General features: G+C 64.9%; 77 protein-coding genes, 2 tRNA genes and 1 pseudogene (1 of these 80 running past the window's edge). 49 read left to right on the forward strand and 31 right to left on the reverse strand.

The window, feature by feature from the left end; all coding sequences use genetic code 11:
* The 18 genes and pseudogenes from ACTJI6_RS02330 to cysE form a co-directional block, all read left to right on the forward strand.
* A pseudogene (locus ACTJI6_RS02330) lies at positions 1–1,103 on the forward strand (DNA-packaging protein); the annotation flags it as partial.
* 171 nt (positions 1,104–1,274) lie between these two features.
* Positions 1,275–2,459 carry a phage portal protein gene (locus ACTJI6_RS02335; RefSeq protein ID WP_440797471.1) on the forward strand — a complete coding sequence of 395 codons (1,185 nt, stop codon included), beginning with the start codon at positions 1,275–1,277 and terminating at the stop codon, positions 2,457–2,459.
* Between the two features lie 4 nt (positions 2,460–2,463).
* The gene (locus ACTJI6_RS02340) at positions 2,464–2,697 is read left to right on the forward strand and encodes a GTA head formation protein, RCAP_rcc01685 family (protein ID WP_126154635.1); all 234 of its coding nucleotides are present in this window, start codon (positions 2,464–2,466) and stop codon (positions 2,695–2,697) included.
* A gap of 3 nt (positions 2,698–2,700) precedes the next feature.
* Positions 2,701–3,228, forward strand: a complete 528-nt coding sequence (locus ACTJI6_RS02345; protein WP_440797473.1) for an HK97 family phage prohead protease — start codon at positions 2,701–2,703, stop codon at positions 3,226–3,228.
* Positions 3,229–3,332: 104 nt separating this feature from the next.
* Complete coding sequence (locus tag ACTJI6_RS02350; RefSeq protein ID WP_440797475.1) at positions 3,333–4,496, forward strand: phage major capsid protein; 1,164 nt, start codon at positions 3,333–3,335, stop codon at positions 4,494–4,496.
* Between the two features lie 188 nt (positions 4,497–4,684).
* Entirely contained in the window at positions 4,685–5,302 is a 618-nt protein-coding gene (locus ACTJI6_RS02355; protein WP_440798017.1) for a head-tail connector protein, read from the forward strand.
* Positions 5,299–5,637, forward strand: coding sequence for a head-tail adaptor protein (locus ACTJI6_RS02360; protein WP_440797477.1), 339 nt, complete (start codon positions 5,299–5,301; stop codon positions 5,635–5,637). Before ACTJI6_RS02355 ends, ACTJI6_RS02360 begins: the two co-directional genes overlap by 4 nt.
* Positions 5,634–6,053 carry a DUF3168 domain-containing protein gene (locus ACTJI6_RS02365; RefSeq protein ID WP_440797479.1) on the forward strand — a complete coding sequence of 140 codons (420 nt, stop codon included), beginning with the start codon at positions 5,634–5,636 and terminating at the stop codon, positions 6,051–6,053. The genes ACTJI6_RS02360 and ACTJI6_RS02365 overlap by 4 nt, the downstream gene beginning before the upstream one ends.
* A 12-nt stretch (positions 6,054–6,065) precedes the next feature.
* Positions 6,066–6,479 (forward strand): phage major tail protein, TP901-1 family, encoded by a 414-nt coding sequence (locus ACTJI6_RS02370; RefSeq protein WP_440797481.1) that lies wholly within the window; start codon positions 6,066–6,068, stop codon positions 6,477–6,479.
* Positions 6,479–6,793, forward strand: coding sequence for a gene transfer agent family protein (locus ACTJI6_RS02375; RefSeq protein ID WP_126154628.1), 315 nt, complete (start codon positions 6,479–6,481; stop codon positions 6,791–6,793). Before ACTJI6_RS02370 ends, ACTJI6_RS02375 begins: the two co-directional genes overlap by 1 nt.
* Entirely contained in the window at positions 6,790–6,993 is a 204-nt protein-coding gene (locus ACTJI6_RS02380) for a rcc01693 family protein (RefSeq protein WP_440797483.1), read from the forward strand. Before ACTJI6_RS02375 ends, ACTJI6_RS02380 begins: the two co-directional genes overlap by 4 nt.
* 12 nt (positions 6,994–7,005) lie before the next feature.
* Entirely contained in the window at positions 7,006–7,662 is a 657-nt protein-coding gene (locus ACTJI6_RS02385) for a phage tail tape measure protein (RefSeq protein WP_440797485.1), read from the forward strand.
* 13 nt (positions 7,663–7,675) lie between these two features.
* Complete coding sequence (locus ACTJI6_RS02390; protein WP_440797487.1) at positions 7,676–8,308, forward strand: phage distal tail protein, Rcc01695 family; 633 nt, start codon at positions 7,676–7,678, stop codon at positions 8,306–8,308.
* Complete coding sequence (locus ACTJI6_RS02395) at positions 8,305–9,138, forward strand: DUF2163 domain-containing protein (protein WP_440797489.1); 834 nt, start codon at positions 8,305–8,307, stop codon at positions 9,136–9,138. The genes ACTJI6_RS02390 and ACTJI6_RS02395 overlap by 4 nt, the downstream gene beginning before the upstream one ends.
* Positions 9,131–9,559 carry a peptidase gene (locus tag ACTJI6_RS02400; protein ID WP_440797491.1) on the forward strand — a complete coding sequence of 143 codons (429 nt, stop codon included), beginning with the start codon at positions 9,131–9,133 and terminating at the stop codon, positions 9,557–9,559. The genes ACTJI6_RS02395 and ACTJI6_RS02400 overlap by 8 nt, the downstream gene beginning before the upstream one ends.
* 21 nt (positions 9,560–9,580) lie before the next feature.
* Positions 9,581–13,465: a baseplate multidomain protein megatron gene (locus ACTJI6_RS02405; RefSeq protein ID WP_440797493.1), complete on the forward strand. Its 3,885-nt coding sequence runs from the start codon at positions 9,581–9,583 to the stop codon at positions 13,463–13,465.
* Positions 13,455–14,165, forward strand: coding sequence for a DUF2793 domain-containing protein (locus tag ACTJI6_RS02410; protein ID WP_440797494.1), 711 nt, complete (start codon positions 13,455–13,457; stop codon positions 14,163–14,165). The genes ACTJI6_RS02405 and ACTJI6_RS02410 overlap by 11 nt, the downstream gene beginning before the upstream one ends.
* A 66-nt stretch (positions 14,166–14,231) precedes the next feature.
* Entirely contained in the window at positions 14,232–15,062 is an 831-nt protein-coding gene (gene cysE / locus ACTJI6_RS02415; protein ID WP_440797496.1) for a serine O-acetyltransferase, read from the forward strand.
* Here the strand turns inward: cysE and ACTJI6_RS02420 are convergent.
* Together ACTJI6_RS02420 and ACTJI6_RS02425 are read right to left on the reverse strand one after the other, a co-directional pair.
* Positions 15,053–16,117, reverse strand: coding sequence for a quinone-dependent dihydroorotate dehydrogenase (locus tag ACTJI6_RS02420; RefSeq protein ID WP_440797498.1), 1,065 nt, complete (start codon positions 16,115–16,117; stop codon positions 15,053–15,055). The two genes, cysE and ACTJI6_RS02420, sit on opposite strands and share 10 nt — an antisense overlap.
* Positions 16,114–16,449: a DUF952 domain-containing protein gene (locus ACTJI6_RS02425; protein ID WP_126154618.1), complete on the reverse strand. Its 336-nt coding sequence runs from the start codon at positions 16,447–16,449 to the stop codon at positions 16,114–16,116. The genes ACTJI6_RS02420 and ACTJI6_RS02425 overlap by 4 nt, the downstream gene beginning before the upstream one ends.
* A 123-nt stretch (positions 16,450–16,572) precedes the next feature.
* Here ACTJI6_RS02425 and ACTJI6_RS02430 point away from each other — a divergent pair, with 123 nt between their 5' ends.
* The gene (locus ACTJI6_RS02430) at positions 16,573–18,174 is read left to right on the forward strand and encodes a bifunctional metallophosphatase/5'-nucleotidase (protein ID WP_440797500.1); all 1,602 of its coding nucleotides are present in this window, start codon (positions 16,573–16,575) and stop codon (positions 18,172–18,174) included.
* Positions 18,175–18,208: 34 nt separating this feature from the next.
* On the opposite strand, the gene ACTJI6_RS02435 is transcribed toward ACTJI6_RS02430, so the two are convergent.
* The 3 genes from ACTJI6_RS02435 to hisB all read right to left on the reverse strand — a co-directional run bounded on the left by ACTJI6_RS02435 (position 18,209) and on the right by hisB (position 20,673).
* Entirely contained in the window at positions 18,209–19,351 is a 1,143-nt protein-coding gene (locus tag ACTJI6_RS02435) for a Hint domain-containing protein (protein ID WP_440797502.1), read from the reverse strand.
* A 105-nt stretch (positions 19,352–19,456) separates the two neighbouring features.
* Positions 19,457–20,086 (reverse strand): imidazole glycerol phosphate synthase subunit HisH, encoded by a 630-nt coding sequence (gene hisH, locus ACTJI6_RS02440; RefSeq protein ID WP_440797504.1) that lies wholly within the window; start codon positions 20,084–20,086, stop codon positions 19,457–19,459.
* Positions 20,086–20,673 (reverse strand): imidazoleglycerol-phosphate dehydratase HisB, encoded by a 588-nt coding sequence (hisB, locus tag ACTJI6_RS02445; RefSeq protein WP_440797506.1) that lies wholly within the window; start codon positions 20,671–20,673, stop codon positions 20,086–20,088. The genes hisH and hisB overlap by 1 nt, the downstream gene beginning before the upstream one ends.
* 117 nt (positions 20,674–20,790) lie before the next feature.
* Between hisB and ACTJI6_RS02450 the strand changes: the two genes are divergently transcribed.
* The 3 genes from ACTJI6_RS02450 to ACTJI6_RS02460 are packed head-to-tail and all read left to right on the forward strand — an operon-like array spanning position 20,791 to position 21,990.
* The gene (locus ACTJI6_RS02450) at positions 20,791–21,267 is read left to right on the forward strand and encodes a hypothetical protein (protein WP_440797508.1); all 477 of its coding nucleotides are present in this window, start codon (positions 20,791–20,793) and stop codon (positions 21,265–21,267) included.
* A complete protein-coding gene (locus ACTJI6_RS02455; protein WP_126154613.1) occupies positions 21,267–21,629 on the forward strand; it encodes a cell division protein ZapA in 363 nt (120 codons plus the stop codon). Before ACTJI6_RS02450 ends, ACTJI6_RS02455 begins: the two co-directional genes overlap by 1 nt.
* 34 nt (positions 21,630–21,663) lie before the next feature.
* Positions 21,664–21,990, forward strand: a complete 327-nt coding sequence (locus ACTJI6_RS02460) for a hypothetical protein (RefSeq protein WP_440797510.1) — start codon at positions 21,664–21,666, stop codon at positions 21,988–21,990.
* On the opposite strand, the gene ACTJI6_RS02465 is transcribed toward ACTJI6_RS02460, so the two are convergent.
* On the reverse strand, positions 21,968–22,741 hold the full coding sequence (locus ACTJI6_RS02465) for an alpha/beta fold hydrolase (RefSeq protein ID WP_440797512.1): 774 nt from the start codon (positions 22,739–22,741) through the stop codon (positions 21,968–21,970). The genes ACTJI6_RS02460 and ACTJI6_RS02465 overlap by 23 nt on opposite strands.
* Before the next feature lie 56 nt (positions 22,742–22,797).
* Between ACTJI6_RS02465 and ACTJI6_RS02470 the strand changes: the two genes are divergently transcribed.
* Together ACTJI6_RS02470 and ACTJI6_RS02475 are read left to right on the forward strand one after the other, a co-directional pair.
* Positions 22,798–23,196: a hypothetical protein gene (locus tag ACTJI6_RS02470; protein WP_440797514.1), complete on the forward strand. Its 399-nt coding sequence runs from the start codon at positions 22,798–22,800 to the stop codon at positions 23,194–23,196.
* A gap of 96 nt (positions 23,197–23,292) precedes the next feature.
* On the forward strand, positions 23,293–24,477 hold the full coding sequence (locus tag ACTJI6_RS02475) for an MFS transporter (protein WP_440797516.1): 1,185 nt from the start codon (positions 23,293–23,295) through the stop codon (positions 24,475–24,477).
* Here ACTJI6_RS02475 and ACTJI6_RS02480 read toward each other — a convergent pair.
* A complete protein-coding gene (locus ACTJI6_RS02480) occupies positions 24,398–25,159 on the reverse strand; it encodes a DUF599 domain-containing protein (protein ID WP_440797517.1) in 762 nt (253 codons plus the stop codon). The genes ACTJI6_RS02475 and ACTJI6_RS02480 overlap by 80 nt on opposite strands.
* A gap of 91 nt (positions 25,160–25,250) precedes the next feature.
* On the opposite strand from ACTJI6_RS02480, the gene ACTJI6_RS02485 reads away from it, so the two are divergent.
* A complete protein-coding gene (locus tag ACTJI6_RS02485; protein ID WP_126154607.1) occupies positions 25,251–25,496 on the forward strand; it encodes a YdcH family protein in 246 nt (81 codons plus the stop codon).
* A 179-nt stretch (positions 25,497–25,675) separates the two neighbouring features.
* Complete coding sequence (locus ACTJI6_RS02490) at positions 25,676–26,128, forward strand: Hsp20 family protein (protein ID WP_126154606.1); 453 nt, start codon at positions 25,676–25,678, stop codon at positions 26,126–26,128.
* A 209-nt stretch (positions 26,129–26,337) separates the two neighbouring features.
* Here the strand turns inward: ACTJI6_RS02490 and ACTJI6_RS02495 are convergent, their stop codons facing one another.
* From ACTJI6_RS02495 to ACTJI6_RS02595, 21 genes are all read right to left on the reverse strand, one after another.
* Positions 26,338–27,438 carry a tyrosine-type recombinase/integrase gene (locus ACTJI6_RS02495; protein ID WP_440797520.1) on the reverse strand — a complete coding sequence of 367 codons (1,101 nt, stop codon included), beginning with the start codon at positions 27,436–27,438 and terminating at the stop codon, positions 26,338–26,340.
* Positions 27,420–27,575, reverse strand: coding sequence for a hypothetical protein (locus tag ACTJI6_RS02500; RefSeq protein ID WP_440797522.1), 156 nt, complete (start codon positions 27,573–27,575; stop codon positions 27,420–27,422). The genes ACTJI6_RS02495 and ACTJI6_RS02500 overlap by 19 nt, the downstream gene beginning before the upstream one ends.
* A gap of 29 nt (positions 27,576–27,604) precedes the next feature.
* Entirely contained in the window at positions 27,605–28,048 is a 444-nt protein-coding gene (locus tag ACTJI6_RS02505; RefSeq protein WP_440797524.1) for a hypothetical protein, read from the reverse strand.
* Complete coding sequence (locus ACTJI6_RS02510) at positions 28,048–28,317, reverse strand: hypothetical protein (protein ID WP_440797526.1); 270 nt, start codon at positions 28,315–28,317, stop codon at positions 28,048–28,050. The genes ACTJI6_RS02505 and ACTJI6_RS02510 overlap by 1 nt, the downstream gene beginning before the upstream one ends.
* A complete protein-coding gene (locus tag ACTJI6_RS02515; protein WP_440797528.1) occupies positions 28,317–28,505 on the reverse strand; it encodes a hypothetical protein in 189 nt (62 codons plus the stop codon). The genes ACTJI6_RS02510 and ACTJI6_RS02515 overlap by 1 nt, the downstream gene beginning before the upstream one ends.
* The gene (locus tag ACTJI6_RS02520; protein WP_440797529.1) at positions 28,498–28,677 is read right to left on the reverse strand and encodes a hypothetical protein; all 180 of its coding nucleotides are present in this window, start codon (positions 28,675–28,677) and stop codon (positions 28,498–28,500) included. Before ACTJI6_RS02520 ends, ACTJI6_RS02515 begins: the two co-directional genes overlap by 8 nt.
* Positions 28,677–29,162 (reverse strand): hypothetical protein, encoded by a 486-nt coding sequence (locus ACTJI6_RS02525; RefSeq protein ID WP_440797531.1) that lies wholly within the window; start codon positions 29,160–29,162, stop codon positions 28,677–28,679. Before ACTJI6_RS02525 ends, ACTJI6_RS02520 begins: the two co-directional genes overlap by 1 nt.
* Complete coding sequence (locus tag ACTJI6_RS02530) at positions 29,159–29,494, reverse strand: hypothetical protein (RefSeq protein WP_440797533.1); 336 nt, start codon at positions 29,492–29,494, stop codon at positions 29,159–29,161. Before ACTJI6_RS02530 ends, ACTJI6_RS02525 begins: the two co-directional genes overlap by 4 nt.
* Positions 29,491–29,679, reverse strand: coding sequence for a hypothetical protein (locus tag ACTJI6_RS02535; protein WP_440797535.1), 189 nt, complete (start codon positions 29,677–29,679; stop codon positions 29,491–29,493). The genes ACTJI6_RS02530 and ACTJI6_RS02535 overlap by 4 nt, the downstream gene beginning before the upstream one ends.
* A 1-nt stretch (position 29,680) precedes the next feature.
* Positions 29,681–30,496 (reverse strand): hypothetical protein, encoded by an 816-nt coding sequence (locus tag ACTJI6_RS02540; RefSeq protein ID WP_440797537.1) that lies wholly within the window; start codon positions 30,494–30,496, stop codon positions 29,681–29,683.
* 8 nt (positions 30,497–30,504) lie between these two features.
* Entirely contained in the window at positions 30,505–30,855 is a 351-nt protein-coding gene (locus tag ACTJI6_RS02545; RefSeq protein WP_440797539.1) for a hypothetical protein, read from the reverse strand.
* The gene (locus ACTJI6_RS02550; RefSeq protein WP_440797541.1) at positions 30,855–31,295 is read right to left on the reverse strand and encodes a hypothetical protein; all 441 of its coding nucleotides are present in this window, start codon (positions 31,293–31,295) and stop codon (positions 30,855–30,857) included. Before ACTJI6_RS02550 ends, ACTJI6_RS02545 begins: the two co-directional genes overlap by 1 nt.
* On the reverse strand, positions 31,288–31,650 hold the full coding sequence (locus ACTJI6_RS02555) for a DUF4326 domain-containing protein (RefSeq protein ID WP_440797543.1): 363 nt from the start codon (positions 31,648–31,650) through the stop codon (positions 31,288–31,290). The genes ACTJI6_RS02550 and ACTJI6_RS02555 overlap by 8 nt, the downstream gene beginning before the upstream one ends.
* Positions 31,643–31,945: a hypothetical protein gene (locus tag ACTJI6_RS02560; RefSeq protein ID WP_440797545.1), complete on the reverse strand. Its 303-nt coding sequence runs from the start codon at positions 31,943–31,945 to the stop codon at positions 31,643–31,645. The genes ACTJI6_RS02555 and ACTJI6_RS02560 overlap by 8 nt, the downstream gene beginning before the upstream one ends.
* A gap of 343 nt (positions 31,946–32,288) precedes the next feature.
* On the reverse strand, positions 32,289–32,486 hold the full coding sequence (locus ACTJI6_RS02565) for a hypothetical protein (protein ID WP_440797548.1): 198 nt from the start codon (positions 32,484–32,486) through the stop codon (positions 32,289–32,291).
* Positions 32,486–32,725 carry a hypothetical protein gene (locus tag ACTJI6_RS02570; protein WP_440797550.1) on the reverse strand — a complete coding sequence of 80 codons (240 nt, stop codon included), beginning with the start codon at positions 32,723–32,725 and terminating at the stop codon, positions 32,486–32,488. The genes ACTJI6_RS02565 and ACTJI6_RS02570 overlap by 1 nt, the downstream gene beginning before the upstream one ends.
* Positions 32,718–33,137, reverse strand: a complete 420-nt coding sequence (locus ACTJI6_RS02575) for a hypothetical protein (RefSeq protein WP_440797552.1) — start codon at positions 33,135–33,137, stop codon at positions 32,718–32,720. Before ACTJI6_RS02575 ends, ACTJI6_RS02570 begins: the two co-directional genes overlap by 8 nt.
* Positions 33,137–33,340 carry a hypothetical protein gene (locus ACTJI6_RS02580; protein ID WP_440797554.1) on the reverse strand — a complete coding sequence of 68 codons (204 nt, stop codon included), beginning with the start codon at positions 33,338–33,340 and terminating at the stop codon, positions 33,137–33,139. The genes ACTJI6_RS02575 and ACTJI6_RS02580 overlap by 1 nt, the downstream gene beginning before the upstream one ends.
* Positions 33,337–33,552 (reverse strand): hypothetical protein, encoded by a 216-nt coding sequence (locus ACTJI6_RS02585; protein WP_440797556.1) that lies wholly within the window; start codon positions 33,550–33,552, stop codon positions 33,337–33,339. Before ACTJI6_RS02585 ends, ACTJI6_RS02580 begins: the two co-directional genes overlap by 4 nt.
* Complete coding sequence (locus tag ACTJI6_RS02590) at positions 33,549–33,767, reverse strand: hypothetical protein (RefSeq protein WP_440797558.1); 219 nt, start codon at positions 33,765–33,767, stop codon at positions 33,549–33,551. Before ACTJI6_RS02590 ends, ACTJI6_RS02585 begins: the two co-directional genes overlap by 4 nt.
* Position 33,768: 1 nt before the next feature.
* Positions 33,769–34,104 carry a hypothetical protein gene (locus tag ACTJI6_RS02595; protein WP_440797560.1) on the reverse strand — a complete coding sequence of 112 codons (336 nt, stop codon included), beginning with the start codon at positions 34,102–34,104 and terminating at the stop codon, positions 33,769–33,771.
* Between the two features lie 181 nt (positions 34,105–34,285).
* On the opposite strand from ACTJI6_RS02595, the gene ACTJI6_RS02600 reads away from it, so the two are divergent.
* On the forward strand, positions 34,286–34,750 hold the full coding sequence (locus tag ACTJI6_RS02600) for a DUF2513 domain-containing protein (RefSeq protein WP_440797562.1): 465 nt from the start codon (positions 34,286–34,288) through the stop codon (positions 34,748–34,750).
* A gap of 714 nt (positions 34,751–35,464) precedes the next feature.
* Here the strand turns inward: ACTJI6_RS02600 and ACTJI6_RS02605 are convergent.
* The gene (locus ACTJI6_RS02605) at positions 35,465–35,641 is read right to left on the reverse strand and encodes a hypothetical protein (protein ID WP_440797564.1); all 177 of its coding nucleotides are present in this window, start codon (positions 35,639–35,641) and stop codon (positions 35,465–35,467) included.
* Between the two features lie 159 nt (positions 35,642–35,800).
* The gene (locus tag ACTJI6_RS02610) at positions 35,801–36,049 is read right to left on the reverse strand and encodes a hypothetical protein (RefSeq protein WP_440797566.1); all 249 of its coding nucleotides are present in this window, start codon (positions 36,047–36,049) and stop codon (positions 35,801–35,803) included.
* A 616-nt stretch (positions 36,050–36,665) separates the two neighbouring features.
* Between ACTJI6_RS02610 and ACTJI6_RS02615 the strand changes: the two genes are divergently transcribed.
* The 22 genes from ACTJI6_RS02615 to ACTJI6_RS02720 all read left to right on the forward strand — a co-directional run bounded on the left by ACTJI6_RS02615 (position 36,666) and on the right by ACTJI6_RS02720 (position 48,534).
* Positions 36,666–36,881 carry a hypothetical protein gene (locus ACTJI6_RS02615; protein WP_440797568.1) on the forward strand — a complete coding sequence of 72 codons (216 nt, stop codon included), beginning with the start codon at positions 36,666–36,668 and terminating at the stop codon, positions 36,879–36,881.
* On the forward strand, positions 36,878–37,204 hold the full coding sequence (locus tag ACTJI6_RS02620) for a hypothetical protein (protein WP_440797570.1): 327 nt from the start codon (positions 36,878–36,880) through the stop codon (positions 37,202–37,204). The genes ACTJI6_RS02615 and ACTJI6_RS02620 overlap by 4 nt, the downstream gene beginning before the upstream one ends.
* Positions 37,205–37,328: 124 nt before the next feature.
* Positions 37,329–37,787 carry a hypothetical protein gene (locus ACTJI6_RS02625; protein WP_440797572.1) on the forward strand — a complete coding sequence of 153 codons (459 nt, stop codon included), beginning with the start codon at positions 37,329–37,331 and terminating at the stop codon, positions 37,785–37,787.
* Complete coding sequence (locus ACTJI6_RS02630; protein ID WP_440797574.1) at positions 37,771–38,004, forward strand: hypothetical protein; 234 nt, start codon at positions 37,771–37,773, stop codon at positions 38,002–38,004. Before ACTJI6_RS02625 ends, ACTJI6_RS02630 begins: the two co-directional genes overlap by 17 nt.
* The gene (locus ACTJI6_RS02635; protein WP_440797576.1) at positions 38,001–38,240 is read left to right on the forward strand and encodes a hypothetical protein; all 240 of its coding nucleotides are present in this window, start codon (positions 38,001–38,003) and stop codon (positions 38,238–38,240) included. The genes ACTJI6_RS02630 and ACTJI6_RS02635 overlap by 4 nt, the downstream gene beginning before the upstream one ends.
* Positions 38,237–38,887, forward strand: coding sequence for an HNH endonuclease signature motif containing protein (locus tag ACTJI6_RS02640; RefSeq protein WP_440797578.1), 651 nt, complete (start codon positions 38,237–38,239; stop codon positions 38,885–38,887). The genes ACTJI6_RS02635 and ACTJI6_RS02640 overlap by 4 nt, the downstream gene beginning before the upstream one ends.
* Entirely contained in the window at positions 38,884–39,147 is a 264-nt protein-coding gene (locus tag ACTJI6_RS02645; protein ID WP_440797580.1) for a hypothetical protein, read from the forward strand. Before ACTJI6_RS02640 ends, ACTJI6_RS02645 begins: the two co-directional genes overlap by 4 nt.
* The gene (locus ACTJI6_RS02650; RefSeq protein WP_440797582.1) at positions 39,144–39,596 is read left to right on the forward strand and encodes a hypothetical protein; all 453 of its coding nucleotides are present in this window, start codon (positions 39,144–39,146) and stop codon (positions 39,594–39,596) included. The genes ACTJI6_RS02645 and ACTJI6_RS02650 overlap by 4 nt, the downstream gene beginning before the upstream one ends.
* Entirely contained in the window at positions 39,593–40,345 is a 753-nt protein-coding gene (locus ACTJI6_RS02655) for a hypothetical protein (RefSeq protein ID WP_440797584.1), read from the forward strand. Before ACTJI6_RS02650 ends, ACTJI6_RS02655 begins: the two co-directional genes overlap by 4 nt.
* 70 nt (positions 40,346–40,415) lie before the next feature.
* Positions 40,416–41,048 carry a hypothetical protein gene (locus ACTJI6_RS02660; RefSeq protein ID WP_440797586.1) on the forward strand — a complete coding sequence of 211 codons (633 nt, stop codon included), beginning with the start codon at positions 40,416–40,418 and terminating at the stop codon, positions 41,046–41,048.
* Between the two features lie 65 nt (positions 41,049–41,113).
* The gene (locus tag ACTJI6_RS02665; protein ID WP_440797587.1) at positions 41,114–43,252 is read left to right on the forward strand and encodes an AAA family ATPase; all 2,139 of its coding nucleotides are present in this window, start codon (positions 41,114–41,116) and stop codon (positions 43,250–43,252) included.
* A 178-nt stretch (positions 43,253–43,430) separates the two neighbouring features.
* Positions 43,431–44,009, forward strand: a complete 579-nt coding sequence (locus ACTJI6_RS02670) for a hypothetical protein (RefSeq protein WP_440797589.1) — start codon at positions 43,431–43,433, stop codon at positions 44,007–44,009.
* Between the two features lie 9 nt (positions 44,010–44,018).
* Complete coding sequence (locus tag ACTJI6_RS02675) at positions 44,019–44,432, forward strand: hypothetical protein (protein ID WP_440797591.1); 414 nt, start codon at positions 44,019–44,021, stop codon at positions 44,430–44,432.
* The gene (locus ACTJI6_RS02680) at positions 44,429–45,190 is read left to right on the forward strand and encodes a DNA cytosine methyltransferase (protein ID WP_440797593.1); all 762 of its coding nucleotides are present in this window, start codon (positions 44,429–44,431) and stop codon (positions 45,188–45,190) included. The genes ACTJI6_RS02675 and ACTJI6_RS02680 overlap by 4 nt, the downstream gene beginning before the upstream one ends.
* Positions 45,187–45,351: a hypothetical protein gene (locus ACTJI6_RS02685; protein ID WP_440797595.1), complete on the forward strand. Its 165-nt coding sequence runs from the start codon at positions 45,187–45,189 to the stop codon at positions 45,349–45,351. The genes ACTJI6_RS02680 and ACTJI6_RS02685 overlap by 4 nt, the downstream gene beginning before the upstream one ends.
* Positions 45,344–45,691: a DUF6378 domain-containing protein gene (locus ACTJI6_RS02690; RefSeq protein ID WP_440797597.1), complete on the forward strand. Its 348-nt coding sequence runs from the start codon at positions 45,344–45,346 to the stop codon at positions 45,689–45,691. Before ACTJI6_RS02685 ends, ACTJI6_RS02690 begins: the two co-directional genes overlap by 8 nt.
* A gap of 451 nt (positions 45,692–46,142) precedes the next feature.
* Positions 46,143–46,370 (forward strand): hypothetical protein, encoded by a 228-nt coding sequence (locus ACTJI6_RS02695; RefSeq protein ID WP_440797599.1) that lies wholly within the window; start codon positions 46,143–46,145, stop codon positions 46,368–46,370.
* The gene (locus tag ACTJI6_RS02700) at positions 46,367–46,558 is read left to right on the forward strand and encodes a hypothetical protein (protein ID WP_440797602.1); all 192 of its coding nucleotides are present in this window, start codon (positions 46,367–46,369) and stop codon (positions 46,556–46,558) included. Before ACTJI6_RS02695 ends, ACTJI6_RS02700 begins: the two co-directional genes overlap by 4 nt.
* Positions 46,559–46,800: 242 nt before the next feature.
* On the forward strand, positions 46,801–47,151 hold the full coding sequence (locus ACTJI6_RS02705) for a hypothetical protein (protein ID WP_440797604.1): 351 nt from the start codon (positions 46,801–46,803) through the stop codon (positions 47,149–47,151).
* Entirely contained in the window at positions 47,148–47,888 is a 741-nt protein-coding gene (locus ACTJI6_RS02710; RefSeq protein ID WP_440797606.1) for a hypothetical protein, read from the forward strand. The genes ACTJI6_RS02705 and ACTJI6_RS02710 overlap by 4 nt, the downstream gene beginning before the upstream one ends.
* Before the next feature lie 375 nt (positions 47,889–48,263).
* Positions 48,264–48,339, forward strand: a tRNA-Thr gene (locus tag ACTJI6_RS02715).
* Positions 48,340–48,456: 117 nt separating this feature from the next.
* Positions 48,457–48,534 (forward strand) — tRNA-Asn (locus ACTJI6_RS02720).
* A gap of 66 nt (positions 48,535–48,600) precedes the next feature.
* Here ACTJI6_RS02720 and ACTJI6_RS02725 read toward each other — a convergent pair.
* Positions 48,601–48,760: the 3' portion of a hypothetical protein gene (locus ACTJI6_RS02725; RefSeq protein ID WP_440797608.1), read on the reverse strand. It continues 200 nt past the right edge of the window; only the last 160 of its 360 coding nucleotides appear in the window; its start codon lies beyond the right edge, outside the window; it ends in the stop codon at positions 48,601–48,603.

Consider the following 48,760-nt stretch of genomic DNA (forward strand, 5'->3'; position numbering starts at 1 on the left):
CCGCCGCACCCGGCCGGTGCCACCGCGTCGCCCTGGTGGGCGAGACCTTCGACCAGGTGCGCGAGGTGATGGTGTTCGGCGAAAGCGGCATCCTGGCCTGCTCGCCTCCCGACCGGCGCCCCGTCTGGGAAGCCGGGCGCAAGCGGCTGGTCTGGGCCAATGGCGCGACGGCCACCGTCTATTCCGCGCATGAGCCCGAGGCCTTGCGCGGGCCGCAGTTCGACGCGGCCTGGGCCGACGAGTTGGCCAAGTGGAAGAAGTCCGAGGATGTCTGGGACATGCTGCAATTCGCGCTGCGCCTGGGCGAGCATCCGCAGCAGGTCGTTACGACGACTCCGCGCAATGTGGGGGTTCTGAAGCGGATTCTGGGCAATGCGTCCACGGTCACGACCCATGCGCCGACGGATGCGAACCGCGCCTATCTGGCGGAAAGCTTCCTGGCCGAGGTGGCGCAGCGTTATGGCGGCACCCGGCTGGGGCGGCAGGAACTGGACGGCGTGTTGCTGGACGACGTGGAAGGCGCGCTGTGGACCACGGCGATGCTGGAGGGCTGCCGGGTGGAACGCGCGCCGAAGCTGTCGCGCGTTGTCGTGGCGGTGGATCCGGCGGTGACGGCGGGCAAGGCCAGCGACGAGTGCGGCATCGTGGTCGCGGGCGTCGTGGCCGAGGGCGAGCCGGGAAGCTGGACGGCCTATGTGCTGGAGGACGCCACGATCCGGGGCGGGCCGCTGGACTGGGCGCGCGCGGCGATTGCCGCGATGGACCGCCACGGCGCCGAGCGGCTGGTGGCCGAGGTGAACCAGGGCGGCGACCTGGTGGAAAGCGTGATCCGGCAGGTGGACCCCCTGGTCCCGTTCCGCGCCTTGCGGGCGGGGCGCGGCAAGGGGCTGCGGGCCGAACCCGTCGCGGCGCTGTACGAGCAGGGGCGGGTCAAGCATCTGCGCGGCTTGGGCGCGCTGGAGGACCAGATGTGCCAGATGACGGTGCGCGGGTTCGAAGGGCGCGGGTCGCCGGACCGGCTGGACGCTCTGGTCTGGGCGATCCACGAACTGGTGATCGAGCCGGGGGCAAGCTGGCGGCGGCCGCAGATGCGGCGGTTGTGAGAAAGCCGGGGGCGCTTCGCCCCCAGCCTGCCGACGGGGCGGCAGGCGTTCGCCGCTGAAAAAGGTCCACTGGACCTTTTTCCGGGCGCGGCTCACCCCAGAGGATATTTGGACCAAGGCAAAGGGGCTGTCCTGCGGGGCGGCCCCTTTTTCGTGGCAAGGAGGCAAGAGATGGCGTTTCGATTGTTTTCGCGGGAGGAGAAGCAGGCTCCTGCGCTGGAAAGAAAGGCCAGTGCGACCGGCCGGGTGGTGGCGCTTGCCAGCGGCGCGGGGCGCGCGGTCTGGTCGTCGCGGGACACGGCCAGCCTGACGCGCGGCGGGTTCGTGGGCAACCCGGTGGGCTTTCGCTGCGTCAAGCTGATCGCCGAGGCGGCGGCGGCGGTGCCGGTGGTCTGCGAGGACCGCGACCGCCGTTACGAGGTGCATCCGGTGCTGGATCTGCTGCGGCGGCCCAATCCGGGGCAGGGGCGGGCGGAACTGTTCGAGGCGCTGTTCGGGCAGATGCTGCTGTCCGGGAACGGCTATGTCGAGGCGGCGGGCCTGGGCGCCCAAGGCTTGCCCGAGGAGCTGCACGTGCTGCGGTCCGACCGGATGAGCATCGTTCCGGGGGCGGATGGATGGCCCGTCGCCTATGATTATTCGGTGGGCGGGCGCAAGCACCGCTTCGACATGACGGGCAGTCCCGATCCGATCTGCCACGTCAAGTCCTTCCACCCCCAGGACGACCATTACGGGCTGTCGCCGATGCAGGCGGCGGCGGTGGCGCTTGATGTCCACAACAGCGCATCGGCCTGGTCCAAGGCGCTTCTGGACAATGCGGCGCGGCCCAGCGGGGCGATCGTCTACAAGGGGATCGACGGGCAGGGGGTGCTGTCGCCCGAGCAATACGACCGCCTGGTGGGCGAGATCGAGATGAACCACCAGGGCGCGCGCAACGCGGGGCGTCCGATGCTGCTTGAAGGGGGCTTGGACTGGAAGCCGATGGGCTTCAGCCCCAGCGACATGGAGTTTCACGCAACCAAGCTGTCGGCGGCGCGGGAAATCGCGCTGGCCTTCGGGGTGCCGCCGATGCTGCTGGGGATCCCCGGCGACGCGACCTATGCGAACTATGCCGAGGCGCACCGGGCCTTCTATCGCCTGACGGTGCTGCCCTTGGCGACGCGGGTCACGGCCTCGGTCGCCTGGTGGCTGTCCGAGCATCTGGGCGCGGAAATCGCTCTGCGTCCCGATCCCGACCGCATCCCGGCGCTGGCCGAGGAGCGCGACCAGCAATGGGCCAGGATCGGCGCGGCGACCTTCCTGACGGATGCGGAAAAGCGGGCGCTTCTGGGCCTGCCGCCGCTGGCCGGGGCGTGATCCTATGGAGGGTTCGCGTTTCGTGAAGGATGGCTTCGGCTGGCACGATCAGCGCTTCGAGGCGCAGGAGCGGATCATGGCGCTGCAATTCGGCACCATGGAAAAGCGGCTGGAGCGGATCGAGGCGCTGATCGAGGGGCTGGAGCGGCGGCTGTGGATGACCGTCTATGGCGTCGTCGCGGTGATCCTGACGCAGGCGGTGCAGGGCATTTTGGAATACGCGCCGAAAGGAGGCTGACGGATGGTTCCGGGACTTGAGGTGAAATTCGCGGGCGGTGCGCCGGTCATGTCGGACGGGCAGGTGATCGAGGGCTATGCCAGCCTGTTCGGGCTGACCGACCAGGGGGGCGACGCGGTGGCGCCGGGGGCTTTTGCGGCGTCGCTGGCGCGGCTGGCGGCCAAGGGCGACAAGGTGCGGATGCTGTGGCAGCACGATCCGGCCAAGCCCATCGGCGTGTGGGAGGAGATCCGCGAGGACGAGACGGGCCTGTGGGTCAAGGGCCGCCTGCTGCCCGAGGTGGCCCAGGCCCGAGAGGCGGCGGCGCTGATCCAGGCGGGCGCCATCGACGGGCTGTCGATCGGCTATCGCACCATTCGCGCCGAGCGCGACAAGCAGGGGCGCCGCGTGCTGGCCGAGGTCGAGTTGTGGGAGGTGTCTCTGGTCACCTTCCCGATGCTGCCCGAGGCCAAGGTGGGCCGCAAGGAGGCGGACGACCTGCGCGAGGTGGCGGCGCTGTTCACCGCGGCCGCCGAGGCGCTGCGGGTTTGAGGTTTCGGGGTGGGGTTCAGCCCTCGCCCCACGGCTTTGGGCCGCTTCGGCGGTTCGAAAACAGGGGCAGGTCGGCCCCGATCATCGCGATGAGGAGACAGACCATGACCGAGGTGAAAGCCGCGGATGGCGGCGGCGCGGCCGCCGACCTGAAGGGGGCCATGATGGGGTTCGTCAGCGAACTCAAGGGCTTTCGTGACGACATTCAGAAGAAGTTCACTGCACAGGAAGAACGCATGACCATGCTTGATCGCAAGACCGCCCTTCGCGGCCGCACCCCCCTGTCCACCACTGCCGAGGTCGAGGTGCCGCATCAGAAGGCGTTCAACGCCTATCTGCGCAGCGGCGACGATGACGGGCTACGCGGTCTGGTCATCGAGGAAAAGGGCCTGACGGTCGCCAGCGACGGCGGCTTCCTGGCCGCGCCGCAGGTGGCCGAGACGGTGCAGAACGTGCTGCGTTCGGGCGCGTCGCTGCGCAAGCTGGCCAATGTCGTGACCATCGAATCCGCCAGCTATGAAGTGCTGGTCGAGAAGGGCGAGACGGGCGCGGGCTGGGCGGACGAGGAGGCGGCGGCCGAGACCACGCCGGGCGGCATCGACCGGATCTCGATCCCGCTGCACGAGCTGTCGGCCATGCCGAAGGCCAGCCAGCGTCTGCTGGACGACGGCGCCTTCGATGTCGAGGCCTGGCTGGCCGAGCGCATCGCCGACAAGTTCGCCCGGTCCGAGGCTGCGGCCTTCGTATCGGGCGATGGCGTGTCCAAGCCCAAGGGCATCCTGTCCTATCCGACCGCGCCCACTGCCACGGCGGGCGACGGCACCATCGGCATCGTCGAGACCGGCGCCATGGGCGGGTTCGATCCGGCGGCCCCGGCGGACGCGCTGATCGACCTGATCTATGCGCTGGCGGCCGAATATCGGGTCAATGCCAGCTTCGTCATGAACTCGAAAACCGCCGCCGCCATCCGCAAGATGAAGGATGCCGACGGCCGGTTCCTGTGGACCGACGCGTTGGCCGCCGGTCAGGCCCCGCAGCTGCTGGGCTATCCTGTGCTGATCAGCGAGGACATGCCCGATATCGGCGCGGATGCGCTGGCCATCGCCTTCGGCGACTTCCGCGCCGCCTATACCATCGTCGAACGTCCCGACCTGCGCGTGCTGCGCGACCCCTTCAGCGCCAAGCCGCATGTGCTGTTCTATGCGACCAAGCGCGTGGGCGGCGGCGTGACCGATTTCCGCGCCGTCAAGCTGTTGCAGTTCGCCTGATCCCGGATCGAGGGATCGGGTGAGGGAAAGACCGCGCACGGGTCACTGGCCATGCCGGTTTGCAACTGTCCGCGCGCGCTGATGGCCGACGCGCGGGCGCGGTCTTTCCCACTTGATGCGACGGCAAGGCCCAGACGGGCCTTGTCCCGATGGATGACGAGCGGACAGCAAGACGGGAGGTTCGCGAGATGATGCTGATCGAGGAAACGGCGCCCGAAGCCGAGGCGCTGCCTGTCGCGGCGCTGCGCGAGCATTTGCGACTTGGAACGGGCTTCGAGATTGCGGATGACACGGCCGAGGATGTGGCCCTGGCGGGGTTCCTGCGCGCGGCGATCGCCACGATCGAGGCGCGCACGGGTAAGGTGCTGCTGACCCGGCGCTTTCGGATGCAACTGGACGACTGGCGCGACCGGCTGGGCCAGACCCTGCCGCTGGCGCCGGTGATCGCGGTCGACAAGATCGAAATCGACGACGGGATGGGCACCGTGACCGAGGTGCCGGCCGAAAACTGGCGGCTGCTGCCGCATGGACAGCGGCCGATGATCCTGCCCGCGGGGGTGATCCTGCCTCATGTGCCGCGCCGGGGCATGGTCAGCGTGACCTTTACCGCAGGCTTCGGCGATTCCTGGTCGAAGGTTCCGGCGGATCTGGCGCAGGCGGTGGTGATGCTGGCGGCGCGGTATTATGAGGACCGCAGCCATGACGGTGCCAAGGGCGCGATGCCATTCGGCGTCAGCGCGCTGATCGAACGCTGGCGGCAGGTCCGCACCCTGGCCGGTCGCGGCAGCCGCGAGGCGCGGCGATGAGCGGGCCGAACCTGAACGTGCGTCTGGATCTGGAAGGCTCGGTCCGGCAGGACGACGGGATGGGCGGCTATCGCACCGTCTGGCAGCGGATCGGATCGCTGTGGGCCGAGATGAAGGCGGGGGCCGGGCAGGAGCGGGGCGCCGAGGTCGGGCCTGAAAGCGTCGTGTCATGGCGGATCACCGTGCGGGGCGCCCGCGCGGGCGATCCCCGGCGCCCGGTGGCGGGCCAGCGGCTGCGGATGGGCAGCCGCCTGTTCGCGGTCGAGGCGGTCGCCGAACGCGACCCCACCGGCCGGTGGCTGACATGTTTCGCGCGCGAGGAGGACCAGACATGAGCTTTGCGGCAAGCGTCGCCCTGCAAGGGGCGGTCTATCAGCATCTGCGCGCCGACGCCGCGCTGAGCGATCTGGTCGGCGATGCGATCTTCGACGCCATGCCGGTCGAGGCGCCTGCGGGCGTCTATGTCTCGCTTGGTCCCGAGGATGTGCGGGATGCGGGCGACATGACGGCGGCCGCGTCGCAGCACGATTTCGTCGTCTCGGTCCTGTCGGGCGCGGATCAGGGCGTGGGCTTCGCGGCGGTCAAGGCCGCTGCCGTGGCGGTGGCCGATGCCCTGGACCAGGCGCAGCTGGCGCTGAGCCGGGGACGGCTGACGGGCTTGTGGTTCCAACGCGCCAGGGCGCGGCGGATTGAAAAAGGCGCGGCGCGGCGGGTCGATCTGACCTTTCGCGCGCGCATTGACCTGGGCTGAGGAGTAAGGGCCATGGCGGCACAGAATGGACGCGATCTGCTGATCAAGATGGACATGACCGGGGACGGAGCGTTCGAGACGATTGCCGGGCTGCGCGCATCCCGCCTGTCGTTCAATGCCGAGACGGTCGATGTGACCAGTCTGGAAAGCGAAGGCGGCTGGCGCGAACTGCTGGGCGGGGCAGGGGTGCGCAGCGCCTCGATTTCCGGATCGGGGGTGTTTCGCGATGCCGATACCGATGGGCGCGCGCGGCAGATCTTCTTCGACGGAGAGGTGCCGCGCTTTCAGGTGGTGATCCCGGATTTCGGCACGGTCGAGGGGCCGTTCCAACTGACCGCGCTGGAATATGCGGGCAGCTATAACGGTGAGGCGACCTATGAGGTGACGATGGCCTCGGCCGGTGTGCTGACCTTCGTGGCGCTGTGATGGCGAACCCGATGCGCGGAGAGGTCGAGGTCGTGCTGGACGGCACCGCCCATGTGGCGCGGCTGACCCTGGGCGCCTTGGCCGAGTTGGAGCATGACTTGGGCGCCGACAGCCTGATGGAGATCGCCGGGCGGTTCGAGGCGGGCCGCTTCAGCAGCCGCGACGTATTGGCGGTGCTGGTGGCGGGGCTGCGCGGCGGCGGCTGGCGCGGCACGGCGACGGACCTGCTGACGGTCGAGATCGACGGGGGGCCGGTCGCGGCGGGGCGCGCCGCCGCCGAATTGCTGGCGCGGGCGTTTCGGATCGCCGCATGAGCGGGGGGCTGGACTGGCCGGGCCTGATGCGGGTCGGGATCCGGGGCCTGGGCTTGCGCCCGGATCAGTTCTGGGCGCTGACGCCTGCCGAACTGGCGCTGATGCTGGGGGTCGAGGCAGGGCCGCCCGTGATGACGCGGGACCGGCTGGCGGAACTGGCCGCGCGCTTTCCCGACAGGCCGCGCGAAACATCTGGATAAGGGGCAGGGGCTATGGCCAACAAGGATGGGTTCAGCACGACGCTGGACGACCTGGATCAGGGATTCGGCCAGACCAGCCGCATGACCGCCGCCTTCGAGGCGGAGCTGGATCGGCTGCGGCAGTCGGTGACGGTCACCGCGCGCGAGGTCGGATCGCTGAGTTCGGGGATCGAGGGCGGCCTGCGGCGCGCCTTCGACGGGCTGATCTTCGACGGCGAAAAGCTGTCCGAGTCGCTGAAGGGCATCGGTCGGTCGATCGCGGACACGGTGTTCTCGATGGCGATGAAGCCGGTCGAGAATGCGTTGGCCGGATCGCTGGCGCAGGGAATCGGCGGGATGCTGTCCGGCGCCATGCCCTTTGCCGATGGCGGGGCCTTCGTTCAGGGCCGGGTGATGCCCTTTGCCAAGGGCGGGGTGGTCAGCCAGCCCACGCATTTCCCGATGCGCGGCGCCACCGGCCTGATGGGCGAGGCCGGCCCCGAGGCGATCATGCCGCTGCGCCGGGGGGCGGATGGCAGGCTGGGCGTGGCCGCGGCCGGGGGCGGGTCGCGGTCGATGAACGTCACGGTGAACGTCACCACGCCGGATGTCGCGGGCTTTCAGCGCAGCCAATCCCAGATCGCCGCGCAACTGGGCCGCGTCCTGGCGCGTGGCGAGCGCAACAGTTGAAACAGGGACCGACATGGCATTTCACGAGGTAAGATTTCCGGCGAACCTGTCCTTCGGTTCGGTCGGCGGGCCTGAACGGCGCACCGAGATCGTTGCCCTTGCCAGCGGGTTCGAGGAGCGCAACACCCCTTGGGCGCATGCCCGCCGCCGCTATGACGCGGGCATGGGACTGCGGTCCCTGGACGACCTGTCCGCCCTGGTCGCCTTCTTCGAGGCGCGGGCGGGCCAGTTGCACGGCTTTCGCTGGAAGGACTGGACGGATTACAAAAGCTGCCTGCCGTCGCGCGCCCCGGCCTTTGACGATCAGGTCATCGCGCAGGGCGACGGCGTGACGCGGGTCTTTCAACTGGCCAAGACCTATATCTCGGGACCGGGCCGCTATACCCGGCCGATCGGCAAGCCGGTCAAGGACACTGTCCGCGCAGGGGTCGGCGGAAACGAGGTCTTTCCCGGCACGCATTACCAGGTCGATCACGCTGCCGGCCTGATCACCTTTACCGACGCGCCCGAGCCGGGTGCCAAGGTCACGGCCGGCTTTGAATTCGATGTGCCGGTGCGGTTCGATACCGACCGGATTGCGGTTTCGGTGGCGTCCTTCCAGGCGGGCGAGATGCCGGCCATTCCGGTGATCGAGGTGCGGGTATGACGGTCACGACAACGGCGCGCGCCTGGATGGTGCGCCGCACGGACGGAATGGTGCTGGGTTTCACCGACCATGATGCGACGTTGACCTTTGACGGGATCCGGTTTCGGCCCGACCATGGCATGTCGGCCCGTGCCCTGGTCCAGGCCACCGGGCTGTCGGTCGACAACTCGGAAGCGGAAGGGGCGCTGTCCGACGACGCGATCACGGAACGGGACGTTCTTGCGGGCCGCTGGGACGGCGCCGAGGTCAGGATGTGGGAGGTGGACTGGACCGATGTTTCAGCCCGGCGTCTGGTGTTTGCGGGCAGCCTGGGGGAAATCGCGCGGTCCCAGGGCGCGTTCCGGGCAGAGCTTCGGGGTCTGTCGGAACCGCTGAACGCCGCGCGGGGACGGGTGTTTCATCCGCGCTGCTCGGCCCGGCTGGGGGACGGGCGCTGCAAGCTGGCGCTGACGGGGGAAACCTTTGCCATCCAGACAGAGGTTGCGGACATCAAGGATGGGCGTATCCTGCGCTTCGCGGACTTTCCGGCCTATGATGCTGGCTGGTTCGAACGCGGCAGCCTGCTGGTCCTGACCGGCAGCGCCGAGGGGCTGAGCGCCACGGTCAAGAACGACACCGCGCTGCCGAACGGCAGGCGAGAGATCGAGCTGTGGCAGGGTCTGGGGATCGCGCCGGTTGCCGGGGACCGGATCAGGCTTGTCGCCGGCTGCGACAAGCGGGCCGCGACGTGCCTGAACAAGTTCAACAACTTCGTCAACTTTCGCGGCTTTCCTCATCTTCCGTCCGAAGACTGGATCATGGCGCCGCAAGCGGGGTCGCGTCGTGGTTGAGGATGTCGTGACGGTGGCAAGGGCCTGGATCGGCACGCCCTATCAGCACCAGGCCAGCACTCGGGGCGTCGCCTGCGACTGCCTGGGCCTGATCCGGGGCATCTGGCGCGAACGTTTGGGCACCGAACCCGAGGCTCCGCCCCCCTATACCCCCGACTGGGGCGAGGGCGGCGGGCAAGAGGTTCTGATGGCGGCCGCGCTGCGCCATCTGGTGCCAGTCCCCCGCGAGGATGCGATTGGGGCGGGCGACGTGCTGCTGTTTCGGATGCGCGAAGGGGCGGTCGCCAAGCACCTGGGCATCCTGTCCGATGCGCGCGAGGCACCGCGCTTCATCCACGCCTACAACGCGCATGGCGTCATCGACAGCCCGTTGACGACGCCCTGGCGGAACCGGATCGCGGCCCGGTTCCGCTTTCCCTGATTTCAAGACAAGGAGGCCATCATGGCGACCATCGTGCTGTCCGCCGTAGGGGCGTCGATTGGCGGAAGCTTCGGCGGCGCGGTTCTGGGCCTGTCGGGCGCCGTCATCGGCCGCGCGGTCGGCGCGACGGTCGGCCGGGTCATCGACCAGCGGCTGCTGGGCAGCGGGTCCAAGGCCGTGGAAACCGGCCGCATCGACCGCCTGCGCCTGCAAACCGCAGGGGAGGGCGCGCCGATTCCACGCATCTGGGGACAGATGCGGCTGCCGGGCCATGTCATCTGGGCTTCGCCCTTGGAGGAGATCGCGCGGTCCGAGGATGCGGGCGGCGGCAAGGGGACGCCGCGGTCGACCGTCACGCAGATCAGCTATCGCCTGTCGGTGGCGTTGGCGCTGTGCGAAGGGCGGATCCTGGGGATCGGCCGCGTCTGGGCCGATGGCGAGGAGATTTCGGCCAACGACCTGAACATGCGCGTCTATAACGGCGACGAGAGCCAGCAGCCGGACCCCGCCATCGCGGCGCATGAGGGCAATCTGGCGCCTGCCTATCGAGGGCTGGCCTATGTGGTGCTGGAGGATCTGAACCTGGAAGCCTGGGGCAACCGGATGCCCCAACTGAGTTTCGAGATCACGTCCCCTGCGCAGGACGGCAGCGGTCTGTGCCGCGACGTGCGCGCGGTCGCGCTGATCCCCGGCACTGGCGAATATTCGCTGGCGACGACGCCGGTCAATCAGGATCTGGGCTTGGGCGAACTGCGCTCGACCAACGTGAACACGCCCATGGGGGGGACCGATTTCGCCGCCTCGATGACCATTCTGGGGCGCGAGTTGCCGAATGTCGGGTCGGTGTCGCTGGTCGTGTCCTGGTTTGGCAGCGACCTGCGGATCGGCCGCTGCACGGTTCAGCCCAAGGTCGAGCAGAGGGAAACCGACGGCTCCGAGATGCCCTGGACCGTGGCCGGTATCGGCCGGTCCGCCGCGGCGCAGGTCGCGCGGGTGAAGGACCGCCCGATCTATGGCGGGACGCCTGCGGATCAGGCTGTCGTCGAGGGGCTGCGCGCAATCGCCGCGTCGGGGCGGAAGGCGGTTTTCTATCCCTTCATCCTGATGGAGCAGCTTGCAGGCAACGGCCTGGCCGATCCCTATGGCGCGAGTGAACAGCCGGTCATGCCGTGGCGCGGGCGGATCACCACGTCGACGGCGCCGGGTCGAGCCGGCTCGACCGATGGCACGGCTGCGGCCAAGGCCGAGGTCGATGCGTTCTTCGGCAAGGCCGCAGTTGGTGATTTCGCACGCGATGGCGACAAGGTTCGCTACACCGGGCCGGACGAATGGTCTTACCGCCGGTTCATCCTGCATTACGCCCATCTGTGCGCGGCAGCAGGGGGGATCGATGCGTTCCTGATCGGGTCCGAGATGGTCGGCATGACCCAGATCCGCGGCGCGGGGAACAGCTATCCCGCTGTCCAGCAGCTGTGCCGTCTGGCCCAGGACGTTCGTGCGATCCTGGGTCCGACGGTCAAGATCGGCTATGCTGCCGACTGGTCGGAATATTTCGGCCATCATCCGGGCAACGGAGAGCTTTTCTTCCACCTGGACCCTCTGTGGGCGCATCCCGAGATCGACTTCATCGGCATCGACAACTACATGCCTCTGTCCGATTGGCGCGATGACGATGATCATCTGGACGCGCATTGGGGTCGCATCGGCAATCCCGCCTATCTGGAGTCCAATGTCTGCGGCGGCGAGGGCTATGCCTGGTATTACGCCAGCGATGCCGACCGCGATGCACAGCGGCGCACGCCGATCACCGATGGTGCCCATGACGAGGCATGGGTCTGGAAATACAAGGATTTGGCAAGCTGGTGGCAGAACCTGCACTATGACCGCCCGAATGGCGTGCGGTCGCGGCAGGCGACCGGATGGGTGCCGGGATCGAAGCCGATCTGGTTCACCGAATACGGCTGCGCGGCCCTGGACAAGGCCACCAACCAGCCGAACAAGTTCCTGGACGCCATGAGTTCGGAAAGCACGCTGCCGTATTACTCGAACGGGCAGCGCGACGATGCGATCCAGGCTGCCTATGTCCAGGCGGTCACGTCCTATTGGTCGAAGCCAGCGAACAATCCGGCCAGGGAAGGCGGTGGGCGCATGGTGGTCCTGGACCGGGCGCATGTCTGGTGCTGGGACGCGCGGCCCTATCCGGCATTCCCGGCGCGAACCGACCTGTGGTCCGACGGTCCCGCATGGGAGCGTGGCCACTGGCTGAATGGTCGCGCGGGGTCGGTGATGCTGGCGGCGGTCATCGCGGATATCTGCCGCGAGGCGGGTGTCGTCAATTTCGACGTCAGCGCCGTCACGGGTGTGGTGCGTGGCTTTCACGTCAATGGCGGGGAAACCTCGCGCGCGGCCTTGCAGCCGATCCTGCTTGCCCATGGCATCGACGCGGTGGAACGCGACGGCTGCCTGTGTTTCCTGCCCAGGGACGGGCGGGTCAAGCGTGACCTGGGGCAGCAGCATCTGGCGACAGGCGATGAGGTGCGGGGGTTCGAAACCATGCGCCTGGCCCAGGCGGAACTGACCGGGCGGCTGCGGGTGACGCATGTGGAGGCCGGAGGCGATTACACCACCGCCACGACCGAGGCCAGTTTGGCCGACACCCTGGGCGACACGGCCAGCGACAGCGAATTCCCCATGTCGCTGACGCGTGCCGAGGGCCGTGCGATTGCCGAACGCTGGCTGGCGGAAGCGGTGGTGTCACGGGATACGGCGCGACTTGTTCTGCCACCGTCGCAAGGGGATCTGGGGCCGGGCGATGTCATCCGCATGGATGACGGAAAGGCCGAACCCAAACGCTGGCGGATCGACCGGGTCGAGCGTGCCGGGGCGGTGACGGTCGATGCCGTCCGGGTCGAGCCGGGCGTCTATCGCCCGGCCGTCACCAACGAGGATGACGGCATCGTCACCCGTTACAGCCCGCCGCTGCCGGTGTGGTCGCTGTTTCTGGATCTGCCGCTGCTCAAGGGCGACGAACAGCCGCACGCCCCCTATCTGGCAGCGACCGCCAAGCCCTGGCCGGGTTCGGTGGTCGCCTATGCGTCGGTCGAAAGCGACGGAGGGTTCGAGTTGAACACCACATTGTCGCGGCGCGCCTTCATCGGCCGGACGGAAAACGCGTTGGGCCGCGCCCGGTCCGGCGTCATGGATCGCGGCGCGCCCCTGCGCATCCGGCTGAAGGATGCGTCGCTGAGATCGGTGGGTCAGAAGGCCTTGCTGGCGGGCGCGAATGCCCTGGCGATCGGGGACGGGTCGCTGGAGAATTGGGAGATCCTCCAATTCTCCACGGCCGTCCCGGTGGGCAAGGAACTGTGGGAGATCAGCGACAGGCTGCGCGGCCAAGCGGGAACCGACGGCATCATGCCCGAGGTCTGGCCCAAGGGAAGCGTGGTCGTGCTGCTGGACGGTGCGGCGCAACAGGTGAACCTGCCGCCCTCGGCCAGGGGGCAGGAGCGGTTCTGGCGCATCGGCCCGGCCCAGCGGGCCTTCGACGATCACAGCTATCGCGGCCAGGTGACCGAGGCGCGCGGAATAGGCTTGCGGCCCTATGCGCCCTGTCATCTGCGCGCCTCGGGTCGCACGCTGTCCTGGATCCGCCGCAGCCGTGTGGAGGGGGATGGATGGGACGGCGCCGACATTCCCCTGGGCGAGGTTCGCGAACGTTATCGCGTCCGTATCTTGCGGGATGGCATCGTCCTGCATCAGGCGGATGTCGGCCTGCCGGAATATGCCGTGCCCGAACAGGTCTGGACCGCAGCCCTCCAAGGCGGCGCCTTTGTCGTCGCAGTCGCCCAACTGTCCGACCAGTTCGGGCCGGGCCCCTTTGTCAGGAGGATTTTCAATGACAACTGAAACGAGGCGTCTTCAGCTGCCGCTGCTGCAATCGGCCCAGGCGCAGAAGCATGTAACGGTAAACGAGGCGCTGATGCGCCTGGACGGCCTGACCAATGCCGTCCTGGAAAGCGTGTCGGTGGCGGTCCCGCCGGAAACGGTGATCGACGGTCAGGCCTGGGGTGTGCCGCAGGGCGCATCCGGCGCCTGGGCGGGGCAGGCGGGACGGATCGCGGTCGGCGCGAACGGCGGCTGGGTCTTCGCGCCGCCGTCGCGTGGAATGCGGGCCTTTGTCGCGGATCGCGGGGTCGAGGCCGTCTTTGACGGCCAAGGCTGGTTCATGGGCGCCGCGACCTTTGGCAGCATGGGTTCGGGGCTGGCCTTTGGCATGGCCCAGGGCGAGGTGACCGTCGGTAGTGGCACGACCTTCAACACCGGCATCGCCATCCCGGCGGGCGCCATGGTGGTTGGCGCGGTCGCCAAGGTCACTCAAGCCCTGACCGGCGGGCTGACGACCTGGCGGCTGGGCACGGCTGACTCGAACAACCGCTTCGGTCAGGGCTTGGGCAAGGCCGCCGGATCATGGGCGCGCGGAATGCTGGGCGCGCCGATGACCTATTACAGCGGCGCGACCCTGCTGATGACGGGTGAGGGCGGGGGATTTTCCGGCGGAAAGGTAAAGCTGGCGGTTCACTGGCTGGACCTGCGGTTGCCTGACTGAGACCCGTCCTTTTCCCGGACGCCTGTTCGCGCTAAGAAGGGCCAAGAACTGGCCTGGACCCGTGACATGAACATGCAAAGCAGCACCAAGAAGAACCTGGGCCTTGATCGCGATGCGATCTGGGCGCAGTTGCGGGACGAGGCACGTGCGGCGGTTCGCGACGAGCCGCTGCTGGGATCGCTGATCCATGCGGGCCTGCTGCATCACGACAGCCTGGAAGCCGCCTTGGCCTATCGCTTTTCCCTGAAGCTGGCCAGCGGCGAGATGAGCGAGCAGATCCTGCGCGAAATCGCCGACCAGGCCTATCGCATGTCGCCCGCACTAGGGGATGCGGCGCGGGCGGACCTGATGGCGGTATATGACCGCGATCCGGCGACGCATCGGCTGTTGCAGCCGGTCCTTTTCTTCAAGGGCTTCCAGGCGCTGCAAGCCTATCGCATGGCGCATTGGCTGTGGCAGGAAGGGCGCTGCGACATGGCCTATTTCGTGCAGATGCGCTGTTCGGAATGCTTTGGCGTGGACATTCACCCGGCGGCCGTCATCGGCACGGGTGTCATGATCGACCATGCCCATTCCATCGTGATCGGCGAAACCGCGACGGTCGGCAACGACGTGTCGATGCTGCATTCCGTCACCCTGGGCGGCACCGGCAAGGAGGACGGCGACCGACATCCGAAGATCGGTGACGGCGTGATGATCGGGGCAGGGGCCAAGGTTCTGGGCAATATCCATGTGGGACACCATTCCCGCATTGCGGCCGGTTCTGTGGTTCTGCACGAGGTGCCGTCCTGCAAGACCGTCGCCGGGGTTCCCGCCCGTGTGATCGGCGATGCGGGATGTCCCGAGCCGTCGCAGAGCATGAACCAGTTGCTGGGACTGGGCGAGGATTATCTCTGAGCCCAGTCGGCGGCTCCGCTGCCGCGCAGATCCTCCAACGTGACGCCCTGATCGCGCAGCCGCGTGTCCAGGGCAGTCGCCATCTGCGTCACCAGAGAAAAGCCGTGATAGATCAGGGCCGAATAGATCTGCACGGCACTGGCGCCTGCGCGGATTTTTTCCCACGCGTCGTCCGCCGACGAGATCCCCCCCACTCCGATGATCGGCAGGGCGCCGCCCGTGGCGCGATACAGCCTGGCAAGAACCCCGGTCGAGCGTTCGAACAGCGGGCGTCCTGACAGCCCGCCCGGCTGGCCCGAATGCGCGCTTGCAAGGCCCGTGCGCGACAGGGTGGTGTTCGTGGCGATGATGCCGTCGACGCCGCGGTCCAAGGCTACGGCGGCGATGTCGCCGATTTCCCCATTGCTCAGGTCGGGGGCGATCTTCAGGAAGACCGGAAGGCGCGAGGGCAGCCGGTCCCTGGCCTCCAGCACTCCGCGAAGCAGCGCGGCCAAGGCATCGGCGCCCTGAAGATCGCGCAGCCGTTCGGTATTGGGCGACGAGACGTTGACCGTCAGGAAATCCGCCGATGCCCCCGCCACGTCCACCACGGCGGCGAAATCCGCCGCCCGGTCGGCGCTGTCCTTGTTCGCCCCGATGTTCAGTCCCACCGGAATGCCCGCAGGGCGCGCCGCCATCCGCGATGCGATTGCCTGCGCGCCATCGTTGTTGAAGCCGAAACGGTTGATGATGGCCCGATCCTCGGGCAGGCGGAACAGGCGCGGCTTGGGATTGCCGGGCTGCGGACGCGGGGTGGCCGCGCCCAGTTCGACGAAGCCGAAGCCCGCCCGCATCAGCGCCGCGACGGCTTTGGCGTTCTTGTCATATCCCGCTGCCAGTCCGATGGGGTTCGGCAGATCCAGCCCTGCCAGCGTGACTCGCAGCCTGTCCGATGTGACGGGCGATCCGGGCAGGGGCACCAGTCCCGTCGACAGCGCGCGGATCGACAGGTCATGCGCGCGTTCCGGGTCCAGCCGATGCAGCGCGGCCAGGCCGAGTTTTTCCACAAGGTTCATTCCAGCGGTCCCGTCTCGTGGCCGTTGTCGCCGCGTCCGATGACGCGCGACCAGGCGATATCCTGCATCGCCAGCGGGCGATAGAGGTGGGGAAACAAATCCCCGCCGCGCGACGGTTCCCACCGCAGGTCGTCGCCAAGGGCTGCCGGATCGCAGGCCAGCAGGATCAAATCCCCCTCGGACCCGAAATGCTTGGACAATGTGACGGCAAGCTGCGCCGCTGTCGAGAAATGCACGAACCCGTCGGCCAGATCGACCGGCGCGCCCTGGGTGACGCCGGCGGCTTGCAGATCGGTCCATTCGGCCGGGCGGAGAACCTTGTAGATCATCATGCCCGCATTTGCCGCCTGTCCCTGCGCCGGGTCAAGCGGCGGCGATGGCGCATTTGACCCTTTCTGCGCCCTGGGCCAAGCTTCCTTCCGATCCGACCCACCGGAACGAGAAAGGAATCACCCATGCCATTTCGCCTTCTGACCGCCGTTTCGGCCGCGGCGCTTTTCGCGGGCGCGGCCCAGGCGGAGACGGTCCTGCACATCCTGCACACCAACGACCTGCACAGCCGCATCGAGGCGATCAACAAATACGACAGCACCTGCGACGCGGAAACCCTGGAGGCAGGGGAATGCTTCGGAGGCGTCGCGCGGGTGGCGGCAAAGGTCAAGGAACTGCGCGACCAGATCACCGCCGATGGGGGCAAGGTGATCGTGCTGGACGCGGGCGACCAGTATCAGGGATCGCTGTTCTACATGACCTACAAGGGCAAGGATGTCGTCGAATTCATGACCGCCATCGGCTATGACGCGATGGCGGTCGGCAACCATGAATTCGACGACGGTCCCGAGGGCCTTGCGGTGCTGGCGGACGGGGTGGAATTCCCGGTCCTGTCCGGGAACCTGGATCTGTCGCAGTCCAACGTGCTGAAGGGCAAGATCGAGAATGTCGTGACGCTGGACGTCGGCGGGGAAAAGATCGGCATCGTCTCGGCCCTGGCGATGGATACGCCGGAAACGGCGTCCCCCGGTCCCAATGTGATCTTCCAGGACGATATCGAAAGCCTCAAGGCCGATGTGCAGGAACTGACCGACCAGGGGGTGAACAAGATCATCGCCCTGACCCATGTCGGCTATCTGCGCGACCAGGAATTCGCCAGGCAGGTGCCGGGCCTGGACGCCATCGTCGGCGGGCATTCCCATACGCTGCTGGGTGACATGGAAGGGGCCGAGGGGCCTTATCCCACCATGGTCGAAGGGCCTGACGGGGCCGAGGTTCCGATCGCGACCGCCTATGCCTATTCGAAATACCTGGGCCACCTGACCCTGACCTTCGACGACGACGGCACCCTGACCAAGGCCGAGGGGCAGCCGATCCTGCTGGACAACTCGGTCCCCGAGGACGAGGCTATCGCCGCGCGGGTCAAGGAGATGGCCGCCCCCATCGAGGAACTGCGCCAGAAGGTCGTGGCCGAGGCCGCGGCGCCCATCGACGGCGACCGCGCCAGTTGCCGCGTCCGCGAATGCGAGATGGGCAACCTGGTCGCCGATGCGATGCTGGATCGCGTCAAGGACCAGGGCATCACCTTGGCCATCGCCAATGGCGGCGGCCTGCGGGCCTCGATCGACCAAGGGCCGGTCACGATGGGCGAGGTCTATACCGTCCTGCCGTTCCAGAACACGCTGGCGACTTTCCAGTTGAAGGGCGCTGATGTGATCGCGGCCCTGGAAAACGGCGCCAGCCAGTACGAGGAAGGCGCGGGGCGCTTTGCCCAGGTGGCGGGGCTGAAATACACCGTCGATCCGGCGGCCGAACCGGGCAGCCGCATCAGCGAGGTGATGGTGATGAAGGACGGGGCCTGGGCGCCCATCGATTCGGGCGCGACCTACGGCGTGGTGTCGAACAACTACATGCGTTCGGGCGGCGACGGTTACGAGGTGTTCGAGACCAAGGCGCAGAACGCCTATGATTTCGGTCCCGACCTGGCCGATGTGGTGGCCGCCTATCTGGGCGCGCAGGAGGGGGCCTACAAGCCTGCACTTGACGGGCGCATCACCGTCAAGTGATGCCCGCCGCCCCCGGCCGGACCGGGGACGGCCCTTACAGGGGTTCGACCAGGCGGCGCCGGCCCAGGTTGCGGCGCTGCCGTTCGGCGAGCTGCTGCGCCTCGCGCCCGGTCAGCAGGCGGCGCGCCGGCCGAGGGGGGCTGCCGCCGACAAGGTCGGGGAACAGGGCGAAAATCTCTCTCCTCGCGGCGTCGCTGACGGATTTCAGGGCCTCGGATCCGGTGAACAGGCTTTCGGACCAGGCCCCGTTCGACAGCACGATCTCGTGCCGGTCGAACAACAGGTGGAAATAGGTGACGCCCCCGGCGGGAACCGTCACCTCGATCCCCGGCAAGCCGATCAGGTGCTTGGCGGCCACCAGGATTTCCCCGTTTTCGAACAGCCGGTCGGCGATTCGGGACCGCAGCAGCAGCCTGTGCTGCGGCGACACGACCAGATCGCGCGCGGGACTGTCCGCGCCCAAGGCGCCCGCCCGGATCAGGATCGGCCGCAGGTTCGGGCGCATCTCCAGCCCCTCGGGTCCGAGATGCGATCCGCCCAGCCACCGCAAGGGTTGCAACCCGCGATCCCGCGTCAGGATCATGTCGCCGGGGCGCAGATCCTCGACCCGGCGCGGGCCGGTGCCGGTCTCGATCATGGTTCCCATGCCGAAGCAGGTCACGTTCACCGGATAGGCGGCGGAATCGTTGGTCCGGCCCAGGATCTGCACGCCCTTGACGGTGTACGAATTCGCCAGGCTGAAGGTGGGATAGGTGCCGTCGGCGCGCGCGACGGGCATCAGCAGGACCGAATACCGCCCGCCCAGTTCGGTGCCGATGGCGTTGGGGATCAGCTTGCGGGGAAACAGCGCCCTGAATTCGTCATGGCTGCCGTCGGGATTGGCCGTGGCGCTGCGGATGATGGTCGCGGTGTGGAAGGACAGCGGCGTTCCCGCCGGGGTGGGCTGCGCGTCCTTGCCGAACGTCACCGCCGTGGTCAGCGTTTGTCCCGTGCTGTCGGGGGCATAGCGGCCGCTTTGGAAATGTCCGTCGTCGTCGCTGAGGGTGATCGTCGACAGCGTGGCGCCGGGCATCGAGATGGCCGTGGTGATGTTCGACCACGGTGCCGGTTCATCGGTGCCGGTAGGTTTCGTGGTGATCTGCTGACTGACGGTCAGCATCGTGAACTGGTAATCCATGCGCCTCGCCGCCCTGGCTGGACGGCCGGAAACGCGGCCGTCCCCGAACGCATATCCTGCGATGGTTAACGAAGCGTTAATGTCGGTTTACCGCAAGGTAATCCGTCAGGGCTTCCAGGCCAGGAAATTGGCGATCAGGCGCAGACCGACCGCCTGGGATTTTTCCGGGTGGAACTGGGTGCCGACGATATTGTCGCGCCCGACCACCGCCGTCACCTGCCCGCCGTAATCGACATGCGCCAGCAGATGCGCGGGGTCGTCCACCTGGAACTGCCAGGAATGGACGAAATAGGCGTGATCGCCGGTGGCGATGCCGTCCAGCACCGGATGGGGACGGTCGATCGCCAGATCGTTCCAGCCCATGTGCGGCACCTTCAGGCCGGGCGCGGCGATCGCCTGAATCTGCCCGCCGATCCAGTCGAGGCCCGGCGTTTCCCGATATTCATGGCCCGTCGTCGCCAGCATCTGCATTCCGACGCAGATCCCCATGAACGGCACGCCGCGGCCCAGAACCGCTTCGCGCAGCGCCTCGGCCATGCCGTCGACCTCGCCCAGGGCGGCGCGGCAGGCGGGAAAGGCGCCGTCGCCCGGCAGCACGATCCGGTCGGCGCGCGCCGCCACCGCCGGATCCGAGGTCACGACGACCTCGGCCCCGGCCTCTCGGCCCATCAGCTGGAACGCCTTTTCCGCGGAATGCAGGTTGCCGCTGTCATAGTCGATCAGCGCCACCCGCATCACAGCGCCCCCTTGGTCGACGGCAGCACGCCCGCCATGCGCGGATCGGGTTCCACCGCCTCGCGCAGGGCGCGGGCCACGGCCTTGAAGGCGGCCTCGGCGATGTGGTGGCTGTTGATGCCGTGGATGCGGTCCACATGCAGGGTGATCCCGCCATGCGTGGACAGGGCCTGGAAGAATTCGCGCACAAGCTGGGTATCGAAGCTGCCGATCTTCTCGGTCGGGAAATCGACGTTCCACACAAGGAACGGCCGGGCCGACAGATCCAACGCGGCGCGGACCAGCGAATCGTCCATCGCCAGCAGGAAGCTGCCGTAACGGCGGATGCCCTTCTTGTCGCCAAGCGCGCGGGTCAGGGCCTGGCCGATGGCGATGCCGGTATCCTCGACCGTGTGGTGGTCGTCGACATCCAGGTCGCCCTTGGCGCGGATGGTCAGGTCGATCAGCGAATGGCGCGCCAACTGGTCCAGCATGTGATCGAAGAAGCCGACGCCCGTCTGGTTGTCATAGACGCCGGTCCCGTCCAGGTTCAGCGCGACCTCGATCTGGGTTTCGGCGGTGGTGCGGGTGATGGTGGCTTCGCGCATGGCAATGTCCTTTCGTCGGGTGCCTTATAGGCGTCCGTGCGGGGCGCGCCAAGCGGCAGGCTTGTCATGGGCCAGAGGCAATGCGACAACCGGGGGAACGCTACGAAAGGACCGCCGATGAGCGATATCTCTGTCAGCGAACGCCGCCTGAGTGCCGCATTGGACCGCATCGACCAGTTTCTGGATCGCGGCGGCCCTGTTCATGCGGGGCATGGCCCGGACCTGCGTGAAGACCTCGCGGCGGCCCAGGCGCAGATCAGGATGCTGACGGATCGGTTGGGGCGGCAGGATATGGCCGAACAGGCCGCCCGCCTGGCCGCCGCCAATGACGACCTGATCGCCGCCAACCGCGCTCTGATCGAGGAAGCGGGCGGGGACGTGGCCGAGGCGGTCAGCCGCGCGTTGGAGGCCGAGATCGAGGCCCTGCGCGCCGCCCGCGCGGCCGAGGCGGCCCAGCTTGGCGCCCTGATGGCCGAGGTGGAGCGGCTGCTGGCGGAAGACGCCGCCGCGCCCGTCGCCACCCCGGAAGCCGCAGGCGACACGGGCGGCGTTCCCGAAAGCATCCAGGACGGCGGCATCGAGGAGGACAGGTAATGGCCGAGGTCGATTTCACCATCGGGCACAAGGAATATCGCGTCGCCGCCCAGGACGGAGAGGAACGGCTGCTGCAACGCGCCGCCGCGCTTCTGGACGCCGAGGCGCAGCAGATCCTGGCCCAGGCGGGCCGCACCCCCGAACCGCGCCTGTTGCTGCTGGCCGGGCTGATGCTGGCCGACCGCGTGGCGACGCTGGAAGAGCGCGCCGAAAAGGCCGAACGCCACCTGAACCGGCTGCAAGCCAATCCCCCGCGGGTCGAGGTTCCGGTCATCCCCTCCGACCTGAAAGAGGCCATGGCCGAACTGGCCGCACGGGCCGAATCCCTGGCCGAGCGGCTGGAGGATCAGGGCAGCCGTTAACCCGGCCTTAAGCATTCGGTGCCAGACAGGGGCCATGCGTGCCCTTGTCCTGTTGCTGATCCTGTGCGCCTGCGCCAGTCCCTCGCCCCGGATGCTGGGGGCGTCGCGGCACGATGTCCGGCTGGAAGGAATCGACTTCGCGGTCTTTCACAAGGACGAGGTGGCCGAGGTCGTGCGGATGACCTTTGTCGCACGCCCGTCGCGCCGGGACATTCCGGCGCTGATGGCCCAGGCCGCCGCCCAGGCCACGGGATGCGAGGTGATCGCCTTCAGCGGCAAGGCCCTGGCGCCGCGCGATACCGGCGTGGTGCGATTCGACCTGGATTGCTGGGGCGCCCTCAGCCGTCGCCCAGATAGCTGATCAGGATCTGGGCCACCGCCTCGGGGGCGTCGGCGTGCAGCCAATGCCCTGCGCCCTTCACGCGCATCACCCGTGCCTGCGGGAAATACGTGCGCAGCGCCGCCTGCCCGGCATCGGTGACGTAATCCGACCGTTCGCCCGCGATCTCCAGCACGGAGCCGTCGAAGGCTGCGTGGGGCAGGCCCTCGGGCCAGCCGACCAGCCGGTCCATCTGGTCGCGCAAGGCGGCAAGGTTCAGCCGCCATGCCTTCGGATCGGATTTCAGATCCAGCGATTGCAGCAGGAAGGCCCTGACGCCCGGATCGACGACCTGCCGCGCCAGGGCGGCGTCGGCGGCGCTGCGCCGGTCGATGGAGGACAGATCCAGCCCCTCCATCGCGTCGATCAGCGCGGTCTGGGAATGGCCGTATGCGACCGGCGCGATGTCCATCACCGCCAGCTTGCGCACCAGGCCTGGCTGCGACAGCGCCAGCACCATCGACGCCTTGCCGCCCATCGAATGGCCGACCAGATCCGCGCGCCCGCCCAGATCCCCGATCACCTGGGCCAGATCCCCCGCCAATGCCGGATAGCTGTGGTCGGCGTCGTGAAAGCTGTCGCCGTGGTTGCGCATGTCCACCGTCACCACGCGGCGGCGTTCCGCCAGCCTGCGAGCCAGCGCCCCCAGATTGCGGCCCTGGCCGAACAGGCCGTGGACCATCAGGACGGGCAGGCCGTCGTCGGTGCCGGTGATGCTGTGATTCAGTTTCATGGGGGCGATCCTAGATCGTCTGGCGCCCCTGGACCAGAGCGTCTAGACTGCGGGCCATGACACGACACGCAACCAGTGCCGACGACATCCGCGACATGGCGGACGAGGTGTCGCGCCTGATCGCCGCCCGCTTCGGCGGCGCGCGCCGGGGTGAAAGGCCGCCCTTGTCCGCGATGCTGCGCCGTCGGGGCGGGGCCTTGCCGCGCCGGTTGCGCAAGCAGGCCTGGACCCTGGCGCGGGCGGACGAGATGTCGGCCCAGCCCAAGATCGCGCGGCAACTGGATCTGGTCCGGCTGTCGCGGGCCCATCAGGCGCTGACCGCCCATCTGCAACCGCTTGGGGAACTGTCGCGGTGGCGGGGCAGGGCGATCGGCTTCGCGGCCTCGGTCGTGTTCGGCCTGCTGGTTCTGGCGGCAGGCGTGATCTGGATCATGCTGAAGCGCGGCCATCTCTAGCGGTTGCATTTCCCGCAGGGCGGGTTTACTGCGCGCTGGTCTTGCATTCCCAGCATTCGCTGGGATGTTAGGGCAAACCCCCACAGGAACGCGCGCATGACTGAACACGGAAATCTCCGCTATGCCATTCTGGCATTGGCGCTTGGCGCCTTCGCCATCGGCACGTCGGAATTCGCGGCGATGGGGCTTTTGCCCTATTTCGCGGGCGATCTGGGCATTACGGAACCGCAGGCGGGCCATGTCATCAGCGCCTATGCCCTGGGCGTGGTGATCGGCGCGCCGCTGACCTCGATCATGGGCGCGCGGCTGCCGCGCAGGCGGTATCTGGCCGCGCTGATGGCGTTCTATGGGGTGATGAACCTTGCGGCGGCGGTGCTGCCGGGGCTGGCGGCGCTGACCGGGATGCGCTTTCTGGCGGGCCTGCCTCATGGCGGGTTCCTGGGCGTGGCGATGCTGTATGCGGCCGACGCCCTGCCGCGAGAGCATCGTGCGCGGGGCGCGGCGCAGGTCATCATGGGCCTGACCGTCGCCAATATCGTCGGCGTTCCCCTGGCCGGATGGCTGGGCCAGAGCGTCGGCTGGCGTTGGGGCTTCGCGCTGCCGGGCTTCATCGCGCTGCTGTCCGCCTGGCTGATCCTGAAGGTCGCCCCGCGCGTGGGCGGCAACCCCGACGCCCGGCCCTGGGACGAACTCCAGGCCCTGCGCAATCCGCGTGTGCTGTGGCTGCTGGCCGTGGGGGCCATCGGGTTCGGCGGCTTCTTCGCCGTCTATGCCTTCCTGACCGCCGCGATGATCGCCACCACCCAGGCCCCTGCCTATGCGATCCCGCTGGCGCTTGGCGTCTTCGGCGTCGGCGGCACGCTGGGCACCTGGGTCGCGGGGCGGCTGACCGAACGCGTGGGCCAGATTCGGGCCGCCTATATCAGCCTGGCGGCGATGGCCGCCACGCAGGGTTTTGCGTCCCTGGCGGTCGGCAACTGGCAGATGATGGTGCTGTCGTCCTTCCTGCTGGCGGCGGGGGCGGGGCTGGTGATCCCGCTGCAAACCCGGCTAATGGATGTCGCGGGCCGCGCGCAGAACATGGCCGCGGCGATGAACCACGCCGCCTTCAACGCCGCCAACGCGTTGGGACCGTTTCTGGCCGGTCTGGCGCTGACGGCGGGCTGGGGCTGGGCCTCCAGCGGCTATGTCGGCATCGCGCTTACGGCTGCGGGGGCCTTGGTGCTGACGATGGCGGTCTGGCATGATCGGGCCAGCGGGGCGGTGGCAGACTGCGCATGATCACCTGCCGCGATGTGGAGGCGAATTCCCGCCGCCAGGTCACGAACAGCACCACGGCGGTGCCCAGCATCAGCACCCACGGCCCGCCCAGCCATCCCAGCGATCCAAGCGCGAAATAGACGCTGCGCAGCCCTGCGTTGAAGCTGCGCGCGGCGGTGATGTTGAGATCCGCCGCCTGCATGGCCCGGTCGCGCGCCATCGGATCATCCGGGTCGTTCGGCACAGCCGCCATCATGATCGCGCAATAGCCGAACAGCCGGTGCGACCAGACGAATTTCAGGAAGGCATTGACGACGAAGAACATCGTCACCACCAGCTTCAGTTCCCACAGGATCTCTCCGCCGCCTTCCAAGGCCAGTTCCTGGGCCAGCCCGCGCAGTTTTTCGGTATTGCCGATCAGCGCCAGGATCCCGCCCGTGGCAATCATGCAGGCCGATGCGAAGAAGGCGGTGCCCTCGCGCAGGCTGGCCAGGATGTTGCCGTCGAAGATGCGCGGGTCGCGCGACAGGAAATGCAGCATCCATTCCCGCCGGAACCGGACCATCAGGACCGAGACCGAGGGCTTGCCCGCAGGCGGCCTTTCGGTGAACCAGCCGATGGCGAACCAGACGGCGAACAGCAGGGCCACCGCCGCAAGATCGGCGATGGGGATGCGGTCGGGAAGCGCAAGCGGGATGGTCATGGCCCCGGTTTAGGACGGGCCGCCCCATCTTGAAACCCCCTTCCGCCCCGCCTAGTCTGCCAGGACGGAGCGCGCAGGATCGGAGGACTTCATGGCTGCACCCCACGCCATTCACGAGGAATTTCCCCAGGATGCGGCGCGCATCCACGACCTGAAGCTGAAGGACGCGCATTTCGCGCGGCTCCTGGAGGAATACGATCAGGTCAATGATGCCGTTTATCAGGCCGAATCGCTGATTCAACCGACCAGCGAAGCCGCCGAGAAAGAACTTCGCCGCAAGCGCGCGCATCTGAAGGATGAAATCGCGCGGATGCTGTCTGCGCATTCCGCCGCCTGACCGGCGGTCCTGCCCGTCGCGATTGCGCGGCGGGCCTGTCGCAAAAGCGCGCATTTCCCTCTTGAAGGGGGCAGGACCAATCCTAGATCTCCGTTACCGGCGGCCATGATGGCGCCGGTTTCGACGGCCCGCCCGGCAATCGGGGGGCAAACCTGCATCGCTTGTAAAGGATGTGACCTATGCGCAATTTTGACCTGACCCCGCTGTATCGTGCCTCGGTCGGCTTCGACCGTCTTGCCGATGTGATGGACCGGGCCCTGTCGGCCGACGTGTCCGCCCCGACCTATCCCCCGTACAACATCGAAAAAACCGGCGAGGATGCCTATCGCATCTCGATCGCCGTGGCCGGTTTCGCGCCCGAAGACCTGAATGTCGAGGTTCGCGACGGCGCCGTGATCGTCTCGGCCCGCAAGGCGGAAGAGGACGACACCCGCACCTATCTGCATCGCGGCATCGCCACGCGCGCCTTCGAACGCAAGTTCACCCTGGCCGATCACGTCCGCGTCGACGGCGCCAGCCATGCCGACGGGATGCTGCATATCGACCTGGTCCGCGAAATCCCCGAGGCGCTGAAACCCCGCCGGATCGAGATCGCGAAATCCATCCCGAAGGTCGAAAAGCTGGATTCGTAAGACTCCGCGCGGCCGCTTCGGAAAGGCCCGAATGCCCGTCGGTCTCTCCGGCGGGCATTTTGCATCGGGCGACGCTTGGGGGATGGTAGGCCCGGAGGGACTACTAAAGAGGGGGTTAACCGATTGATACATCTGCTTTCCTAGTGTCCCGCATTCTTATTTTCCGTGCTACTAAAAACAATGACTTGCAATGCCGGTGTCCCGCAGTTTCACCAGTCCAGAGCGGCCAGAACCTGCATCGCATCGCTTGACAGCGCCCGTCGCTGAACGCCCTTCGTATAGACCTCGGAAGTCTTGGCCTGGGTATGCGCCAGGATGGACATGATCTGGTGCTGACTGCACCCGGCTTCGGCCAGCAGTTCCGCCACGGCCTTCCTGATGCCATGGGATGACTTGCCCTTGATCCCAGCCGCCGCGCACCACTTCTGGATGCGGTTGCGCAGCCCTTCCGGCGATGCGAAGGGCTTGCCCTTGTCCGTCAACAGATAGGCAGTCCCAACGACCTTCGCAGCCCGCGTGGCGTCATACAGCGGCTTGAGCATCGGCAGCGCGACAGGTGCCGACCCTTTCTTGCGCGGCTGCCATTCCAGCCATGTCTCTCCGTTCCGCTGAACCTCGTTGTCACGGCCAAGCCAGATCGCGTCTCCGATCCGGCAGGCGGCGAACATCTGCAATGTCAGCCACAGGTGCGCCGTTGTCCCGCGCGGGTGTGACTTCTTGAATGCCTTGAGGTCGCTGGCTGTCCACGGTGTAGCGCCCCCTTGGGGCTTGTGGATCTTCGCCACCCCTACGGCAGGGTTGTGCCCTATATCACCCCGTTCCATCGCCCAGGCATACATCGCCCGGCAGGACTTCATGAGATTGTCGGCTTCTGCTGGCGTGGCGGTCCAAGCGTCCCTGATCTTGACGAAGGCCCCCTGCGGCGCATCCATCGACAGGTCCCCATAGCGCCCGTTGTCCTCGTCCACATGGTCGCACAGCCTGCGAAGCATCGAACGCCGCTGCTTGAGCGTGAGGGGGCTTGCCAGCTTGGCCTTCACCAGCCGTTCCAGATGGGCGATATAGCCCTGCATCAGCCAATCCAGCGACTGCCGTTGAACATCTTTCTTGGCCTCTGGCACCCACGACGCCCCGAGACGGGCGGCATAGTAGTGGTTCAGGAAGTCGGCATCATCCGGCCCGACCGGGATAGCGATGCGGCGCGTCTTGTCCCCTTCCACGCGGACGCGATACCGCAGCGATCCATTGCGGTGCTTCTCGATCAGCAGGCCGGGATAGTTGACGCGCATGGTCAGCCGATCTTCTTCCACTGCCGGGGTCCACTCTGCTGTGGCTGGGGCTTGTTGTCCACCTCGGGCACGGTGATGATGATCCGGCCTTCGGGCGTGACCTCCATGCGGCCGACCTCAAGCCCTGCATCCTTCCATGCGGCTAATGCCCGGCGCATGGCGGCGTCTGTTGCTCTAGGTGCTGGCATCACGTCCCCCTCTGTGCGGCGCGCGAGCCTGCCGCATATGTCTGCGGCTTGGCCCTCAATTCGCCATTTCTCAGCGCCCCAATGCTCTCCAGATAATCGCGGTCCAGTGTTGACCAGTCGAAATCATCCCTGAACTTTCCGCACGAAAACTCGGCCCGCGTGTATGGCAGGCCCGGCGGCGGGGTGTAGCTGGAGAAGCTGACGCCAATCGACCGCAGCACGTCCTCACCCGACACGATGCCTGCCGCAGCACACGTCCCTGACTGGCTGTTTTCGCTGGCCCAATGATCGCATCCCGCACAGCATTGCCCGCGCGTCCAGTATATCCGGTCGCAGGTCTGCTGATATTGGCGCTCCCATTCCTCTCGATCACGAGACTTCATCGCATCCACCGAGAGCAATCTACGGCGCTCGATCTCGGCTGGACTGAACCGGCTGAACATCACGCCTCTCCTTCGCTCTGTGTGGCACGGTCAGGATCATCGCTGCATGTCGCGACGATCAGCTCCCATAGCATCCGGCGCTGTTGAGCGGTCTCACACCGTTCGGCGATACCGGCATCCTCACGCCCATTTCTGAACCCGTGGATATATGCCGGATGGCGGTTCCCGCTCGGTTCCGGGCTGTCATGGCGCCGACCGTCCCAATAGCCTTCGCAGCATTCGGCATCGAGCGGATCGGGATAGATCGCGTGGAAGTCTGGCTTGCCCATCACATATCCCTTTCCGCACGGGCGTCATCGTAAACCTTGATGGCTGTGTCCAATCGATGCATCGCCGCTCTTTCGTTGGAGCATACATCGCAGTCGCAACCACGCCGAACCAGCTTGCTCATCTTGTTTCGGAAGGCTTCTGCCGCATACCGCAGATCAATGACGGCATCGTCGTAATCGTCAGCCATCCCGGCCCTCCTTGCTGCCAAACAAAGCGATCCCGCCGAAGCCAATCCCCACAAAGATCATCGAGCAAGCTGCGGTAAACGAAAGCCAGTCAAACTGATCCGTGAGGTGCATCGTCAGGCGGGCGGACATGAAATGCACGGTCGAAGCTGTCATATAGATGGCAAAGCGCATCACGACTGGCCCTCCTTGCTGCCTCGGGCGGCGTTCATCGCCTCGTCAATCGCATCCACCACGACGCTGGCATCTCTGTCGTAGCTGTCGGCCTGCCACCAATCCCATGCCTCCTTGATCGGCTGGATGGCCTCCCGCACCCGCTCTGCGATCAGCCGGTCTAGTGCGGCGGATGCGTCGGTGGGGGGGTCCAAGTCCAGCATTGCAGCATGAGCATTGCCGTCAAATTCCCACAGTTTCACGCCGTCAACGTGGTTTTGCTTGTAATCTTCTGCCGCCGCATCCCGTCCCTCGATCCAAGCTGCGGCTGCGCGGGCGTCGGCAAGGTCAGCGCGGACGTATTCTGGATAGTCGCTGGTCCCATCGTCGTTTCGGTGATCCAAGTCGCTTGCGTTGAAAGACCGGAACGTGGACCAGATGCTGTATTCGCCAGTGACCCAAATCCGCTCAGGCGCTTGCGTGTCGATCTTCGGTGCGTCTGTCATGTCAGCGGCTCCAAGGGGCATTCGTCGGGTCCATCTTCGCGCCATGCACTTCCGCATGAGGCGCATTGTGTTCCGCTTGCATAGTTCTCGGGATGGCAGCGGGGTCGGTCCCGCGCCTCTGCCACCGCATCGGGGGCGGTCGAAACTCCGGTTTGATCCTGCGGGGCACTTCCAACTTTATGGGCAGAAAGTTGAAGGTCGTCGGGCTGCTCGGTCTGGGCGTCGATGATGGCGAGGACGCGATCCGCCTTGGCGAGACTTTGTTTGGAGGGAAAGGGCGCGCCGCTGATGGCAATGGCGATCCGCTCGCGCAGGGTGCTGGTGTCGGTCATCGGATCACCTCAAGGTCTCGCCGGGTCATGGGCCAATCTTCACCCTCCGGCACGTTGAAATTGCAGATGAAAGGGAAGGGCATTCCGGGGTCCACGTCGATGACGATCCCTTCCGTGCCGCGAGGAAGCCAAGGCTTTTCGATGGTCGGGCCGATGTAGCCGACGCGCGTTCCGATCTGGATCATGTCACCTCTTCCCCTCGTTGCTGGCATCGGTGGGCTTGGCGAGGGCAGCGGCGATTTCAGCATCAAGCCTGCAAAGGTGAGGAAGAAACGCTTCCACCTCGTCGCCAGCTTTCTTTGCTTCTTCGAAATCAATCCAGTTCCATTCGCGGGCTTCCTCCAGCAGCCCCTTCAGCCGCGCCAGTTCGGCGGCTTGGGCTTCGATGGTGGCGATAGCAGCATCCCAATCTTCGGCCAGCTTTCCATCGTTCTCGGCGCAGTTTTTATGCTCCAGAGCAAGCCTGAGTGCGAAAAGGTTATGGGTTCCATCACGGCGATTAAAAGCGTCGATCTGGGGTTGCAGTAACTCAGCGACTGCAACGTTATTGGCCTGAATATCCCGCTCGTATTTGGACCGCTTCCGCAGCCGCGCGACCAGCTCCGCCACATCATCCGGCACGGCAGGGACCGGCGCGGGGTGGGTATAGAGGGGCTGGCACTCGTAACCCTTGCGATCCAGGTAGTCGGCACCGCCACCGGCAGGCAGCAGAGACCATTCTTCTGGATCGTCGCTCTTGACGCGGACGCGCCACGCCACCGGCTCCTGTTCAGCGGGTGCAGGGGCGGGGATGACGGCGCTGCGGATGCGGGCCTCGTAGTCGGCTTGGGCGGCGGCTTCTGGATCCTCGCACCGATTGCCTCGCACCTCACCTGGCTTGCGGAAATGTCCGCTCCAAGTCTGGTAAAGGCCGAAGATGCTCTCTGCCTCAAAGCGCCCATGCTTCCATATGCGCCATTCCAGCGGCTTCACGGCCACCTGCGCGGGAGTGTTAGTGGTCATGGGGTGCCTCACAGAACTTGGGTGGTGCGACCATCATGCCGGTAAACCTCACCATCGCTGGTGATGCTTACGCTGCTGTCGCTGTAGAAGGATCGGGGCAGGGTGCGCTTGATCGCTTTTTCTGCGCCGTTGCGGTATTGTTCGAACTCGCGCTCAAGCGCCGCGTATTTGCGCTTCCATTCATCTTCAATTGCGTTGAGACGGTCGGACGCGGGCGGACTATAGTAGGCCATCCCGTAATTTTCGTGCCCGCCTTGAACGCTCTCGGCCAGTTGCGTTATCTGATCAGTGGTGAGTTCGAAGCCGCCTTCATCTGCGGCGATGCTGATGCATTCTTTCCAGTAATCGAGCGGATCCATCACGCCCCCTCCCCGCTGTCAGGCTGCGACAGGGCGGCGCGGGCTATAGACTGCGCGCGATAGCCCAGGATCTTCGTCTCGTGTGTGTCATGATCCTGCTGCGCATAGATCGGCTTGCGATGGTCGTCGCAGATGCCCTGCTGGATCGGATGATGCTTATATCTTTGGCACTCCGCACAGGCAGCAATCTGTTCCCGCCAATCGTCGGGGAAGCAGGACTTCTTGCGCTCAGTGATATTGGCGATCTCCGTTAGCGCCGCCCGCATTTCCGCCTCACGGGCGCGGAGGGCGGACAGGTCGGCGCGCAGATCGCTGACGACTGTCTTGAAATGCGCGTAATAGCACAGCATTCCGTCAGGCCATGGCTCCAGGTATCCATCCCGGTTGAGGCGCAGGCGCTCCGTATCAGGCAGGTCGTCCGTGTCTATGGGGTCAGGCATCGGGGGCTTCCTGGGAATTAGCGAGTTCCAGCAGCACGTCTGCGTGGCAAGGCTGATCGAGAGGGCACCAGCAGGCCAGGTTCTTGCCGCGCAGTGACGACAGACCTTCAAGGATGCGTGACCTGGACGCTTCGCTTTCAGCGCCGTCCCAGTTGTTCCGCCAGAGCGGGCCGAGCCAGACCCTGAATGCCTCGACGCACCGCGACGATAGCTCCGCGTCCGTCCCGCGATAGCCTGCCTCGCGGCACTGATCGACCCGGAAAGGATTGCCCCACCGCGTCGAACGGTCCACCTTCACCGTGTTCGGCGGCATCTGCCAGCCCTTCCGGCGGGACAGTTGGATCCGCTCACCCATCGCTCCCCTCCGTGGCAGAGGGGCGGGCGGCTAGCGCATCGTGCAGCTTCCAGCCAGCCTTCTTGATCCGGTCAAGCTGGCTCATCCACGCCTTGTCGTCGCGGGGCTGGAAGCGGGCGCGCTCGCGGCGATGATATGCCCGGCACATCGGCGGGCAGGGCGCGCGAAGGACTGCCGTGTGATAGGCGATTTCCTCGCGGTATTCGGACGCCTTGCATTCCAGGGCGGTGATTTCTCCGGCCATCCACGCCGCGTGATGCGGCTTCATCGGGGCGGGGAAATGGGGTCGTTCCATTGGTCTGATCCTTTCGTTTCAGGGGTGCTGGACCGGCAGGGATGAGGATGGCCGGTCCAGCGAAGCCGCGCGGGAGGAGGGCGCGCGGATGGCTATGGGAGTAGGCCTGTGCCATCGCAGCGGTGACACGGGCTGATCGTGTTAGGGCCATACTCATGCACATCGGTGAGCTGGCCGAAGCCGCCGCAGGTCAGGCAAAGGCGGTCTGCGGCAGTCGCTCCAATCGGTATGGAGATGCGCCGGGGACGAGGCGCATACCCCCTTGCGCGAAATCGGTCGATTTCCGCATGGCACCATGCAATAGCTTCGTCCAAGGTGCGGTGGTCAGGGATGCCCTGAAAGATCATCCCTCGTCCTCCGCTTCGGCCTGCATGGCCTCGGTCAGGCTGGCGCGGATCATGTATCCGAGACCGGGGCGATACAGGATGAAGCCATGGTTTCCGTCCTCAATGAGAGCGGTGCCGCGATGCCAGGTTCCGTGGTCTGCGTCATAGGTCCAACGCCAGCGGAGCCGCAGGTATGCGATCAGGGTGCGGATCATCACCGGCCCTCCGCCAGAACCGCGCTGCACTCCGCGCCATAAAGGGCACGGGCAGCGCAGACAGGATGCGGTTCGGTCGCGCGAAGGTAGGCGATGACAGCGATGTTGGCCGCGACCCAAGTCACGGTGCTGATCACCAGCACACCCACGCCTGCGATCTGCCAGAGGGTCATTCGGTCGAGGCCGTGGCGGTCCTTGCGCCAGTCGTGGAGTTCTTCGGGGGTCACGCGCTCACCCATTGTCCCGCCCCCTCTTGCTGGCTGCGTCCACCACATAGGCAGGCGGCTCCAAGGCATCGGCACCGACGCCATAGAGGACGGCTTGGAACAGGGCGATCCGGTCAGCCTTCTCCAGCAGGTTGAACCGCTTAGCCAAAGCAGTGGCAGTCATGAAGCGGTCGAAGAACTCCGTGCTTTCTGTCGTGATGATGTTCATGTCGCCTTTGCGGAAAGAGCGAAATCCGCCGTTGTCGTTGCCGGTGTAAAACTCCGGCGATCCGTCCTGTGTGAACCCGTCCTCGCGCATCAGCTTGGTGACGTTGAACGGGACAAGGGCAAGAAAGTCCTCGTCTGTGCCGACCGGGGCGGGGTTGCAGGTGACACGGCTGCCAACGCGGCGGATGGTGCAGCCAAGAGCAATAAGGGCATCCATCAGGCACGGTCCTTCTTCATGGCCGCTGCTGCCACATGGGCAGGGGGGATGCAGGCGGCGGGATCGGTGATGTCCACCCATTCATCGGGGTTGAGGTTTACGATGATGCCAGAGGTCCAGATCACCGGCTCAAGCTTGGGCTTCCTGCCGCGCAGGCTGCCGAGGTCGCTGCGAACGCAGGGGTTGATGGCGGGCAGGTTCATGCTGCACCGCCTTTCAGTGCTGAGAGGAGGTTCTCAAGAAGTTGGATCACAGGCTCTTGGGCATCGCCCCAAAGGTAGCCTCCGACTTCCTCGCCCAATTCGTCACACATGCCGTCAGCAATGGCGGCGAGGGCATATGCCAGTTCTTCGGGGTCGCCTTGAAGTTGCCCGCCGATCTGCGATCCGCTGACTTGGGTTTCGATGGTGATCACGACGCCACCTGCGCAATCCGTGCGTCCATCCGTGCAGCCCACGACACGATCCGGGCAGCCATGCGATAGGGATGCTCCGTCTGTGCCACACAGTAGGTGGCGAGGCGCAGCGTTTCCTTGCGGTCGGACAACAGCTTGTCCATGCCAGCCGGGAACAGCGACGGCGCAAGGGCCGGGCGGGCGGCGGGGTGGATGAAGGCGTGGTGAATGGTCATGTCAGCGCACTCCCATCAGGGCTTTGATGACTTCGCCGGAGCGGTATCCGCTCATGCTTTCGACAGCCTTTTCCACCAGAGCCTCAGCAACCTTGTCGCCGATCTGAGAAGCGGCCTTGATGGAAGCCGCTACAATCGGCCCCTTCTGGTCGGCCAAGTGCTTCTGGATTTCGGGCACAATCTCGGCCTCGAAGAAGGCGGCAACGGCTTTAGTCACTGCATCGGGAAGATGCCATTTCAGGTCTTGCGTCATGGCCTCGATGGCCTTCGCCTTCACGCTGGCGGCAATGTCGTCCTTGTTGTCTTGCAGGAAGGCAAGAAGCTGTTCTTCGGTCATGTGCGGGTTCCTCCTTCCCCGAGATCGTCGCCGGGATGCTGGGTCAGCGTCGGGTATGGGGAAAGAATATGCGCAACGCATAACATGTGTCAATGCGAAAAGCATAGAAATATGCGATGTAGTTTCCCGCTTTGATTCGCCGTGCTACTGTGCCCCTGTCAGCGCAGCCATGGAGGCACAGATGGGACTCGCAGAATCACCACCCGCCTTGGATCATTCCCGCCAGCTACTTGAAGAAATCAGCGGGGCGGAAATGAAACTGGACATGGGCTTGGTGCGGGACATCCTGCTATGGGTGGAGACGGAACAGGTCACGGCGATTGCCAGCATCACCAACATCCCACTTGAAGGCCGCTCCCATGAGGAGATCGCGTATCACGTAGCGATCATGGAGCGGGATAACCTGATCGAGGCTGGCTTGAACCGGGTTGGCGGGAACAGCCCAGGATCCGTCCACCTCCTCTACAACATTTCATCCCTGACGATGCAGGGGCATGGCTTGCTGGATATGATACGGGAGAAGTCAGGGCTGCAACGTGCTAGGGAAATCGCAGGAAAGGCAGGCAGCGCCTCCCTGGCAGCCATATACAAGGCACTAGAAGGCGAAGCGATTGAACGCATCATGGCTTTCTTGGGCGGTAAGTGAGCGGCGCAGCAAAAAGCCCGCCGGTCAGGGCGGGCTGTAATCGTTACACTGCCCTCGTCGTGGAGTAGGCGGTGTATAACGCTAACAGGCTAGGATCGTTCCCGAAGAAAAACCCCCGGCGTGTCGTGGCGCCGAGGGTTATGCAATCCGGGGTTGGGGTGCACAGAAGATTGCAACTTAACGGTATATTTATTCTGCACATCGCGCAAATGAATTACGCGGACAAAACGCCGCAGGAGAGAATGAAAAAGCCCCGCGCGGGGCGGGGCTGGCGGGCAGCGTTAGCGGAGTGGAGGCATGGGCAGAGGCCCGAGTTTTGCAATGGAAAATTCCACGAACCGCTTCATGTTGTCTGGCAGCACTGATCGAATGGGCGTGTCTGTATCGTCCCAAGGCTCAAAATAGTCGCTTTGCCACGGCAGGAACATGCATTGCCGCGCATCGCTCAGAATGAAGCGCGTAGCCTTCAAGAGGCACAACTGGTCAAGCAAGCTGGCAGTCTGAATGTAAAGGTCGTCTGTCTTTGCCAGGTGCAGCCTCTGTGTCGTTCCGTAGAATACACGGCACAGAACTAATCCATCGGATTTCCGGCGCAGAACGTGGGTAATCAAAAGGGGCCGGAGTTTCGGCCCCTCTGGTCCTGGCGATGTTTCGTCAAATCGTCCCGTTGCTATTGAGAAGGGTTTGGGAACCACCTTCTCCCAAGCAAAGCCATCAACAGGCCTCAACCCCATCAACTAGCTCCCAATCGCCTTCATCAAGCTTATGCTTTTCAGTAATTTTCTTCTGCCATTCGGCAATTTGCTCATTCGATACAACATCGAACTGCTGGTAAGCTTGCGGCGGAAACTGCTTACGGTTCGATCCTGGCAGTTTGTCACGAAGCTTCATGTTGTCTCTCCTTCCGGACCCGGCCGCGCCGGGCGTTTAACGAATCACGTCGAGACGTTCGGTGGCGGTTACATAGTGATCCTAGCGATCTTGGTCTACACGACCTAACGAAAAGTGAACTGACCGCACTGTGGTCCGGTTCCTTGTGCAACAGGCCTGTTACGCCTTCAACCCATTCCCTCCCAGCGGCTCACCCACCTTCTCCGCCCAGTCATCCAGCAGCTTCGCCGCGCCGTAGTCACCCTGCCGGTCCCGTTCGTCTTCGGCGACCGTCAGCATTTCTGCAATCGTCTCCTGGTCCATCGCCTCGGGATGCTTGAGTGCCAGGCGCAGGACGCCAAGCAGGATCTCGGACGCAATCTCCGCCTGTTCCAAGTCTGCCTGGATGGCGGCGGGATCGTTCACCATTTCCCCACAACATCTTGAGCGGGGTTGATTCTTCCACAAGCAAATGCGGTCAACCTGTCTGTTCCGCAGTTGCGCGGTCGCGGATGTTCACTAATGTTCTCATTTCGGGTGCGAAAACCGGGAGGGGAAATGACAGAAGAAGAAGCGTTAGATGACCTAGCGGGAAGGCTGGTCACGATTGTTTCTCATCAGGCCGGAGAAGCGCGCGATGCCGCGCTACGGTCTCTGCTATCATCCGCTGCTCTGCTTCGGTTAAGCCATCCAGAGAGTCCGATATCGACTTTACTACAGGGGCTAGCGGGGGCTGAGGCGCTTCGGTGCCGGCAATCGGCTCAGCCCCCATTGATCCGTACAGGATCCACTCGGGGCGAGATTTGAATGCCTTGGCGTATCGAGCGGCTTCCTCGGGGAGAATTCCCCGGCTCCCGTTCTCATGGCCTGCGTAAGTGCCATACGGGACGCCGAGCCGTTCGGCTCCTGACTTGGCGGTTCTGAACCCGGCTTTGAGCCGTGCATGTTTTAGTCGTTCTGCTGGCGTATCCATGCGCGGATCGTAGCGTATAAAATTATGCATTGAGCATTGACCTGCTAAAATGCTTTGTGCATATTACTATGCATGGAGCATATCACTCACATCTGGCCGAAGATTGCGGACCTCGCTGCCGACCTGGGCAAGCCGTATCAGACGGTTGCCGCATGGAAGCTGCGCGGACGCATTCCGGCCGATTATGATCTTGACCTGATTGCCGCCGCGAAGAAGCGGGGCAAGCGCCTGTCGCTTGAGGATCTTGCGAAGGCGAGAAGGGCGAAAGCCTCCGAGGGCGCAGCATGACCGCCGCGCCCTCTTTTCACTCTGCTGTTCCAGTTGATCGCTTCGCACCCGATCAACATGGGGCGACCACTGTGAAAAATCTTGCCTGTTCTGCAACGAACCCGAAGGCCGCGCGCCGCTGGTTCAGAAATATGCTGTGGCGGGCCTTCCCGTCACCTTCCGAGAACGATTTGGCGCACAAAGCCGCCGCCGTTCTCGATGTGTCCCCTCGTCAGGTCAAGAACTGGCTGCGCGAGGAAAACGACGCATCCCTCCGCTACGTCACCGCCGTCCTCGCCATTGCCGGGGCGGAAGTAATTTTCGGAAAAATCGAGGGCCGCTAATGCGCCGTATTTATTGGCACCTTATGGGTCGCTTCTATGAGGCGCGGGCCGACCGCGCCCTTTCTCTGCACCATAGGTTGGCAGCAAGGGCGGAAAAATTTTTCCGCAAGATCAGGGGTCAGGCATGACCACCCTCCACCCTGATCCCGTCATCTGGTTCGCCGGGTTAGGCTTCCGCCCCGCCGTCTGGACGCCCCCGCACCGCGCCGATGGCGTTGACCCGGATCGCCTCGTTCCCGCCCCTGACGCGGATGTGGCCTATCTGGCGAAATGGGAAGCCCCCGCAGACACCCTCGGCCACGGCTTCGGCTTCGTCCTGTGGCCCGCCACCCCCGCGCAACCGACGACAGCGGAACTGGCTGGCCCGATTGCAGGCACCAGCTTCACCGCTGGACCGCTCATCCCCGGCCCCTGGCATCCCCCGGTGGACTATCCCTGCCAGTGCGTCACGCATCCCCTCGTCAATCCGCCGCTGCCTGAACCCGTGCCGCTGCCTGCCTCTGCCGGTCTGCTGCTGGTGGCTGTCGTGGGGCTTTTCATCCTCAAATCTCGCAAAGGAATATCCAATGCCTATGGGAGTTGAAGCCGTTCGTTCGGCCTTGATCGCTGGTGACTGCATCATGGTCACGCAGATCGCAGAACCCGAAAGCAAGGCAGGCACATACTACGCCCTGCGCCAGTCCGGAAAGACCGTGACAAAGAGCGCCTTTGCCAAGCTGCGCCCCGATCTGGTCCCCGTCGATCCCGGATTGTTCGCAGATGCGCCGCAAGCCTTCGCCATCATTCGGAGGAAGTCATGAAGAACAAGCTGGGCGATCTGAACGACCACCTGTTCGCGGCCCTTGAGCGCCTGAACGACGAAAGCCTGACCTCCGAACAGATCGACACCGAGGCCAAGCGGGCCGGGGCGATTGTCGGAGTGGCTGACAAGATCATCGGCAACGCTGGCCTGCAACTGTCTGCCGCAAAGTTGTGGGCAGAACATGGCAACATGATCATGCCGATGCTGCCCAAGATCGGGAACGGCGAGGCATGAAGGGCCACAGCGTCCCCTATCTGCCGCAGGAACTGGCTTGGATTGAAGCCCACAAGGAACTGCCGCGCGCCGAGGCTCACGCCCTGTTCTGCGCTTATTGGGGTCGTGACGATGTGTCGCTCACCTGCTTCAACGCCCTCTGCAAGCGCAAGGGCTGGATGACAGGCCGCACGGGCTGCTTCACCAAGGGCCTAACGCCGCACAACAAGGGCAAGCCCATGCCTGCCGAGGTCAAGGAGAAGTGCATCGGCACCGCGTTCAAATCGGGTCATGTGCCGCACAATTACCGAGGCCCCGGCAGCGAGTTCATGTGCCCGAAGGATGGCTACGTCTACGTCATCATCGCTGACGACAAAGCGCGCACCAAGACCAAGACCCGCCGCGTCTTGAAGCACAAGCACCTGTGGGAGCAGACGAACGGTCCGGTCCCGGCGGGCCATGCCCTCAAGTGCATGAACGACGACAAGACCGACTGCCGCCCCGAGAACTGGCAGGCTGTGCCGCGCGCCTGTCTGCCGCGCCTCGCAGGCGGAAACCGCTACCGCAAGGTGCTGCCGTTCGACGGTGCCCCGGCTGAACTGAAGCCATCCATCCTGGCCGTTGCCCGGCTGGAACATGCGGCCCGTGAAGCGCGGAGGCGCGCATGACCCCCTCCATCCATCATGTCCCTGTGCTGACCTTCCGCCAGGACTTCCCGCCACACGGGCGCATTGTCGCCCTGCTGTCCGAAATCGAGGCAGGCGTGATCTTCCCCGGCCAGCCCTACCGCTGGCGGCTGCTGCTGGACCGGCACGGATCCGAAAAGACCGCCCGCACCGAACTGGCGGCAAAGACCGCTCTGAACGACGCCCTGCGCGACTGGCTGCGCCGGGCGGGGCTGGATCAGGCGCGGGAGGTGGCGGGATGAATATTCTGGGTATCGACCCTGGCCGCAATGGCGCACTCGCCATTCTCGACACGGACTCCTTGCAGGTCGTCACCCACGACATGCCTGTCGATATCCCTGGCCTGCATGACCTGATCGCAGGCCTACCGGAAATCCGCGTGTGCTGCCTGGAACAGATCCACGCTGGGCCGCAGATGGCCCGCCGCACCATTGGGGTCATGTTCGAAGGGTTCGGCGTTCTGAAAGGCGCTCTGTCCTGGCGGTCCATCCCGGTTCAGACCGTGCGTCCATCCGTATGGAAGGCGGCGCTGAACATTCCGGCAGACAAGACCGCCTCCCGCCGACGCGCCTCCGAATTCTTCCCCGACTGCGCCGATCAGTGGGTGCGGGCGCGCGACGACGGGAGGGCGGAAGCGGCGATGCTCGCCTGGTATGGCCTGCAATTCATCAAAGGAAAACAGGTCGCATGAACGGCTTTGAAAAGTTCGGCATAGATCACTTGTCGGCGTCGTCCATCAATCTCTGGACCAATGCGCCGGATGTGTGGGTCGCCAAATACCTGCACGGCAAGTCCACGCCCTTCGGACCTGCGCCGCTGCGCGGTCTGGCCGTTGAAGCCGCTGTCGTCGCAGCCCTCATGGGCGAGAGCGACGAAGCGTCTCTCAACAAGGCCTTCACCATGTTCGACCGGCGTTGGCTGATCGGCACGGAAGAAAGCACGAAGGAGCGCGATCTGATCCAGCCGATGTTCCACATCGCCATGGAGCAGCTTCGTCCCTACGGCGCGCCGGAATTCAGCGAAGGCACGGATCAGGAAAAGATCACGATCAACGCCAACTTCGGTGACTGGTCCATCCCCATCTGGGGCTTCCTTGATCTGGTATTTCCGCAGCACGGCCTGGTCGTCGACCTGAAAACCACGACGCGCGTGCCCTCGGTTATGTCGCAGGATCATCAGCTCCAACGTGCGATCTACCACCGTTCGAAGGGCAACCACACGGTCAAGTTTCTCTACGTCTCCGCAAGGAAAGCCGAATGGCTGGAGGACGGGGATCCGGCAGTCGTCCTGGCGCAGGCCAAGGTTCAGATTGCCCGCATGGAGGCATTCCTCCGCGCCTGTGCCGACAAGCATGTCGCGGCAGAGATCGTGCCGTGCAATCCAAGCAGCTTTTACTGGCGCGGCGCTGAGCCGCTCCGATCCGAAATCTTCGGTCTCTGACCGGCGATCCGCGCCGGGCGGTCCCCGGCTTCCAAGCCCCCATCGGGCAAGTTCGACAAAGGCAATTGCAATGTTCGATATCGACACGGGTAGCAATGGCGCAAATGGGCCATTCCTTCAGTGGTCCGCGCGCGGCACCCAGGATGGCGCCATCCCCGCCAAATCCTTCTATGTCCGCGACGGCAGTGAAAAAACGGTTCTGCCATCCATCGCGGAAGGCGGCATCGTCCTCGATCTGGATAGCCTCAAGACCGGCTGGCAAAAGTCTGACGGCATCTCCGGCGTAGCCCCGGAATGGAAGTGGAACCCCACGGTTTCGCAGTTCCAGGCTTCGCCGGGCGAAGACTACAAGAAAGGCCTCTCCATCCGCTGCGCCATCGGTGGCGGCAAGTCGGCAACCTGGGAGCAGGCGGGCGCGGCGGCGTGGAACGCCTTCGTCGCCCTGGTGCCCGCCCTGCAGCAGCGACCCGACGGCAAGCTTCCTCTGGTCAAACTGACCGGCACGAAGCTGCAGCAGTTCAAGCGCGGCAGCACGGTCGAGCCGGTTCTTGAGGTGGTCAAGTGGGTGGATCGCCCGGACTGCCTCAAGGAAGGCGCGGCGGCTGGCATCGCGACCGAACCTGTCCAGCAGCAGGCACAGCCCGTCCAGCAGCAGGTTCAAGCCGCAGCCCAAACGGCAGCCCCCGCCGACGCCGAATTCTAAGGCGTCCTCTCGGCTGGCCCATCCCGGCCAGCCGCCTTCCGAGTAAATGACCTGCAGGAGCCGCGATGGTGCCCGAAGCTGAACTTAAAGCAGACAAGCAAGCCATCGCGGCCTTCCTGGCGGAGGTCGTGAGCGGCTGGGATGAATTGCCCGAACCGGCCGTTGTCGAACTCCGCTGCTTGTTCCCTGAAAAGACCCCGAACATTTGCCGGTTCAACCCGACGCCGACCGGCCTGCAGGACTTGGCAGACCACGCCGTCGAAATGAACAAGTATGGCCTGAACTGCTACATCGTCGTGAACCCCGTCCGCGCCGGAACGCGCAACAGGTCTGCGACCGACGCAGACATTATCGCCTCGCATTATTTCTGGGCTGACGGCGACGACGAGGAAGCGGCCAATTCGATCCGCAACTTCGCCGGTCCCCGCTGGACCATGGCCGTCACCACCGGACGCATCCCGTCGCCCCGCCCGCACATCTACTGGCGCACCGACGAATGGGTGTTCAACCTTGCGGCCTGGACCGGGATCCAGAAAGCTATTGCCGCACGCCTGTCCACGGACCCCACGGTCGTGAACCCCTCGCGCATCATGCGCCTGCCAGGCACGATCAACTGGCCGACCGACAAGAAGGCGGCGAAAGGCAGGGTGGCCGAACTTACGACCCTGCGCACCGATTACGAGGACGACCGCGATCCGGTCAGTTTCGAGCAGATGCTGCGCGCCTTCGGTTCCGGCCCTTCGCTGGCCCAGCAGGCGCAATCCGCTGCAGGGCTAGCCATCGACACCGGGCCGCAGGCCATGGATCGCGAGGCTGCCCGGATCAAGGCGCTGAGTGGGGAGCAGTGGCACGCGGAAGTGGTTCGGCTGGTCGCATCCTATGTTTCGCGCGGCCTGCGTGACGACGAAATCCACGCGCTGACTGATCCCCTGACACTTCCCGGCTATACCGTCGATCAGACCCGGCGGGAGGTCCAGACTGCCATTGACGGCGCGCGCCGGAAGGGGTGGGCGCCGCAGGATGAGCAGTTCCGGGAGATGACGCCAGAGGAAAAAGAAGCCGTCCCGGCCCTGATGTTCAAGCCGTGGGGGCATCGTGACCTGACGGCCATCCCACATCCGGTCTTTGTCTACTCGGATTTCTATGCGCGCGGTTACACCTCCGTAACCCTGGCGCCGCCCAAGGTCGGGAAGTCCATGCTGGGCTTGGCCGAGGCATTGGACATGGCAAGCGGTCGCGGCTTCCTGACAGGCGCGCCGCGCGAGAAGCTGCGCGTGGTCTATTACAACGCCGAAGATGACCAGAGCGTCATAGACAGCCGCGTGGCGGCGCTGCTGACCGCCTACGGCATACCGCAGGAAGAAATCGCAGAGACGCTGTTTCCTGTGTCCGGCGTCGAGCGTGACGACTTCTTCATGGTGTCCGGGCAAGAAGGCGTCATCAATGAGACGCTGTTCGTCGGCCTGGAGAAGTTCATCCGCGAACAGCACGCCGATGTGCTGATCTTCGACCCGCTGCAGGATTTGTCGCGCAGCCCCGAAACGAACGAGGTGTTCCGCCTCTTGGGACAGCGCCTGCGCCGCATGGCGAACGCGACTGGCGTGGCTCTCGGACTGATCCACCACACGCGGAAGATTGCCCCAGGCTCCACACCTACCATTGACGATGGGCGCGGTGGTAGCGCCTTGCGCGGCACAGCCCGGTTCAACCGCCTGCTGATCGGCATGAGCGAAGATGAAGGCGTCAAGGCAGGCGTCCAGAACCACCGCCACTACATGCGGATCGGCGACATGGAAAGCAATCTGGCACCGCCATCTGCTGACGTGAACCGCTGGTTCGAGAAGGTATCCGTCCTGACGCCAAACGGCCATGAAGTGGGCGCGATCAAGCCTTGGCAATGGCCCGACGCCTTCATGGGGCTGCGTCGTGAAGATGCTGCAGCCGTGCGGTCTGCCATTGCCGCTTGTGATCCTGCGCCGCGTGAAAGTGCGAAATCGAAAGACTGGGCGGGCTACGTCGTGGCCGATGTTCTCGGCTTGGATGGCGATGACAAGGCGGACAAAGCCAGGATCATGAGCCTCCTTAAAGAGTGGATCAAATCAGGCGTTCTTGGCTTGGAAACAGTCCGCGATAACCGCGCGGGCCGCGACGTGAAGGTGGTCGTCGCGGGAGATAACAGCCCCATGTCGGAGGTCAACCAATGATCCCGTTTCCACAGTCCACCACAGTCATCCACGGTCACGCCACGCCACTGTGGAACCACCCTTCCACCACCACCACCACACCCTCCTATAGGGGTGTGGGGGTGTGGTGGTGGTGGTTTTCCCAAGCGGTGGTGGCCGCTTCCACACCACACTTTTTTCCACACTCGGGAGGTGCCGAATGAGTTTTGCAAGACGCCCCCGCCGCCAGCGCAAGGCTGACCGGCTGCTGACCCCCGACGCCTCCACTCTCGAAATCAGGTGCGACATGGCACTGGCCCCTTTGGATTACGCGATGACCGCTGCCGAACAGAAATGGGGGATCGACCGTCTGCCCGAACTGGTCAGCGTCGAGACTGCCGAAAAGTGGGGCAGCGCCATGGCGAAGCTGAATGCAGCCCTAGCCGAGAACAACCCGGACGAGGTGAAGGCTAGGGCGGGGGTCTGCATTCGTGGTCTGGCCGCTCTGGAAGCCGAGGCCATGGCAGCCGGGCATCAGCCGAAGTCGCCCGAGGTCTGGGAATACGAATACGAGGGCCGCGTCTTTTCGATCATCAGGGACGGACGCGACCACACCGCCATGGGCGACCTCAAGGGCCGTCGCGTCTACACCATGCGCGAAGTCGCCATCGCCCTGAACGCTCTCGATCAGGGGATGCTCAAGGCCGTCAAGGACGCCTTCGAGCAAGCCGAAATCAAATCCATCACCAAGGCCGCGCATGACCCGGTGCCGGTCCACGACGACGACATTCCTTTCTAGGAGCATGTGATGAACCGCTCAAACATTCCCGACACTGCCCGCGAATGCATGACCTTGACAGCCCCCAATCACCTGCGCGGCAAGATGACCAACGCGCGGCTTGAACTCAAACAGGCGCGCGACGAATGGATTCGGGAACACCACCAGCTTGGCTATCGCGCTAAAGAAATTGCCGATGCCCTCTGCCTGAGAGCAGAAATTGTTCAGGCCCGCCTTCGCCTGTTGGGTTGCGGCAGGAAGATCGTCCATAGCGTCGGCAGCCTACAGCACAACAGCATCGTTGTCGGCAACGCCTACAAGGCCATCGGGGCAATGTCACCGTGCGCCCGTGCCGCCCTCGCCGACGCAGCAGCACGAAAGGGCAAGCCGATGGTGCAGGCCATGGCGGATTTCTGGGCACAGCATCACGGAGCGCAGGGATGAAGGTGCTGGACCTGTTCAGCGGCATCGGCGGCTTCTCGGTCGGATTGGAACGAGCTGGCTTCGAAACAGCCGCCTTGTGCGAAATCGAGGATTTCCCCCGCCGCATTCTCAAGAAGCAATTCCCAGAGGTTCATCTGTATGACGATGTTCGACTTGTCACTGCCGACCAGCTCCGCGCCGATGGGATTGGCCCTATCCACGCCATTGCCGGCGGCTTCCCCTGTCAGGACGCCAGCGTTGCCAACACCAGCGGCAAAGGTCGCGAAGGCATCAACGGCGCCAGAACAGGTCTCTGGTCAGAAGTTGCCCGACTGGCCGCTTCACTACGACCAGAAGTCATCGTGCTGGAGAACGTGCCAGGTCTCCTTAGTGCCGGGTTTGGACGAGTTCTCGGGGACTTGGCCGAAATCGGGTATGATGCGGAATGGCGTGTCATTCCAGCACTCAGCGCCGGACTTCCCCACCGCCGCGAAAGGCTCTGGATTGCTGCCTACCCCTGCGGCTCGGGACTTTCGCGACTTGTCGGCGGGAAAAGCATTCTTGAGTCAGCGGAAGCGGCACTCCCCCAGCTTGGCGACGAAGCTGCTGGATCGTGGCGTTCACTGGACGCACGTCTCGGAAGCCTACGAGGTCGCGATGGGGTTCGCGTCGGGATGGACCGACCCCGACTGAAGGCCTGCGGCAACGCGATCGTGCCAGTCATCGCTGAAGCGATCGGGCGCGCGATCATGGAACGGCACATCATGGAGGCCGCATGACCGAAGCAACCCCAACCCGGCGCACCAACCGCCAACGCGACAGCCGCAAGCAAGAACGCCGCCAGGAGCGACACACCGACAACGCAGCCCTCCGCGACCAAGTGAGAGCATTGGGCGGCGGAGATCTGGATCACTGGGACGAGGAACAGGGCGATGATTGACGACAACACCATTCTGCGCCGCGCCGCGCTGCCCTATCGTGTGGCAATGCTTGAAACGGCGGCAGACCTCACCAGCGGCGACCGTAACAAGGCTTATGGCGAACCAGCCTCTAACCATCAGCACATAGCTGACATCTTCTTCGCAATCACCGGGATCAAGCTGACTTCGCGCGACGTGGCCTTGATGCACGTGGCGACGAAGCTGGCCCGCTTGGCGAAGAACAAGGGCCACCAAGACAGCTACGTCGATGCGATGGCTTACCTCGGCATCGCCTACGAGTGCGGCCTTGCGGGTGCTTCTCGGGACACCGACAGCGAGAGAGGGCAGACCGATGAGTGACCGCGAGGAGTGGGGGCCGTGGGTTCAACATGACGGCAAGGGATGCCCTTGTTTCGGCATGATGGTGAAGGTCGCGCTATTTGATGGGACGGTGCTTGTGTGTCGTGTTGGGTCGGTCAGAACTCGCGAGGAACTCAACACCTCCCCATTTTCCGGCTGGGTATGGCACATTCCTGAGCCTGCGCGAGTGAGGGCATACCGCATCAGGCGCCCCCGCGCCCTCCAGCAACTCCGCGAAATGATCGAAACCCTGCCCGCCCCGGAAAGGGAGGATGCGTGATGCGTGTTCGTTCAATTCAGTGGAAGCCCACTCCTGGCATGTTCGCCAGCCGTCACAAGATGGGCGCCATGCTGCGACTGATCCAAGCAGGCGCTGACATCAGCAAATGCAATCTCAGCTCCGACTGGTGGGAAGTCGAGTGGCCCGCCCCACGGCAGAAGGAGGACGCCCATGTCTAATGCACTGCAACGGCTGATCGACGCGGTCGGGGAAGAGCGCAAGGTGACAATCCCGACGCCCCACCCGCAGGCCAAGAGAAACCGGCCCGACGACACCGCGCGTATCATGGGTTACGTCGAGGGATATGTTGTCCTGCGGCACAAAGGGGCATCGCCATTCATCGTGAGCAAGCGCGATGTTCTGATCCATCTCCGCGCTTACCAACAGGTGCAGCAATGACCCCCGCCGAACAACTGGCCGAAGCCATCCTGTCCGCTGCTGGATCATCCCTGCGCCATTACACCCCGCAGAGCCGCATCGCCATCATAGCAGCGGCAGAGGCGCAGATCGCGGCCCTGCGGCCCACAGGCGGTCTGACCGCGCATCTGGACGATCAGCGCCACGGCATCGGAGGGAGAGGGGAATGATAGAGGCCATCCGAGGCAAGGGTGTAAATCGTGCCAGGGTTGTCTGCGATGTATGCGGTCGCGATGACACCGTGCCGTGCGGTTACGTTCGCACGTCGCCCCACTCATCCGAGCCGAACAGGGGGCAAATCATCAAGAAGCTGGAATCGCATGGATGGTCAGAGGTGAAGGGAGATTTGCGCTGCCCTGCCTGCGAGGCAAAGCGGAAGGTTGAGGCGTCAGCACAAAGGGAGGATGCGCCTATGGCGGTCAAGGACGAGGTTCGGAAGCCCACGCCGAAGCAGAAGCGCGAAATCATCGGGATCCTCGAAATGGTCTACGACGACGAACGCAAGCGGTTCAAGGACGGCGAGAGCGACAAGACGGTGGCCGATGCGATTGGCGATGGAGTGCTGTGGGGCTGGGTGGCCGAGGTCAGGGAAGAACTGTTCGGCCCCGACAGCCGCAATCAGGAATTGGACGCCATCCAGAAGGAAGCGAAGCGATTGGGCGAGTCTATCGCCGCCGTGAAGTCGGAAACCGCCAAAATGATCGCAGGCTGCGAAGCGAAGATCAATGAACTGAACGCTCGTCTGGAAAAGGTGATGGCATGACTAAGGCTCGCACCGAGGCCCAGAAGCGCCGGGATCGGAAGGCCCGCATGGAAGCGGCGGGACTGCCCGGTCTGGCGCCAATCCCGCGCCGCGCCGATCAGGGCAAGGCCCGAATGGAACAGATCAAGGCCGAGGCCTTCGAGCGGGACGCTGATGTGCCTGCGCTTGAGGCGCGTTGCCGCCAGATGGGGATCCCTGTAATCGTCGTGCCAGAGAAGCCCAGCGACCCCGACGAGGACACCAGAGAAGCCCGGAAGGCCCGCCATCAGGCAAGGCTCGCCCGATCTGCTCAACTGCGCGATATGCGGGCGGTATGGTTGGGCTGTTCGGCTGGCAGGGCGATTGCGTCGGTCGCGCGTGACGAAGGGACACGGAAGAACCTCTGGGACGCGGCCCAACACATGCGCAGGACTGTTCTCGCCTATGACCGTGCCTTGGGGGCACCGAACCGTCATGCTACCTGCTTGCGGATCATGCTTCCCACGGAAACCTTGCAAGCCGACGCAACGACGCCTGCAACTGATCCCCGGACAGACGAGGAAAGGTATCATCAGGCTGTCAATGCGTGGATGGCGATGCACGGATGGCTTGGCCATGTCGATGCCCGAGCCGCGTCTATAGCTCTGCGAACGGTCGTTGAGGATCAGCCTTGCCGTGATCCTGCTGCTTTGGTGCGCGCGCTTCATTGTGTGGCCGATGGCATTGCAGGCCGCAAGGTTCAGTATAGAGGCGCTTGACTTCGCAGGTGAATGCCGTAGTATTCTGCAAAGCGCGGCTCTGTGAGAACGGGGCCGCTTTTGATTCCGGGCTTTGGCGGATCATGTTTCCCAAGTTGGGCCACGACTTCGGGCACGCGATATGCGGCATGATCCACCTGAGTGCGGCGGGTATCGCAACCCGTAAGGGAGACCCAGCGGCCACAACCTGCGAACGGCAAGCTGGCTAGACGGATCGAGGACCGGCATAGCGTCGGACGCCAGGAACAGCCCGTAAGGCGACGACTGGCCCGTTTGGCTGATCCGCGCTCACCTCGTCAGCGGCTCTGTCCTCGGGCATCCGCATTAAGCCCAGGTCCGCCTGGCCGGTGGGTTGATCGCCACCGCACGACATTTGCCGCTGTAGCTCATCTGGTAGAGCAGTCGCCTTGTAAGCGAACGGCGCGGGGTTCAAGTCCTCGCAGCGGCACCAGTTTTCCCGCCCTGGGCGCGACTGGCCCAAAAGGCAGAGCCTTAGGCGGTGTGTCCCAGCAGGGCGCTGTCTCCGAGCCGAGTTCCACAGTCAGCCCTTGGGCAAGGCACCATCCATTGGCGGTAAGTCATCCAGGTGATGGCGCCCGGCTGTTAACCGGGATCGAGGCTGGTTCGAGTCCAGCACCGCCAGCCACATCCACCCGCCGGGTATATCCCGCTGCGGATAGCCCCGCCCGCATTACGCAGGCGGGGTTTGACATCAGCGATAGCTGCGAAGGTCGGCGGTCAGGTCTGCTGGGGGTGTTTGCAAACCGTCTTTATTGGTGTCGGGAAGGCTTCTCCAGACCTCCATCAGATGGCCGTGACTGCTGATCCAAGCTTTAGCTGCGTGATCGAACTCTTCTCTTGTGGGCCAGTGG

Source organism: Paracoccus sp. 22332 (assembly GCF_052045125.1).
Lineage (GTDB): Bacteria > Pseudomonadota > Alphaproteobacteria > Rhodobacterales > Rhodobacteraceae > Paracoccus > Paracoccus haematequi_A.

Excerpts from the sequence above, each read along its gene's own strand:
- ACTJI6_RS02335 (WP_440797471.1), top strand. The coding sequence starts at position 1,275 with ATGGCGTTTCGATTGTTTTCGCGGGAGGAGAAGCAGGCTCCTGCGCTG.
- ACTJI6_RS02340 (WP_126154635.1), top strand. The coding sequence starts at position 2,464 with ATGGAGGGTTCGCGTTTCGTGAAGGATGGCTTCGGCTGGCACGATCAG.
- ACTJI6_RS02345 (WP_440797473.1), top strand. The coding sequence starts at position 2,701 with ATGGTTCCGGGACTTGAGGTGAAATTCGCGGGCGGTGCGCCGGTCATG.
- ACTJI6_RS02350 (WP_440797475.1), top strand. The coding sequence starts at position 3,333 with ATGACCGAGGTGAAAGCCGCGGATGGCGGCGGCGCGGCCGCCGACCTG.
- ACTJI6_RS02355 (WP_440798017.1), top strand. The coding sequence starts at position 4,685 with ATGATGCTGATCGAGGAAACGGCGCCCGAAGCCGAGGCGCTGCCTGTC.
- ACTJI6_RS02360 (WP_440797477.1), top strand. The coding sequence starts at position 5,299 with ATGAGCGGGCCGAACCTGAACGTGCGTCTGGATCTGGAAGGCTCGGTC.
- ACTJI6_RS02365 (WP_440797479.1), top strand. The coding sequence starts at position 5,634 with ATGAGCTTTGCGGCAAGCGTCGCCCTGCAAGGGGCGGTCTATCAGCAT.
- ACTJI6_RS02370 (WP_440797481.1), top strand. The coding sequence starts at position 6,066 with ATGGCGGCACAGAATGGACGCGATCTGCTGATCAAGATGGACATGACC.
- ACTJI6_RS02375 (WP_126154628.1), top strand. The coding sequence starts at position 6,479 with ATGGCGAACCCGATGCGCGGAGAGGTCGAGGTCGTGCTGGACGGCACC.
- ACTJI6_RS02380 (WP_440797483.1), top strand. The coding sequence starts at position 6,790 with ATGAGCGGGGGGCTGGACTGGCCGGGCCTGATGCGGGTCGGGATCCGG.
- ACTJI6_RS02385 (WP_440797485.1), top strand. The coding sequence starts at position 7,006 with ATGGCCAACAAGGATGGGTTCAGCACGACGCTGGACGACCTGGATCAG.
- ACTJI6_RS02390 (WP_440797487.1), top strand. The coding sequence starts at position 7,676 with ATGGCATTTCACGAGGTAAGATTTCCGGCGAACCTGTCCTTCGGTTCG.
- ACTJI6_RS02395 (WP_440797489.1), top strand. The coding sequence starts at position 8,305 with ATGACGGTCACGACAACGGCGCGCGCCTGGATGGTGCGCCGCACGGAC.
- ACTJI6_RS02405 (WP_440797493.1), top strand. The coding sequence starts at position 9,581 with ATGGCGACCATCGTGCTGTCCGCCGTAGGGGCGTCGATTGGCGGAAGC.
- ACTJI6_RS02410 (WP_440797494.1), top strand. The coding sequence starts at position 13,455 with ATGACAACTGAAACGAGGCGTCTTCAGCTGCCGCTGCTGCAATCGGCC.
- cysE (WP_440797496.1), top strand. The coding sequence starts at position 14,232 with ATGAACATGCAAAGCAGCACCAAGAAGAACCTGGGCCTTGATCGCGAT.
- ACTJI6_RS02420 (WP_440797498.1), bottom strand. The coding sequence starts at position 16,117 with ATGAACCTTGTGGAAAAACTCGGCCTGGCCGCGCTGCATCGGCTGGAC.
- ACTJI6_RS02425 (WP_126154618.1), bottom strand. The coding sequence starts at position 16,449 with ATGATGATCTACAAGGTTCTCCGCCCGGCCGAATGGACCGATCTGCAA.
- ACTJI6_RS02430 (WP_440797500.1), top strand. The coding sequence starts at position 16,573 with ATGCCATTTCGCCTTCTGACCGCCGTTTCGGCCGCGGCGCTTTTCGCG.
- ACTJI6_RS02435 (WP_440797502.1), bottom strand. The coding sequence starts at position 19,351 with ATGGATTACCAGTTCACGATGCTGACCGTCAGTCAGCAGATCACCACG.
- hisH (WP_440797504.1), bottom strand. The coding sequence starts at position 20,086 with ATGCGGGTGGCGCTGATCGACTATGACAGCGGCAACCTGCATTCCGCG.
- hisB (WP_440797506.1), bottom strand. The coding sequence starts at position 20,673 with ATGCGCGAAGCCACCATCACCCGCACCACCGCCGAAACCCAGATCGAG.
- ACTJI6_RS02450 (WP_440797508.1), top strand. The coding sequence starts at position 20,791 with ATGAGCGATATCTCTGTCAGCGAACGCCGCCTGAGTGCCGCATTGGAC.
- ACTJI6_RS02455 (WP_126154613.1), top strand. The coding sequence starts at position 21,267 with ATGGCCGAGGTCGATTTCACCATCGGGCACAAGGAATATCGCGTCGCC.
- ACTJI6_RS02460 (WP_440797510.1), top strand. The coding sequence starts at position 21,664 with ATGCGTGCCCTTGTCCTGTTGCTGATCCTGTGCGCCTGCGCCAGTCCC.
- ACTJI6_RS02465 (WP_440797512.1), bottom strand. The coding sequence starts at position 22,741 with ATGAAACTGAATCACAGCATCACCGGCACCGACGACGGCCTGCCCGTC.
- ACTJI6_RS02470 (WP_440797514.1), top strand. The coding sequence starts at position 22,798 with ATGACACGACACGCAACCAGTGCCGACGACATCCGCGACATGGCGGAC.
- ACTJI6_RS02475 (WP_440797516.1), top strand. The coding sequence starts at position 23,293 with ATGACTGAACACGGAAATCTCCGCTATGCCATTCTGGCATTGGCGCTT.
- ACTJI6_RS02480 (WP_440797517.1), bottom strand. The coding sequence starts at position 25,159 with ATGACCATCCCGCTTGCGCTTCCCGACCGCATCCCCATCGCCGATCTT.
- ACTJI6_RS02485 (WP_126154607.1), top strand. The coding sequence starts at position 25,251 with ATGGCTGCACCCCACGCCATTCACGAGGAATTTCCCCAGGATGCGGCG.
- ACTJI6_RS02490 (WP_126154606.1), top strand. The coding sequence starts at position 25,676 with ATGCGCAATTTTGACCTGACCCCGCTGTATCGTGCCTCGGTCGGCTTC.
- ACTJI6_RS02500 (WP_440797522.1), bottom strand. The coding sequence starts at position 27,575 with ATGCGCCGGGCATTAGCCGCATGGAAGGATGCAGGGCTTGAGGTCGGC.
- ACTJI6_RS02505 (WP_440797524.1), bottom strand. The coding sequence starts at position 28,048 with ATGTTCAGCCGGTTCAGTCCAGCCGAGATCGAGCGCCGTAGATTGCTC.
- ACTJI6_RS02510 (WP_440797526.1), bottom strand. The coding sequence starts at position 28,317 with ATGGGCAAGCCAGACTTCCACGCGATCTATCCCGATCCGCTCGATGCC.
- ACTJI6_RS02515 (WP_440797528.1), bottom strand. The coding sequence starts at position 28,505 with ATGGCTGACGATTACGACGATGCCGTCATTGATCTGCGGTATGCGGCA.
- ACTJI6_RS02520 (WP_440797529.1), bottom strand. The coding sequence starts at position 28,677 with ATGCGCTTTGCCATCTATATGACAGCTTCGACCGTGCATTTCATGTCC.
- ACTJI6_RS02525 (WP_440797531.1), bottom strand. The coding sequence starts at position 29,162 with ATGACAGACGCACCGAAGATCGACACGCAAGCGCCTGAGCGGATTTGG.
- ACTJI6_RS02530 (WP_440797533.1), bottom strand. The coding sequence starts at position 29,494 with ATGACCGACACCAGCACCCTGCGCGAGCGGATCGCCATTGCCATCAGC.
- ACTJI6_RS02535 (WP_440797535.1), bottom strand. The coding sequence starts at position 29,679 with ATGATCCAGATCGGAACGCGCGTCGGCTACATCGGCCCGACCATCGAA.
- ACTJI6_RS02540 (WP_440797537.1), bottom strand. The coding sequence starts at position 30,496 with ATGACCACTAACACTCCCGCGCAGGTGGCCGTGAAGCCGCTGGAATGG.
- ACTJI6_RS02545 (WP_440797539.1), bottom strand. The coding sequence starts at position 30,855 with ATGGATCCGCTCGATTACTGGAAAGAATGCATCAGCATCGCCGCAGAT.
- ACTJI6_RS02550 (WP_440797541.1), bottom strand. The coding sequence starts at position 31,295 with ATGCCTGACCCCATAGACACGGACGACCTGCCTGATACGGAGCGCCTG.
- ACTJI6_RS02555 (WP_440797543.1), bottom strand. The coding sequence starts at position 31,650 with ATGGGTGAGCGGATCCAACTGTCCCGCCGGAAGGGCTGGCAGATGCCG.
- ACTJI6_RS02560 (WP_440797545.1), bottom strand. The coding sequence starts at position 31,945 with ATGGAACGACCCCATTTCCCCGCCCCGATGAAGCCGCATCACGCGGCG.
- ACTJI6_RS02565 (WP_440797548.1), bottom strand. The coding sequence starts at position 32,486 with ATGATCCGCACCCTGATCGCATACCTGCGGCTCCGCTGGCGTTGGACC.
- ACTJI6_RS02570 (WP_440797550.1), bottom strand. The coding sequence starts at position 32,725 with ATGGGTGAGCGCGTGACCCCCGAAGAACTCCACGACTGGCGCAAGGAC.
- ACTJI6_RS02575 (WP_440797552.1), bottom strand. The coding sequence starts at position 33,137 with ATGGATGCCCTTATTGCTCTTGGCTGCACCATCCGCCGCGTTGGCAGC.
- ACTJI6_RS02580 (WP_440797554.1), bottom strand. The coding sequence starts at position 33,340 with ATGAACCTGCCCGCCATCAACCCCTGCGTTCGCAGCGACCTCGGCAGC.
- ACTJI6_RS02590 (WP_440797558.1), bottom strand. The coding sequence starts at position 33,767 with ATGACCATTCACCACGCCTTCATCCACCCCGCCGCCCGCCCGGCCCTT.
- ACTJI6_RS02595 (WP_440797560.1), bottom strand. The coding sequence starts at position 34,104 with ATGACCGAAGAACAGCTTCTTGCCTTCCTGCAAGACAACAAGGACGAC.
- ACTJI6_RS02600 (WP_440797562.1), top strand. The coding sequence starts at position 34,286 with ATGGGACTCGCAGAATCACCACCCGCCTTGGATCATTCCCGCCAGCTA.
- ACTJI6_RS02605 (WP_440797564.1), bottom strand. The coding sequence starts at position 35,641 with ATGAAGCTTCGTGACAAACTGCCAGGATCGAACCGTAAGCAGTTTCCG.
- ACTJI6_RS02610 (WP_440797566.1), bottom strand. The coding sequence starts at position 36,049 with ATGGTGAACGATCCCGCCGCCATCCAGGCAGACTTGGAACAGGCGGAG.
- ACTJI6_RS02615 (WP_440797568.1), top strand. The coding sequence starts at position 36,666 with ATGGAGCATATCACTCACATCTGGCCGAAGATTGCGGACCTCGCTGCC.
- ACTJI6_RS02620 (WP_440797570.1), top strand. The coding sequence starts at position 36,878 with ATGACCGCCGCGCCCTCTTTTCACTCTGCTGTTCCAGTTGATCGCTTC.
- ACTJI6_RS02625 (WP_440797572.1), top strand. The coding sequence starts at position 37,329 with ATGACCACCCTCCACCCTGATCCCGTCATCTGGTTCGCCGGGTTAGGC.
- ACTJI6_RS02630 (WP_440797574.1), top strand. The coding sequence starts at position 37,771 with ATGCCTATGGGAGTTGAAGCCGTTCGTTCGGCCTTGATCGCTGGTGAC.
- ACTJI6_RS02635 (WP_440797576.1), top strand. The coding sequence starts at position 38,001 with ATGAAGAACAAGCTGGGCGATCTGAACGACCACCTGTTCGCGGCCCTT.
- ACTJI6_RS02640 (WP_440797578.1), top strand. The coding sequence starts at position 38,237 with ATGAAGGGCCACAGCGTCCCCTATCTGCCGCAGGAACTGGCTTGGATT.
- ACTJI6_RS02645 (WP_440797580.1), top strand. The coding sequence starts at position 38,884 with ATGACCCCCTCCATCCATCATGTCCCTGTGCTGACCTTCCGCCAGGAC.
- ACTJI6_RS02650 (WP_440797582.1), top strand. The coding sequence starts at position 39,144 with ATGAATATTCTGGGTATCGACCCTGGCCGCAATGGCGCACTCGCCATT.
- ACTJI6_RS02655 (WP_440797584.1), top strand. The coding sequence starts at position 39,593 with ATGAACGGCTTTGAAAAGTTCGGCATAGATCACTTGTCGGCGTCGTCC.
- ACTJI6_RS02660 (WP_440797586.1), top strand. The coding sequence starts at position 40,416 with ATGTTCGATATCGACACGGGTAGCAATGGCGCAAATGGGCCATTCCTT.
- ACTJI6_RS02665 (WP_440797587.1), top strand. The coding sequence starts at position 41,114 with ATGGTGCCCGAAGCTGAACTTAAAGCAGACAAGCAAGCCATCGCGGCC.
- ACTJI6_RS02670 (WP_440797589.1), top strand. The coding sequence starts at position 43,431 with ATGAGTTTTGCAAGACGCCCCCGCCGCCAGCGCAAGGCTGACCGGCTG.
- ACTJI6_RS02675 (WP_440797591.1), top strand. The coding sequence starts at position 44,019 with ATGAACCGCTCAAACATTCCCGACACTGCCCGCGAATGCATGACCTTG.
- ACTJI6_RS02680 (WP_440797593.1), top strand. The coding sequence starts at position 44,429 with ATGAAGGTGCTGGACCTGTTCAGCGGCATCGGCGGCTTCTCGGTCGGA.
- ACTJI6_RS02685 (WP_440797595.1), top strand. The coding sequence starts at position 45,187 with ATGACCGAAGCAACCCCAACCCGGCGCACCAACCGCCAACGCGACAGC.
- ACTJI6_RS02690 (WP_440797597.1), top strand. The coding sequence starts at position 45,344 with ATGATTGACGACAACACCATTCTGCGCCGCGCCGCGCTGCCCTATCGT.
- ACTJI6_RS02695 (WP_440797599.1), top strand. The coding sequence starts at position 46,143 with ATGTCTAATGCACTGCAACGGCTGATCGACGCGGTCGGGGAAGAGCGC.
- ACTJI6_RS02700 (WP_440797602.1), top strand. The coding sequence starts at position 46,367 with ATGACCCCCGCCGAACAACTGGCCGAAGCCATCCTGTCCGCTGCTGGA.
- ACTJI6_RS02705 (WP_440797604.1), top strand. The coding sequence starts at position 46,801 with ATGGCGGTCAAGGACGAGGTTCGGAAGCCCACGCCGAAGCAGAAGCGC.
- ACTJI6_RS02710 (WP_440797606.1), top strand. The coding sequence starts at position 47,148 with ATGACTAAGGCTCGCACCGAGGCCCAGAAGCGCCGGGATCGGAAGGCC.